This window comes from Bacteroides gallinaceum, assembly GCF_030373775.1.
In the GTDB taxonomy this organism is placed as follows: domain Bacteria; phylum Bacteroidota; class Bacteroidia; order Bacteroidales; family Bacteroidaceae; genus Phocaeicola; species Phocaeicola excrementipullorum.
This window is the reverse complement of record NZ_JAUDEN010000002.1, coordinates 230,685-275,528: the sequence shown is the minus strand read 5'-3', so window position 1 is coordinate 275,528 and position 44,844 is coordinate 230,685. Positions and strand designations below refer to the sequence as shown.

At 47.5% G+C, this 44,844-nt stretch carries 35 protein-coding genes and 1 tRNA gene (1 of these 36 cut by a window edge); 24 read left to right on the top strand and 12 right to left on the bottom strand.

All coding sequences use genetic code 11. The features are described 5' to 3' along the window. Positions 1-13 precede the first annotated feature (13 nt). Positions 14-430 carry a hypothetical protein gene (locus tag QUW60_RS02425; RefSeq protein WP_289558309.1) on the top strand — a complete coding sequence of 139 codons (417 nt, stop codon included), beginning with the start codon at positions 14-16 and terminating at the stop codon, positions 428-430. A gap of 60 nt (positions 431-490) precedes the next feature. Here the strand turns inward: QUW60_RS02425 and QUW60_RS02420 are convergent, their stop codons facing one another. Next, the gene (locus QUW60_RS02420) at positions 491-694 is read right to left on the bottom strand and encodes a hypothetical protein (RefSeq protein WP_289558308.1); all 204 of its coding nucleotides are present in this window, start codon (positions 692-694) and stop codon (positions 491-493) included. A gap of 180 nt (positions 695-874) precedes the next feature. After that, positions 875-3,079, bottom strand: coding sequence for a sodium-translocating pyrophosphatase (locus QUW60_RS02415; RefSeq protein ID WP_258338446.1), 2,205 nt, complete (start codon positions 3,077-3,079; stop codon positions 875-877). A 264-nt stretch (positions 3,080-3,343) separates the two neighbouring features. Here QUW60_RS02415 and QUW60_RS02410 point away from each other — a divergent pair, with 264 nt between their 5' ends. Both QUW60_RS02410 and QUW60_RS02405 read left to right on the top strand, forming a co-directional pair. Continuing rightward, positions 3,344-5,110 (top strand): hypothetical protein, encoded by a 1,767-nt coding sequence (locus tag QUW60_RS02410; RefSeq protein ID WP_289558307.1) that lies wholly within the window; start codon positions 3,344-3,346, stop codon positions 5,108-5,110. 15 nt (positions 5,111-5,125) lie between these two features. Continuing rightward, complete coding sequence (locus tag QUW60_RS02405; RefSeq protein WP_289558306.1) at positions 5,126-6,673, top strand: DUF5723 family protein; 1,548 nt, start codon at positions 5,126-5,128, stop codon at positions 6,671-6,673. 153 nt (positions 6,674-6,826) lie between these two features. Here QUW60_RS02405 and QUW60_RS02400 read toward each other — a convergent pair whose 3' ends face one another. Both QUW60_RS02400 and QUW60_RS02395 read right to left on the bottom strand, forming a co-directional pair. Further along, the gene (locus QUW60_RS02400; protein WP_258338449.1) at positions 6,827-7,054 is read right to left on the bottom strand and encodes a winged helix-turn-helix domain-containing protein; all 228 of its coding nucleotides are present in this window, start codon (positions 7,052-7,054) and stop codon (positions 6,827-6,829) included. 53 nt (positions 7,055-7,107) lie between these two features. Then, positions 7,108-7,181: transfer RNA gene (locus tag QUW60_RS02395), tRNA-Ala, on the bottom strand. Positions 7,182-7,287: 106 nt separating this feature from the next. On the opposite strand from QUW60_RS02395, the gene QUW60_RS02390 reads away from it, so the two are divergent. The 4 genes from QUW60_RS02390 to QUW60_RS02375 all read left to right on the top strand — a co-directional run bounded on the left by QUW60_RS02390 (position 7,288) and on the right by QUW60_RS02375 (position 11,552). After that, positions 7,288-7,779, top strand: coding sequence for a GNAT family N-acetyltransferase (locus tag QUW60_RS02390; protein WP_258338450.1), 492 nt, complete (start codon positions 7,288-7,290; stop codon positions 7,777-7,779). Between the two features lie 328 nt (positions 7,780-8,107). After that, the gene (locus QUW60_RS02385) at positions 8,108-10,570 is read left to right on the top strand and encodes an FAD-dependent oxidoreductase (protein ID WP_289558305.1); all 2,463 of its coding nucleotides are present in this window, start codon (positions 8,108-8,110) and stop codon (positions 10,568-10,570) included. Positions 10,571-10,573: 3 nt separating this feature from the next. Further along, entirely contained in the window at positions 10,574-10,963 is a 390-nt protein-coding gene (locus QUW60_RS02380) for a MarR family transcriptional regulator (protein ID WP_289558304.1), read from the top strand. 10 nt (positions 10,964-10,973) lie between these two features. Then, positions 10,974-11,552, top strand: coding sequence for an epoxyqueuosine reductase QueH (locus QUW60_RS02375; RefSeq protein ID WP_289558303.1), 579 nt, complete (start codon positions 10,974-10,976; stop codon positions 11,550-11,552). 66 nt (positions 11,553-11,618) lie between these two features. Here QUW60_RS02375 and QUW60_RS02370 read toward each other — a convergent pair whose 3' ends face one another. After that, positions 11,619-12,332: a hypothetical protein gene (locus tag QUW60_RS02370; RefSeq protein ID WP_289558315.1), complete on the bottom strand. Its 714-nt coding sequence runs from the start codon at positions 12,330-12,332 to the stop codon at positions 11,619-11,621. 310 nt (positions 12,333-12,642) lie between these two features. On the opposite strand from QUW60_RS02370, the gene QUW60_RS02365 reads away from it, so the two are divergent. From QUW60_RS02365 to QUW60_RS02355, 3 genes are read left to right on the top strand one after another with little or no spacing between them, the layout of a single operon-like run. Beyond that, complete coding sequence (locus QUW60_RS02365; RefSeq protein ID WP_258338454.1) at positions 12,643-13,194, top strand: DUF4251 domain-containing protein; 552 nt, start codon at positions 12,643-12,645, stop codon at positions 13,192-13,194. A gap of 44 nt (positions 13,195-13,238) precedes the next feature. Then, complete coding sequence (locus tag QUW60_RS02360) at positions 13,239-13,862, top strand: DUF4136 domain-containing protein (protein ID WP_289558302.1); 624 nt, start codon at positions 13,239-13,241, stop codon at positions 13,860-13,862. 19 nt (positions 13,863-13,881) lie between these two features. Continuing rightward, a complete protein-coding gene (locus QUW60_RS02355) occupies positions 13,882-14,514 on the top strand; it encodes an outer membrane beta-barrel protein (RefSeq protein ID WP_289558301.1) in 633 nt (210 codons plus the stop codon). A gap of 89 nt (positions 14,515-14,603) precedes the next feature. Here the strand turns inward: QUW60_RS02355 and QUW60_RS02350 are convergent, their stop codons facing one another. Beyond that, complete coding sequence (locus QUW60_RS02350) at positions 14,604-15,452, bottom strand: helix-turn-helix domain-containing protein (RefSeq protein WP_258338457.1); 849 nt, start codon at positions 15,450-15,452, stop codon at positions 14,604-14,606. Positions 15,453-15,993: 541 nt separating this feature from the next. Between QUW60_RS02350 and QUW60_RS02345 the strand changes: the two genes are divergently transcribed. From QUW60_RS02345 to QUW60_RS02315, 7 genes are all read left to right on the top strand, one after another. After that, on the top strand, positions 15,994-18,459 hold the full coding sequence (locus QUW60_RS02345) for a DUF4493 domain-containing protein (protein ID WP_289558300.1): 2,466 nt from the start codon (positions 15,994-15,996) through the stop codon (positions 18,457-18,459). Between the two features lie 15 nt (positions 18,460-18,474). Next, on the top strand, positions 18,475-19,701 hold the full coding sequence (locus QUW60_RS02340) for a DUF4493 domain-containing protein (protein WP_289558299.1): 1,227 nt from the start codon (positions 18,475-18,477) through the stop codon (positions 19,699-19,701). A gap of 14 nt (positions 19,702-19,715) precedes the next feature. Then, on the top strand, positions 19,716-21,929 hold the full coding sequence (locus tag QUW60_RS02335) for a DUF4493 domain-containing protein (RefSeq protein ID WP_289558298.1): 2,214 nt from the start codon (positions 19,716-19,718) through the stop codon (positions 21,927-21,929). A 7-nt stretch (positions 21,930-21,936) separates the two neighbouring features. Then, the gene (locus QUW60_RS02330) at positions 21,937-22,662 is read left to right on the top strand and encodes a hypothetical protein (protein WP_289558297.1); all 726 of its coding nucleotides are present in this window, start codon (positions 21,937-21,939) and stop codon (positions 22,660-22,662) included. A 9-nt stretch (positions 22,663-22,671) separates the two neighbouring features. Beyond that, entirely contained in the window at positions 22,672-23,529 is an 858-nt protein-coding gene (locus QUW60_RS02325; RefSeq protein WP_289558296.1) for a hypothetical protein, read from the top strand. A gap of 8 nt (positions 23,530-23,537) precedes the next feature. Next, complete coding sequence (locus QUW60_RS02320; RefSeq protein ID WP_289558295.1) at positions 23,538-25,181, top strand: PCMD domain-containing protein; 1,644 nt, start codon at positions 23,538-23,540, stop codon at positions 25,179-25,181. Between the two features lie 231 nt (positions 25,182-25,412). Beyond that, positions 25,413-27,011 carry a PCMD domain-containing protein gene (locus QUW60_RS02315; RefSeq protein WP_289558294.1) on the top strand — a complete coding sequence of 533 codons (1,599 nt, stop codon included), beginning with the start codon at positions 25,413-25,415 and terminating at the stop codon, positions 27,009-27,011. A 548-nt stretch (positions 27,012-27,559) separates the two neighbouring features. On the opposite strand, the gene QUW60_RS02310 is transcribed toward QUW60_RS02315, so the two are convergent. The 6 genes from QUW60_RS02310 to QUW60_RS02285 all read right to left on the bottom strand — a co-directional run bounded on the left by QUW60_RS02310 (position 27,560) and on the right by QUW60_RS02285 (position 34,923). Beyond that, complete coding sequence (locus QUW60_RS02310; RefSeq protein ID WP_289558293.1) at positions 27,560-28,366, bottom strand: porin family protein; 807 nt, start codon at positions 28,364-28,366, stop codon at positions 27,560-27,562. Between the two features lie 16 nt (positions 28,367-28,382). Beyond that, complete coding sequence (locus QUW60_RS02305) at positions 28,383-29,540, bottom strand: PCMD domain-containing protein (RefSeq protein ID WP_289558292.1); 1,158 nt, start codon at positions 29,538-29,540, stop codon at positions 28,383-28,385. A 249-nt stretch (positions 29,541-29,789) separates the two neighbouring features. Beyond that, complete coding sequence (locus QUW60_RS02300) at positions 29,790-30,689, bottom strand: Rpn family recombination-promoting nuclease/putative transposase (RefSeq protein WP_289558291.1); 900 nt, start codon at positions 30,687-30,689, stop codon at positions 29,790-29,792. Between the two features lie 132 nt (positions 30,690-30,821). Further along, positions 30,822-32,156 carry an NADP-specific glutamate dehydrogenase gene (locus tag QUW60_RS02295; RefSeq protein WP_258338468.1) on the bottom strand — a complete coding sequence of 445 codons (1,335 nt, stop codon included), beginning with the start codon at positions 32,154-32,156 and terminating at the stop codon, positions 30,822-30,824. A 177-nt stretch (positions 32,157-32,333) separates the two neighbouring features. Then, the gene (locus tag QUW60_RS02290) at positions 32,334-32,513 is read right to left on the bottom strand and encodes a hypothetical protein (protein ID WP_258338469.1); all 180 of its coding nucleotides are present in this window, start codon (positions 32,511-32,513) and stop codon (positions 32,334-32,336) included. Between the two features lie 121 nt (positions 32,514-32,634). Then, positions 32,635-34,923 carry an NADP-dependent malic enzyme gene (locus QUW60_RS02285; RefSeq protein ID WP_289558290.1) on the bottom strand — a complete coding sequence of 763 codons (2,289 nt, stop codon included), beginning with the start codon at positions 34,921-34,923 and terminating at the stop codon, positions 32,635-32,637. Between the two features lie 294 nt (positions 34,924-35,217). On the opposite strand from QUW60_RS02285, the gene QUW60_RS02280 reads away from it, so the two are divergent. From QUW60_RS02280 to QUW60_RS02250, 7 genes are all read left to right on the top strand, one after another. Beyond that, the gene (locus QUW60_RS02280) at positions 35,218-36,426 is read left to right on the top strand and encodes an efflux RND transporter periplasmic adaptor subunit (RefSeq protein ID WP_375337981.1); all 1,209 of its coding nucleotides are present in this window, start codon (positions 35,218-35,220) and stop codon (positions 36,424-36,426) included. Positions 36,427-36,471: 45 nt separating this feature from the next. Beyond that, positions 36,472-39,900: an efflux RND transporter permease subunit gene (locus QUW60_RS02275; RefSeq protein ID WP_258338472.1), complete on the top strand. Its 3,429-nt coding sequence runs from the start codon at positions 36,472-36,474 to the stop codon at positions 39,898-39,900. Between the two features lie 14 nt (positions 39,901-39,914). After that, the gene (locus QUW60_RS02270) at positions 39,915-41,300 is read left to right on the top strand and encodes an efflux transporter outer membrane subunit (RefSeq protein ID WP_258338473.1); all 1,386 of its coding nucleotides are present in this window, start codon (positions 39,915-39,917) and stop codon (positions 41,298-41,300) included. A 28-nt stretch (positions 41,301-41,328) separates the two neighbouring features. Then, positions 41,329-42,096, top strand: coding sequence for an acyl-ACP--UDP-N-acetylglucosamine O-acyltransferase (gene lpxA, locus QUW60_RS02265; RefSeq protein WP_289558314.1), 768 nt, complete (start codon positions 41,329-41,331; stop codon positions 42,094-42,096). Between the two features lie 148 nt (positions 42,097-42,244). Then, positions 42,245-43,591: an SGNH/GDSL hydrolase family protein gene (locus tag QUW60_RS02260; RefSeq protein ID WP_289558289.1), complete on the top strand. Its 1,347-nt coding sequence runs from the start codon at positions 42,245-42,247 to the stop codon at positions 43,589-43,591. After that, on the top strand, positions 43,578-44,549 hold the full coding sequence (locus tag QUW60_RS02255; RefSeq protein ID WP_289558288.1) for an SGNH/GDSL hydrolase family protein: 972 nt from the start codon (positions 43,578-43,580) through the stop codon (positions 44,547-44,549). Before QUW60_RS02260 ends, QUW60_RS02255 begins: the two co-directional genes overlap by 14 nt. Next, a protein-coding gene (locus tag QUW60_RS02250; RefSeq protein WP_258338476.1) for an MBOAT family O-acyltransferase crosses the window boundary here: on the top strand, positions 44,515-44,844 show its 5' end (the start). The gene runs 1,173 nt beyond the window's last position; only the first 330 of its 1,503 coding nucleotides appear in the window; its start codon is at positions 44,515-44,517; its stop codon lies beyond the right edge, outside the window. Before QUW60_RS02255 ends, QUW60_RS02250 begins: the two co-directional genes overlap by 35 nt.

Below are 44,844 nucleotides of genomic sequence, written 5' to 3'. Positions count from 1 at the left end.
TAAATAAAAAGGTATGAAAGTTTTTGTTAAGTATTTGATAGGAGTCTTGTTGTGTGTTCCTTTTAGTTTGAAAGCGCAAGATGTGAAATTTGATATTACGCTTAAGGGAAATACGCTGAACTATACCGTTGTCAATGATACGCCGAAAAGTGTATTTTTGGTGCGGTATAATAAATTCAATGAGGAAAGCACTTCGCATTGTGTTCTTTATTATAAGGACAAGGATGGATATGTAGATGAGGTATCGTTTGCTTTAACGGACCGCATCTTCTTTTTGATCAAGCCGGGTGCTCGTTTCAGTTGTGACCTTGACATTTCAGAGATTGACAGACAGAAACTTGTGGAAATATCCGGTAGAGCAACTATAGTGGCGGAAGATGAGCAAGGTAAGTCGGGTATAAGAAATTTGGATAAAAGCATAACATTTTGATTGGTAGTAGAAAATTACTGTCGGTATTCCGTTGTGGACTGATTATTTTGCGGAGCGGCTTTATCCGTCCATCTTGCTGTCCGGCTGTTTCTGGAGAAGTATCGCCGTTTGCTGCTTTATGGCTTTGTCCTTTGGGGACTGGTTGAAAGCGTGGCGGTGGTGTTTCAGCAGACCGGTCTGCTGAGGCTGGCCTTCGCGCGTGAAGCATGCTTTGGGAGAAGCCGGCCTTTTGGCTGTCCTGTCGGTTTCGTTTTGTCTTGACAAGAAATTGTTGTATATCCACTTGTGTGTTTAGTTCTCAATTATAAGGGCATGAAGCAATGTATTGTATGATCTTCATGTCTTTAGTGACCATTCTGGCTTAAACTATAAAGGAATAGGGATACAGAGAACTCAAATAGAAATCTCCGTATCCCTGTGCCTTTGTGTTCGACAAAGGATTTCTCAGAACAGGCTCCACGAAACGGTCAGTCCTGCCATGACGATGGCAACCATGCTCATCAGCTTGACGAGGATGTTGAGGCTCGGCCCGGACGTGTCCTTGAACGGATCGCCTACCGTATCACCCACCACAGTGGCACGATGCACTTCGCTTCCCTTTCCGCCGAAGTTGCCTTCTTCAACGTATTTCTTCGCATTGTCCCATGCGCCTCCTGCATTTGCCATGAAGATGGCAAGCACGAAGCCGGACGAAAGTCCTCCGATAAGCAGTCCGATTACTCCCGGAACGCCGAATATCAGGCCGGTAGCTACAGGAGCAATGATGGCGAGCAGGGACGGGAACACCATTTCGTGCTGCGCTCCTTTGGTGGATATCTGCACGCAGCGCGCATAGTCGGGTTCGGCCTTCCCCTCCAATATGCCTTTTATTTCACGGAACTGGCGGCGTACTTCTTCTACCATGCGCGAGGCGGCGCGTCCCACCGCATTCATGGTCAGTCCGCAGAACAGGAAAGCCATCATGCTGCCGATGAACATGCCTGAAATAACCTTCGGATTCATCAGCGTTACATCGTAATACATCATGAAGTCGGTAAAGCTGGCCTCGTGGACGGCCACTTCAATGCCGTTTGGAAGCTCCAGAATGGCTGTACCGATACGGTCGAGCCCGATACGTATTTCCTCGATGTAGGAAGCCAGGAGAGAAAGTCCCGTAAGGGCTGCCGATCCGATGGCGAATCCCTTTCCAGTGGCTGCGGTGGTGTTGCCCAGCGAATCGAGTGCATCGGTGCGTTTGCGCACTTCTTCGCCCAGGCCGCTCATTTCAGCGTTTCCCCCGGCATTGTCGGCGATGGGGCCGTATGCATCCGTAGCCAGGGTGATTCCCAGTGTGGAAAGCATTCCTACGGCGGCGATGCCGATGCCGTAAAGTCCCATGCTGATGTTGGTGAAGTCAAAGCCTGCGGCAAACCAGTAGGAGAGGATAATTCCTATCACGACAGCAATGACCGGGATAGTCGTTGAAATCATGCCCAGTCCGATACCTGAGATAATGACGGTGGCCGGACCGGTCTTTCCGCTTTCCGAAAGCTTTTGTGTGGGCTTGTAAGACTGCGATGTGTAGTATTCGGTAGAACGGCCGATGATGACTCCTACCACCAGACCGATTACAACAGAGATGGACAGGTTTATCCAGTTGTCGATGCCCAGCAGCCACATGATCAGGAATGTGGCAAAAACAATCAGCACCGAACTCAGGTTTGTTCCGAACGACAGGGATTTGAGCAGGTCTTTCATGCTTGCGTCTTCCCGTGTGCGCACGGCAAATATGCCGAGTATGGAGAGCAGGATGCCCACCGCGGCAATCAGCATCGGTGCGATGACGGCCTTGAACTGCATTTCCGTATCGCCGGAAGCGATGAATGCGGCTGCTCCCAAAGCCGATGTGGCAAGAATCGAACCGCAGTAGGATTCATACAGGTCGGCTCCCATTCCGGCCACGTCGCCCACATTGTCACCCACATTGTCGGCAATCGTTGCCGGATTCCGCGGATCGTCTTCCGGAATCCCTGCCTCCACTTTTCCCACCAGGTCGGCTCCTACATCGGCTGCTTTGGTATAGATGCCTCCGCCTACACGGGCAAAGAGTGCCTGCGTGGAGGCTCCCATTCCGAAAGTAAGCATGGTGGTGGTGATGACGCAAAGTTTGGATGCCGGATTCATCACGTCTTCCGGTATGCAGTATTGCAGCAGCAGATACCAGAAAGAGATGTCGAGCAAGCCAAGTCCTACAACGACCAGCCCCATTACTGCCCCGCTCCGGAAAGCGATCCGCAAGCCTTTGTTGAGCGAGTTGCGCGCGGCGTTGGCTGTCCGCGCCGAAGCGTATGTGGCGGTCTTCATGCCGAGATAGCCCGAAAGTCCGGAAAAGAATCCGCCGGTCAGAAACGCCACCGGAACCCAGTGGTTTTGCAGGTTGAATCCGTATGCCATGATGGCAAAGAAGATGACCAGGCAGACGAAAACCATGGTCACCACTTTATATTGTTGTTTCAGATACGACATGGCACCCGTCCGCACGTGCAGGGCGATGCATTCCATTGTAGGAGTGCCTTCGCTTTCGGCTTTCATCTGCCGGTAGAAGTACCAGGCAAGCAAGAGTGCCAGCGCGGATGACACCGGCACAATCCAGAAGAGAGATGTTTCCATAAGAGCATTGATTTTAGATAATGATATCCAAAGATAGAAAAAGCAATGAGAAAATCTGTTTTCTCTGATTTAAAGAATGTTTAAGGCACTGTCCCTGCTGTAGGCTTTAGCGGTCTGTTTGTCGTTGCCGGAATTTCATGCAAAGTATTGTGTGTTTTGAATGGAGGTTGAGCGTTTAAAATAGTTTAAATAGGGCCTGCCTTTCGTTGAAAAAAATTGTATTTTTGTATCGAAGGTTGAATTTTTACAAAAACTCAAAGAATTATGTTCAGATTGAATGTAAGGCCGTTAGCGGGTGTGCTTGTGCTTTTGCTGTTGGTCGGTATCATGTCGTGTGTGGATAACAGATACGACCTCGACCGTGACATTGACATGACAATCAGTGTGGGAGGGGACTATCTGTCGATTCCCGGTGGAAGCACTGATACCACTTACTTGAGCAAGATCATCACCGAAGGAGATCTTTTGGTTACGGATGCTGCCACGCATGAATATCAGCTTGCGAGGAGGGGCCTTGTAAATGTAGAGCCTACTTCGGTGGGTACGTTTGATATCGGAGAAATCAGTTCCAGCGGCTTTCATCCTGTAGTGATCGTTGGGGGAGGTTCTGCCGTTGGCCGCGGCTCTGTTGAAAAAGAAGTAGATATGCAAGGCAGCTTTAGTCAGACGGTTTTCGGAATAGACGAGGCATTGATGGAGGTGGGCGATGTGGGAGCAGGGGTGCCTGCGAAACTTTCCATTGCTTTTGCTTTTAGCGGCAGCCTGAATTATCAAAGTGTGATAGCCCGGAACTTGCATGTGGAATTGCCTTATTTTTTTGTTGTAAGAGCATGTGATGAAACAAAGGGCGAATTGAGAGGAAATACGTTGGTGCTTGATGGGGTGGTTCTTTCGTCGGGGAACAATGATTCGTTTGCGACGGTTCTTGAAGTGGACGGATATAAATTCGGTGATGCGGCAGGAAATGGTAAAAAGGTTGATAAGGCAAATTCTTCTATAGAAATTGATGGGGAGGTCAATGTGTCAGGTTCTGTAATCACTGTATTTGATGGAAACCTGGATGCTAATACATCTTTGTCTTTTGCTCCCTCGGTTGTGCTCGATGCCATGACTGTCAATAAGGTGACGGGAATTATCCAGCCAACCATCGAAGTAGAGCCGACAAACATCGGGCTGGACGATATTCCCGACTTTCTGAAAGACGATGCGACTCGCCTGGAAGTCACCAATCCGGTCGTTGCTTTCGGTACAGAAAACAAACTTGATACGCCGGTGGAGTTTGATGTGACGCTGGTGTCGCACCGCAACGGTAAAACGGCTCCGCTGGCTACGGTTACGGTGGACGACATTGAAATTGATGCTGGATGCATCACGGCCATTATTCTCTCCCGCCTCGGAAAAAGTGGTTATGCGGATGCCGAGCACGTGAAGAATGTGAAGGTGGAGGATATCAACAACTTGTGGGAACGTATCCCCGACTACATTACGGTGGATATAAGCCCGTCGGTTACTAATCCGAACTATTATACGGTTGAGCTGGACAGGGGGTATGATATGCTGGCCGGTTATGATGTGGTGATACCGCTGAGCTTTGAAAGCGGTCTGAATATTGTTTACAACGATTCGATCTGTGACTTGAACACTGATTTCTCCGACCTTGACCAGGTGGACTTCGATCAGGTCGGCCTGCAGTTCACCGCTGTAAGTACCATTCCGCTCCAGCTCGAACTGAAACCGGAGAATGTGGTAGTCAAGGATATTTACGGGCAGCAGATAGAAGGTATCAAGGTAACTGCCGACGGCAGGAAGATAGCTGAGAGTACGGATGGGACAACGCCGGTAGAGAGTCGGTTTGCCGTAGTCTTTACTTCTGCCGAAGCCGGCGTATTGTCGCGTGTAGACCGTATCTGCTTTAAGGTGACAGCTGTTCCGGGACAGGCCTTGAACGTTCCGCTGAGGGATAACCAGTGGATCCAGATGTCAAAAATCAACTTGAATGTGCCGGGAGGTGTAAAGGTCGACTTGAATTAACGGGTAAAAAGAACCATGATGAAACAACAGATGAAAACACGTGTCGTAACAAGTATATTGTCGGCGGCTGCTGTCTGGGGACTTGCAGGGCCTGCCGCCGCACAGACTCAGAATAATCGTTCCGCCTATTTTTTGGGCGGAGCCACATTCCGTCATGAACTGAATCCTGCATTTATGGGCGAACGCGGATATGTCACTATGCCGGGGCTTGGAAATCTTGCTTTCGGTGCGCAGGGCACATCGGGTGTGGGCGACTTTCTTTTTGTGAAGCAGAACGGCGATCTCATGACTTTCATGCACGAAGATGTGGGCCGTGACGAGTTTCTGAACGGCCTGCCGCGCCGGGTCAAGTTCGGATTCAATCTTGAAGAGACAATTCTTTCTACGGGGTTCTATGCGTGGGGAGGATTCAATACGTTCGGCATCTCGGTGAAGAGCAATACCAATTTTTCGGCTCCCGACGCGCTTTTCAAGTTCATGAAAAGCGGAGTTGACCGTCCCGAAGGCACCCATTACCAGATAGATGATATCAGCGCCGTTTCTACCAACTATGCTGAAATCGCTTTGGGGCACGCCCGTGAGCTGAACGAGCAATGGACGGTGGGAGCAAAGGTGAAGTTCCTGGTGGGACTGGCTAAAGCCACGGTGAAGATTGACCGTCTGGACGTGGTGGCAACTCCCGACTATTGGCAGATAACTCCGTCGGGAGCGCAGGCATACCTTTCCGCCAAGGGACTGGTTGCTCCGACGCGCGGTGAAACGGGAAACTATGATGACAGCGATTATGCGCTGGACGATGCAGGAAACCGTACAGACCAACTGAAGCCGGGCTCTGAAAATCTTCTGTCTTACGATGACCTTGACTTTGATGACAACAATATCGGGCCTACAGGCTTCGGCATGGCGTTTGATTTCGGGGCTACTTACCGTTTGAATGATGAATGGACTTTCTCGGCCGCTGTCCTTGATCTCGGTTTTATCCGCTGGAAGAATACGGTAAAGGCCACGATGAACAATTCTTTTGAGTTTGACGGGTTTACGGAAATTCCTGTCAACTCTGATTTGGGTGATGATGATCCGAACTCGATCGACAATCAGGCAGACCGGATCGGAGATGATCTGGAAGAACTCTCCAAGTTTACAAAGGAAGGCGAGGGATTGAAGCGTACCACTGCATTGGCGGCTACGCTGAATCTTGGGGCGCAGTACACGCTTCCGGCATATGACCGTCTGAACTTCGGACTTTTGTCTTCAACCCGCTTCCAGGGACGGCACTGGTGGACCGAAGCTCGCGTTTCTGCCAATGTTTCTCCTTTGAAATGGTTTGAGGCTTCGCTCAACTATGCCATATCCAACTTCGGCTCAACGGGAGGTCTGATGCTGAACTTCCATCCGCGCGGATTCAATTTCTTCATAGCAGCCGATGCGCCGATGGGCAAGTTCTCACCCAAATATTATGCGCCTGTCAACCGCTTCGCGCTTAATGTCAACTTGGGCATCAACTTTACTTTCGGACCGGAATACAAACGGAAATACAACTGCGTGGAAGTACAGTCGTTGTAATTGTTCAATCTTCTTGATTCAGAACATTGAATTTCCTGTGGAAAAAACGCTTATGAACCTATAGGCAAGTGATGTTTAAGGTGCAATAAAAAAGCAATTCCCTTCAAATTTACAGGGGGATTGCTTTTTTATTGATGGTAAGTAATGCTTGATTTATCCGATATAGTAGTTCAACTCAATATATAATACACGCTTTTTGCCTATAGTCGTGTCATCAATGCTCAGTTTGCCTTCGCGGGCGAGCCAGCCTATAGCCGCATTGATTTGTCTGTCAGGCAGCCCTGTCGCTTTTTTGATTTCATTGTAATCCCATTTCCGGTGTTCACCTTCGAGCAGCCTCCAGATAACACCTGCACTTTCACCTATACTTTGTACATCCATAAGCTAAAATTTTAAAAGTTGAACAGTTGTGATGTGTCCCTTTATTTCGAAGGTGGAGCATACCGGACTCGAACCGGTCACCTCGACACTGCCAGTGTCGCGCTCTAGCCAGATGAGCTAATGCCCCTTTTCGTTATGCAAAGATAACATGAAGATTTTATATTTTCAATTTTTCTTTCATTAAATTGCGTCCAATTGCTACATTTGCCGGAAATTTATCTCTGTTTTATAGAATGAAATTGAAGATTCGGAAGGCGGTTCCGGGTGATTTGGACCGTTTAATGGAAATTTTTGACGCTGCCCGTGCGTTCATGGCGGCTACTGGAAACCCTAATCAGTGGGTGGGGGGATATCCGCAAAGGGAATTGATTGCAGGGGAGATTGCTGCGGGCCATTGTTATGTCTGTGCCGCTGATTCAGGGAAAGCCGTTGCTACATTCTGCTTTATTCCCGGTCCGGACCCTACTTATGCTTATATTGAGGATGGTTCCTGGCCCAATAGCCGCCCTTATTATGTGATTCATCGGTTGGCTTCCGATGGAACGTGCAGCGGTATTGCTCGTTTGTGCTTTGAGTGGTGCTTTTCAAGATGCTCCTGCTTGCGTGCAGATACGCATGCCGAAAACAAAGTGATGCAAAAGCTGTTGACTGCCAATGGCTTTGTACGCTGTGGCATTATTTATCTCAAAAACGGTTCGCCACGCATAGCTTATCAGAAAGAATAGCCGGCAGCACAGCGTTACAGATCGGACTGACTTCTTAGAAACTGTTTTGAATTTCTCCAAAAAGTTTTTCTTGGCTTGATGTGTTCGTTTTCGTGTGTGCTTTGGGCTATTTTTTGTCTTTTCCGCTTCTGTTTTTCGTCAGATAGCCGCTATCTTCCTCATCACACAAACGGAAATGCCTCAAAAACTCATCCCAGATCAGCACACGATAAATTCAAAATAGTTTCTTAATTTGGCTTAATTGTTTGAATATTTTCTTTTGGAAATTTTTTATTGTGACTATAATTGTTTTTCTTTGCATCAGTTTCCATTAGAAAATAATTGAATTATGAAGTATGTGATAGTTGGCGGTGTGGCAGGCGGCGCTACAGCAGCGGCCCGTATCCGCAGAAATACGGAAAAGGCAGATATTATTCTGTTTGAACGGGGAGATTACATTTCTTATGCCAATTGCGGTTTACCTTATTATATAGGCAATGTAATAACCGAGCGTGAACGTTTGTTTGTGCAGACCCCCGAAGCGTTCGGAAAACGTTTCCGGGTGGATGTGCGTACGCGTTCGGAAGTGACGGAAGTCAACTTGCAGAAGAAAACGGTAACGGTGCGCACATCCGACGGAGATACGTATGTGGAAGCGTATGATAAGCTGTTGCTTTCTCCGGGGGCTTCTCCTGTACGTCCTCCTTTGCCCGGCATTGAGTCCGAGGGCATCTTTACGCTTCGGAATGTGAGCGATACAGACCGTATAAAGACTTATATGCAGCAACATGCTGTGAAGCGTGCCGTGATTGTGGGCGGCGGTTTCATCGGTTTGGAAATGGCGGAGAATCTGCATCATGCAGGTGCAGAAGTGGCTGTTGTGGAGATGGCCGACCAGGTGATGGGGCCTGTTGACTATTCAATGGCGGCTTTGGTTCACGAGCATTTATTGCAGAAAGGAGTGAAGCTTTATTTAAAGCAGGCCGTTGAATCTTTTGAACCCGGAAGAAACGGCATAACGGTGCGCTTTCAGTCGGGCATTTCGCTTGATGCGGATTTGGTGCTTTTGTCAATAGGAGTACGTCCGGAAACTTCGCTCGCCCAAAAAGCGGGACTGAAGATAGGAGAGGCCCGTGGCATTTGGGTGGACGAATACTTGCAGACATCCGATGCGTCTGTCTATGCGGTGGGGGACGCGATTGAATATCCCCATCCGATAACCGGAAAGCCTTGGCTGAATTATCTTGCAGGACCCGCTAACCGTCAGGCGCGTATTGTCGCTGACAATATGGTTTTCGGCAACAAGGTGAAATACGAAGGAGCTGTAGGCACTTCAATCGCTAAAGTCTTCGATCAGACGGTCGCTTCTACAGGACTTGCTGCAAAGCGTCTGAAACAGATGAATGTTCCTTATCTTTCGGCAACGATCCATTCGGCATCACATGCAGGATATTATCCGGGTTCTTCCCAAACAGATATCAAAATCGTGTTTTCTCCGACTGACGGACGCCTTTACGGCGCACAGATTGTGGGATACGAAGGCGTTGACAAGCGGATTGATGCGTATGCGTTGGTTATAAAGCACCATGGGACGGTCTACGACTTGATGGAGGTGGAACATGCTTATGCTCCTCCTTTCTCTTCCGCTAAAGATCCTGTGGCCGTATCTGGGTATGTGGCCGGCAATATTCTTTGCGGAAAAATGACTCCTTTATATTGGCGGGAACTCCGTGACGCAGATCTGACGAAAGTCACTCTTGTCGATGTGCGGACTGCCGATGAGTATGCTTTGGGGCACATCGACGGGGCATTGAACATTCCTTTGGATGATTTGCGCGAACGGATTGGAGAGATTCCTTCCGACAGGCCTGTATATGTGTATTGCGGTGTAGGCTTGCGCGGCTATCTGGCTTCCAATATTTTAAAGGAGAACGGCTATGGAGATGTGCGGAATCTGATTGGCGGCATCAAAACTTATAAGGCTGCAACGGCAGAAGTGAAGCTTCCGGGCACGGGTGAGAGTGAGGAGGAGAAGGCGCGGTGTGCTTGCAATGCTCCGGCAACCGATGGGTCAGAGCACTCGAAAACGATATGTGTGGATGCCTGCGGCATGCAATGTCCGGGACCTGTATTGAAGTTGAAGAAAGAGATGGAAAAACTGCTCCCGGGACAGCGTCTGGAAATAACCGCGACAGATGCGGGATTTTCTCGGGATGCTGAATCATGGTGCCGTATGACAGGAAACCGGATTGTGGAAGTTTCATCCCATGCAGGCAAATACAAAGTGGTGGTCGAGAAGGCTACTTCGTGTGCGGCGGAAGCTGTTCGCCAGGAACCGGAGGGGAAAGGCAAAACTTTTATCTTGTTCAGCGATGACCTTGACAAAACTTTAGCTACTTTTGTGCTGGCAAACGGCGCGGCAGCTACGGGACAGAAAGTGACTGTCTTTTTCACATTCTGGGGTTTGAATGCCATAAAGAAAGTTGCAAAGCCTTCGGTAAAGAAAGATGCATTCGGCAAAATGTTCGGCTGGATGATGCCCTCGGACTCCAGCAAACTGGGACTTTCAAAAATGAATATGGGCGGAATCGGGGCTAAAATGATGCGTCATGTAATGAAGCGGAGAGGCGTTGACTCACTTGAATCGCTCCGCCAGCAGGCCATTGATAACGGGGTGGAATTTATTGCTTGCCAAATGTCGATGGATGTGATGGGGGTGAAGAAGGAGGAGCTTCTTGACAATGTAACTGTTGGGGGTGTGGCGACCTATATGGATCGTGCCGAAACGTCTAATCTGAATATGTTTATTTGAATAATGGAAAAGATAAAATGTATTTGTGTGATGAGAGAGCTTTTCAGGGCTCTCTCTGAACTTGAAAACAGTCTGGTGGATGTGCACGGCATTTCGCTGAACGAGGCTATGGTGCTGTGCAGTATCGGTGACGAAACGATTGCGGCCAGTGTCATCGTGAAGCGTACGGGCATGAAAGCTTCGCATACGTCGAAAGTGATCCGTCTGGTTGAAGACAAGGGATTTATCAGGCGTGAACTTGGAACGGAAGACAAGCGGCAGATGTATTTTTCGCTGACAGACAAGGCTAAAGCTTGTCTTGCCGGCATCAAGGAAAAAGGGATTGAGGTTCCCGATTTGCTTTTGCCTTTATTCGGAAGCTATGTTGTGACGGATGACTGCCAGGCTTTTTGATTCGATTGCCATGAAAAAGAAGAAAGAATGGGAAATTCCCGAAGGAGTGGACAAGGTGCTGTTGCACACCTGCTGTGCGCCTTGTTCATCGGCTATCATCGAATGGCTGGTGGCGCATGGCGTGCGCCCTACCGTCTATTATTGCAATCCGAACATTTATCCGGAAGAGGAATACCGCATCCGTAAGGATGAGTGCTCACGTTATGCGCGTTCGCTTGGACTTGACATCGTGGATGCCGACTATGACCATGAGGCATGGCGTTCATGTGTGGCTGGCCTGGAGGGGGAGCCTGAGCGGGGAGGACGCTGTTTGCAATGCTTCAAGATGCGTCTGCTGGATACGGCACGCTATGCTCACGAGCACGGTTTTCGTGTGATTACCACAACGCTTGCTTCTTCGCGTTGGAAGAGCCTTGACCAGATCAATGAAGCGGGACGTTTTGCCGTAGCCGCTTATCCTGATGTGATTTGGTGGGATCAGAATTGGCGTAAAGGCGGCTTGAACGAGCGCCGTGCGGCAATTATCAGGGAATATGGCTTTTATAACCAGCAGTATTGCGGCTGTGAATTCAGTATGCGGAAAGACTGATGCACAGTTCTGGCGTTTGGCTGTTCTTGACGCAGCCAAACCGCTTTTGTATGTCTGGGCGGTGCTCTACACAGTCACCTTGTCGTGCCGTGCCGCCGGCGAACTGAGTCCTTCTTTGTCGGGGGTAGCTTGTGCTGCTACGGTATCTGACTGCAGCGGTATGGTGTTTTCTTTGTAGGCGGCAAATCCTTTCACTTTAACCCTTTCCTTTTTTTCCTCTTCGTTGATTTCTCCGGTTCCTATCTGGTTCATGTTGTCTTTGATGAAATTGTGGATATCGAAGAAAAAGTCGAGAAGCATCTTCAGGTGTTCCTCCAGTTCGCCTTCATTCGGCGAAAAATAGGTATGGCAGTGTGAGTGCAGTCCGACGGTTTTCCCGTCTTCGTCCATCATATATACTGTCGTCACAATTGATTTCACATTGGCCAGATTGATGATTTCTTTCAGGACAGGAAATGCTTCGTTGTCGGCATTGATGCATCCCCACCACGGATTCCAGATCATAATGAAACGGTTTTCCTCTTCTGCCGCTATGTAGAAGTCTTCGCCCTGGTATTTGAAGCAGATTTGTTGTTCTTCGTTCATCTCGGGCTGGCATCCGATTTTTTTGAGCGTGCTGATTACCAGGTCGTTCGTGCTCACTTCGTCAAGTTCGTCCTTGGTCAGGCGTTCGATATGCTCCAGCCGTTTGCGGCGTATGTTCAGATAGCGTAGTGCGAAAAGTATGACCGGCCACAGCGCCAGGGCGATAACAGCTATTAACAGAGTGATTTCACTGATGTTTGTCATGGTTTTCTGATGGTTTAAAGGGTTAGACGGGAGGTTGTTTGACTGTTGTCACTTTAAAGATAAGAAAAAAAATGATAAGTCGTTCTTTCGGCGGACTCTTTTTTATTTTATTGGACATTGTGATGCGGAGCCGGCAACTTTTGAATTCTGCGGATTTGCGCATGTTTCTTGTCCGTTTTGATTCCTTTCGTTTTGACGCACGGTTTCGCGATATTATAATCTCTTAGTTTTTTTTAATCTGTTCCGGTGCAGCAAAAGAGAAAAATCTTTGTTTTACTTGTGAATAGGTAAATATAAAACAATGAAAAAGATTTTACTATTGATGTTTGTCCTGTCTGCAATGGCAGGAAACATCCAGGCTCAGGAAACAAAGGAGCCGACCAAGGAAGAAAAGAAAGCATTGCAGGAACGATTAGACAGCCTGCAGTATGAAGAGGCTCTGAAAGCAGTCAATGCGAAAGAGTTTACTTTGGAGGCCGATCAGGTGGTTTTTAAATACGGACAAACGGCTTATGTATCTTCGAATACCAACTTTGTATCCGTAATGGGTGAAGATGCGGTAGTGCAGGTGGCTTTCAATATTCCGTTTTCCGGACCTAACGGACTGGGGGGTGTGACCGTTGACGGCACCGTTTCAGGCTATGATCCGAAAGTGGACAAGAAAGGCAACCTGTCGCTCTCGATGAACGTGATGGGAGCAGGAATTTCGGCCCGTATCGACATTTATCTGCCGAAAGGATCGAACCGGGCTTCGATAACCATTTCACCGAACTTCAACTCCAACCGTTTGACGCTGAACGGAGTGATTCTTCCGGCATCGCGCAGCAACGTTTTCAAAGGGCGTTCCATTTGAATAATTTAAAACAACCGATAACAATTAAGAGGAGGAGATTCACTATGAAAAAACTGTTTTTTCTGGCATGTGCGGCATTGGTGATGTCGGCATGCGAAAAAGATCCCGATATGGGGGAAATGGATGCAAATCTGGCCGTATATACTGATTATGACAGTGATACGGATTTCAGTGCATTCAAAACCTATTTTTTGCCTGACAGCATCCTTGAACCGGGAAGCCACCATGCTTCTTATTGGAAAGACGAAAATGCACAGGCTATAATCAGCGAGGTGGAGGCACAGATGAACAGTAGGGGATATACCCGCATCACTGATCCGGAACAGAAAGATGATGCAGACGTCGGCGTGCAGTTGTCGTATATTGCGCAAACCACTCACATTGTGACCGGAGGCTATTTCGGTGGCTGGTGGGACTATGGCTTCTGGGGACCGTGGAGCGGATGGTATTATCCGTATCCTGTAACTTATTCGTATGATACGAATACATTGGTTATGGAAATGGTTGATTTGACTGCATCCGGAGAAAGCGAAAACAACAGGCTGCCGGTGGTTTGGTATGCCAATGCTTCCGGCTTTGACTTTGGCGGACGTTACAGCCTGAAACTGCTCGAAGATGCGGTTGTCCAGTCGTTCGTACAGTCACCTTATGTTCAATCTGCTAACTAATAATCGAGGAGGATGTCAAATGAAAACAATGGATAAATTGCTGAAAAAAGCGCTGTTTTTGTGTGTTGTCTTGCTGGGACTGTCTGCCCGGAGCTTTGCACAATGTGATATGTCTAAGATGAGTCTGAAGGTAGACTGGCAGATGAACGCTCCGTTGTCTACTGATTTTGCTGACAAGTTGAGCGGGTGGGGAATGAACTATGAACTGACTTACAGTTTCACGCCTCGTTGGGAAGCGGGTCTGTTTGCTTCGTTCCACACCAACCATAAGTATATCGGACGGCAGACTTTGGCCCTTTCGCCTACAGAATCTCTGACCACCGACCAGCAGCGTTCGGCTTTTCAGGTTCCTTTCGGGCTGACTGCGGCGTTCAATTTGTCTACAAACAGGTACTGCAAGCCTTATATCGGTGTGAAAGTCGGCGCGATGTTTGCGCGTAACACCACTTATTACGCTGCAACCAGGCTGTATGACGATGGATGGGGATTTTATGTATCTCCTGAAATTGGCTTGAAGATTTATCCGACCGGAAAGCACTGGGGATTTCATATTGCCGGATACTACAGCTATGCAACCAATCAGACGCAAACGCTGACTGTTCCTATAGACGGACAGAGTAACGTCGGTTTTCGTCTGGGTGTGATATTTTAACTCTATCCCTTTCCGCACCTCCCCTTGACGGGGAGGTTTTTTTATCTTTATCGTATTATAGGTCCCTCTTTCTGGAGGGTGTGAAAGGCTTATCCGTTGTTTCTGTATTCCAGCGGACTCATTCCCACATAGCGTTTGAAATATTTTCCGAAGAACGACATGTTGGCAAAGTTCAGCGAGTCGGATATGTCCTGGATGGACAAGTTGGTTGATTTGAGCTGCGACTTTGCGTCCATAATCACGATGGACGAGATGATGTCGACGCAGGTTTTTCCCGACACTTGCTTTACCGTGGTGCACAGATGCGCATGTGTAATGCCAAGCTGTTCGGCATACCATGCAACATTCCGGTTGTGCGTATAATGCTGCATGACCAGTTGCGTAAAGCTTCTGAATATCTGTTCGCTTTTTGATATGGGCACGGTTTCTTCCGTTGAGTTGCTTTTGTAGATTATGGAAATTCCCTTGTGCACGTCTGCGTAGAGGTTAGGCGTGATTTCATGCTTGATTTTGTCAGGGAACCGTTCGTAGATGTTTATGAGGAATTGCAGGTATTGTTCCATTAGCAGCACGCCCTCCTTTCGCAATTGGAATGTCGGTCTTCCTAGGGTGAAGTAGATTGCATCGAGCATGGAGCGCGACTGGTTGGTCTGTTCGACAAATTTGGACGAGAATCCGAGGAAGTAGATGTTCAGGTTTCCTTCGATGCTGTTGATTTGGAAAATGCTTCCCGGCATGAGTGTGACGAAATCGTTTGCCTTGACGGTAATATGGTTCAGGTTTACCGAGGCTTCCACAGTGCCTTCCACGCAAAGCACGAACATCTCACATTTCAGTCTTACAGGATAATTCGTGTACAGTCCCAGCAAATCTTTGTTGATGTCTGTGCCGACAACCCAGTCCTCAGGCAAGTCTATTTTTGGCAGTTCTTTTTCCATTGTGTCTTCTTCTTCGTTCGTTCATGCAAATATACAAGTTTTTGCGTTATAAAATCACATTTATTTCTGTAAGTAACAGAACATAATCGGGTAAATATTGGTTAAGAACTTGGAGGAGCTCAGATGATATTGCTCTGCTTTCAGGTTTCGGCGCATCCGTTCGTTTTTCTGTTGGGAGCATTTTATCTGCATGATCCGTTCGATTCTACGTTCCAGCTTCTTGGAGCGTAATCTTTGCCGTTTTGTTTGAGAAAAGATTCCGCAGTGAAAAAACGAACAGATACAGCAGTGTAGGAAAGTGTTTCGCATACATGGATTTTCTTATGCTGTGTAATATGAAATTTTAAATTTAGACTATAAACGTTTTGAATTTCCTTGCGTAAAATCTGTAAAACGACATTTTTTAATGATGAAATGTCTTTGTGATGAAAAATAGAGCAGAAATAAAAAGAATTGACCTTGTAGGGTTTTGGCAAGAGTTGTTATTTTGCACCCTCCAAATAACGTTGTATAACAGATTTAAACCGTATTTTATTTAAGAATGAGGACAAGTGGTGATTTTTTCATTTTGTTTGGACTTTTGCTTGCCGGTTTGTCTTCCTGTTCGCAGGAGGATTACTCAAGTTTGGGTGAAACCGGGTCTTTCAGCATGAATGTTCAGGCAAGCAATGAAGTGATTGTAGGGGTTGATGCCAGCCGTGCTGAAGCAGGCGGGAAATCAGGTGAGGGAGCTGCGGCCGAATCGTTGCCCGATGTAAATGACTTTTCCGTATCTGTATCCAGTCACGGCGAGAAGGTGCTTTCGTGGGATACTTATCGTACGATGAGCGAAGAGGAGAATTTTGAATTGCGTCCGGGTGCCTATGTAGCGAAGGCATGGTACGGTGATTTGTCTGATGAAGGCTTTGACAAGCCTTATTTCGAGGGTTCGCAGGATTTTACGGTGAAGCGGGGCGAAACGACTCCGGTCAATGTTTCCTGCTATCTGGCCAATGCCAGGCTGGCCGTCGTGTATACGGATGATTTCAAGTCGTATTTTTCTGCGGCCTATTCCGCAGAAGTGACCGGTGCGTCGGGGAATAAAGTCGCTTATGTTCAGGACGAGCAGCGTTCTGCCTATTTTGTTCCGGGAACGGTTTCCGTGCGTGTGAAGGTCCGGAAGGCCGGCCAGGCGCAAGAAGCTGAATACGAAGTGAAGTCGTTTCAGGCTGAGGCCCGTCATGCTTATACGTTGACGCTGGATGTAGATGTTTCGTCGGCTACCATGACTGTGGAATTTTCAGAAGAGGTTTCTGACGAAAATGTTTCATTTGATGTGTCAAACGAGGCGTTGAATGCTCCGGCTCCTTATCTGAAAGCTTCAGGGTTTGTTCCGGAGAACATTCTGGAGCCGGTTGAAGGAGCAAATGCGAAAGAGCAGTTGTCGGTGTATGTGAATGCGGCAGCGGGGCTGGCTTCCTGCAAGATGACGGTCGCCTCGTCTTATCTGGAAGAGAAAGGAGTGTCCGGCGAGATTGATCTGACGGCTGCTGATGCCAAACTCGAAACGCTGAAAGGACTGGGTTTCCAGACAAAAGGGCTTTCGGGCAATGTTTCCCAAATGGCTTTGGTTGACTATACCGGTCTGGTAGGCAATCTCCCGGCAGGAAGAGGAGAAAGTGCTTTTGAATTGCGTGCGATAGACAAATATGGAAAGGTTTCCGATCCTTTGACGCTGAGAGTCGCTCCTCAGCTTTGCAATTTCGCTGTTTCGCCGACCGACGTTGAGGTTCCTTTCTTAGGAAACACCTGCCAGGTTTCCATTTCTTTTGTGGACGGTGATCCGTCAAAGGCTTCCTTTGTTTTGGCGGACGGAAGCCAGCCTCTGACCGTTACAGGGATTAGCGAAGGCATGGCTACGGAAAACGGCAGGCAGTATATTGTCAGCCTGCAGGCCCCCGACGGTGTGCAGTTCAAGGACCCGTTCAAGGTTTCGGCCTCTTACCTGGCATATAGTCTGGAGTCTGCCGAATTGCCTGTAAGTTATGGAATATTGGTTGACAGTGAGGCGGATGTTTGGGCTAAAAGGGCTGTGGTTCATGTTTATAATGAAGAAAATCTGTCCGCACTCCAGTTCCAGCAATATAAGGCGGGCAAATGGGAGAATGTATCGGTTAAGGAGATTGATGGCAATTATGTTACGGTGAATGGATTGTCTTCCAATTCGGCATTGAAACTGCGTGCCCGGAAGACGGATGCAGAGCCGACCAATGAAGTGGAAATTCAGACAGAAGAAGAATTGCAGGTTCCAAATGCAGGTATGGAATCGTGGAGTTATGAACGTGGCGGTGACTATTGGGGAATCTGGTATCCCTGGAATGAGCCGGAAACAGATGGATGGAATACGCTGAATTTAAAAACCACTTCTGACGGCAGTGACAATTTTCCTTATGATTATGCGTATGTCGCTAATTCCGGAACAAAAGAAACGGCAGACTGCCATAAGGGAGAAAAGGCTGCCCTGATTCGTACGGTAGGCTGGGGAGCAGGAACGACGGCTCCAGGACCTTTCTGGGATGGTTCTATGACACATACAGATCCGGGATATTTGTATTTGGGAAAAAATTCGGAATCTCCCGAAACGGATTATTCCCCTTATCTGTTTGCATCTCGTCCTGATGCGTTGTCTTTTTATTACAAGTATACGCCTTCAAGCGGACGATCTGCGAGCAATGATAATTTTGAAGTCTGGGTGAAAGTGGAGAACAGAGATGGAAGTCCGACTGTTTTAGGGCAGGGTTATCTGAAAAGTGGAGGAAAGGTAACGAACTATACGCAGGGAAGCATATCGATAAAATACACTGCTGATTATCGGGACCGTAAAGCGACTCATATTTATATTATTTTTAAGTCGGGTACGGAAACGCGTTATAACTATATGAGTGTTCCTCCAAGACTGAATCTGAGTGATGGCGAATACATAGGCAGCCAACTTTATATCGACGATGTATCATTAATTTACGAATAAAAATAAAGCAATAAAATGAAACGAAACTTGATATTTGCATTCGTTTTGTTGGCAAGTCTGATGTTTGCAGCATGCCACAGTGAGAAGATGGATTTCGACTTGAGTCAGACCGGACAGGTCAATCTGGCTCCCTTGAAAGACAGCGAGCGTCCGAAGCTTACTTTCAATACGGAACCGCTGGTCAGCATATCGCGTGCCGCTTCGGATTTGGAAGATTACGTGATTGGCATTTATACGGCAGACGATGCGCTGGTTCAGGAATGGACCTACAGCGAAATGCCGGAAGTATATACATTGAATGTGGGCACATATAAGATAAAGGCGCACAGCCCGGCAACGGAAGGCGCGGCTTTTGATACTCCGTACTGTGAAGGCGAGTCCGGGACATTTGCAATCACGAAAGATAATATCGTGGATGCCGGCCAGGTGAACTGTACGTTGAAGAATGTCAAGGTGACAATCAAGTATGATGAGAAGCTTGCCGCTTTGTTGGGCGATGATGTCAAGGTGAGTGTCAAGGTGGGAAGTGAATCGCTGGAATTTGCCAAAGATGAAACCCGTTCGGGATTTTTTCATGGTCAGGCAACAAACAATGCGGTGGATGTGGTGCTGACAGGCGAAGTGGAAGGAGAAAATGTTTCGATTACCCGTTCGTATCCCGATATTGTCATTGGTACGGAACTGATTGTCACTTATACGTTGGTGGAGGCTTCTACATCGGTCGACCCCGGAACGGGTGGAATTGTGTCTGTCGGCAGATTGGCTTTGAATGCAGCGTGTGAGAAGGTTTCCATCGGAGGAATGATTGTTCCTGACGAGGATGAAATCTTGGACTTCGGGAATCCGTCAGTTGTTGGACAAGGATTCAATATCGATGAAACGGTTACGGATTTGACCCAGCCGGTTGTGGTTTTGCTGAATGCTCCCGACGGACTGGCTCATGTTTATGTGCAGATTGAAACGACAAGCGGAAGCTTTGCTGCGGCTGTAGAAGAAATCTTAAGCCTTTCTTTTGATTTGGCTTATCCGGGGGATTTGGCTAAAAACCTTGAAGGTTTGGGATTGCCTGTTGGAGAAGCAGTAATCGGCCAGCAGCAAGTGGTGTTCGATGTGACTCAGTTTGTAGGTTTGCTGGCTAATGAAGCTTTTGCCGGAGTACATACATTTAATATCAGTGTGGTCGATGTCAATGATGTTGAAGCGAAAGCCGCTTTGACTATCGACAGCCGTAATGCCGAATGAAAAGAAGCAGGTGTATGAAGAGGATTTTGTTTATACTTTGTTCGCTTGTCTTGTTGGGTGCGTGCCGCCAGGAAGACCGATGGTCGGACGCAGGTGAGGGTACGCTGCTGCTCGACATGAGGCAGGGTGAGGAAGTGAAGGTTGTGTCGCGTGCGGAAGGAGATGAAACGGAGGATGGTGTTTCTGATCCGGCTGAGGCATTGAAGGAAACGGCCCGCGTGCGTGTGTTTCAGGGAAACAAATTGGTGCGCAAGTATAAAGGATGGGGCGGTGAAGTGGAGAGCGGAATCACGTTGGCTTCGGGTGACGATTACAAGGTGCGTGTTACTGCCGGAGATTCTGTAGCCGCCTCGTTTGATAGCAAGTTTTATGCGGGTGAGGAACCGTTTGTAATTGCCAAAGGGCAACAGACCACGGTGAATGTCACATGCAATATCGCGAACGCCCTGGTGAAAGTGAACTTCGACAAGGAATTTGACACTTATCTGAAAAGTGCGGAAGTGAATGTCGCCGTAGATGCGGAAAATGGAGGCTTGAATTATCAATGGGCAAGCAGTGAGGAAGCGGCGGAATCTCCGGTCGGTTATTACACGTTCCCGCAGGGAAAGAAATACTTTATCTGTACACTGACCGGTGTAACCAAGTCGGGCGAGAAGTTTACGCAGACGGACCGTATAGAAAATGCGGAGGAAGCTACCTTATACACGCTTACTTATAATTATGGACAAGGAGGCGAAGAGCCGGAAATTCCGGAGCAGGGCGGAAGTTTCTTTGAACTGCAGGTGGATGAAACGCCTCTGACTAAAAGGGAAGAGTCTGTCGGGATTTATCAGCGGCCTGTCATCCGGTGGACAAATGACAATGTGGTTCTTCCGGACGGTGCGGACTGGACGTTGGAGCCGGGGACGGAAGTAAGTCCGGTAACGGTGGTTTCTGCTTCTTCTGTTCTATCTCAGGTTACAGTGGAAGGTTCGCTGCTTGCTGCTTTGGATATTGCATCGGGTGATTTGCTGGATGAGGCTTTTCGCTTGGAATTGCAGAATAAGGGCATCGATGTGGCGCTTGATTCGGAATCACGTCTGACTGTTAACTGGAATGCTGCCTTGAATGCGCTTTTTGAGAATGAGGGCGTTTATGAACTGACGGTTGCTGCGGCAGACGCGAACAATAAATCCAGAACGGAGGCTTTAAGCATTGTGGTGTCTGATTCGAATGTCCGTGCCATAGCTATACCTTATATATATGAAATCTGGGCAGACAGAGCAACCTTGTATGCGGAAGTGATTGAAGGTAAGAACCCGACCGGCACGTTGACTTTCCGCTATCGTCAGAAAGGAACAGGTTCCTGGACAGAAGGCATTGCGGCCAGCCGTGAGGGAAATCAGATCAAGTCTGTGCTGTTGACCGGACTTGTTCCCGGGACAACTTATGAGTATCAGGTGCTGGAAGATACGAAAGTTTCAAATGTGATTCAGGAATTCACAACGGAAACAGCCGTTCAGTTGCCGAATGCCGGATTTGAAAAATGGTCGGGAAGCACGCCCATGCTGATTTATGGAAGCGGCGAAGAAATGTTCTGGGATTCCGGAAATCACGGATCAGCCACGTTGAATATAGATGTGACAACATCAGACTCTTCCATAAAGCATGGCGGTTCCTATTCTGCCAAACTGAAATCTGCTTATCCAAGTCTTTTGGGTATTGGAAAGTTTGCGGCAGGCAATCTTTTTATCGGCAAGTATCTTGCAACATCCGGGACGAACGGCGTGCTTGGCTGGGGTCGTCTGTTTACTGCTCGTCCTTTGGCTTTGCGCGGACATATCCGTTACGTAAGCGGAACGGTGGATAGAGGTGGAAACCATATAGCCAATGACCAGCCTGACCAAGGCATCGTTTATATAGCCTTGACAGACGGAGAGCCGGAAACATACGACGACGGTTCCCAGTGGGCCTTTATCGTAAAGACGGCAGATCCGAAACTGTTTGATCCGAATGCGGAAAATGTGCTTGCTTACGGTGAGCAGGTCTGGACTTCAAGTACGGACGGCAGCGGTATGGTAGAATTTACCATTCCACTGGATTACCGTGCGACAGACCGTATTCCTGCCCGTATTATACTGGTTGCATCCGCAAGCCGGTACGGTGACTACTTTGAAGGTTCTACGGGCAGCACCATGTGGCTGGACGATCTGGAGTTAATTTATGAAGAAAGCGAACTCGAAAAATGAACGTTTTGTGAAGAAGATTTTATACCTTTTCGCTTTGCTGTGTCTGGCTGTGACTGGCCGGGCACAGGAAGGCAAGATCAAGATTCCCGACAATGTATTTGTTCCTAAGGGACAGTGGGTGGTTGGAAGTTCCGTTTCCTATTCAGAGCATACGGAAGAGAATTATCAGTTTCTGATTATAGACAAATTTAATTCCGACGGCTATACATTTAATGTCAGTCCGTTGGTTACCTACGCGGTGAAAGACAATCTGACAATGGGAGGACGCTTCTCTTACGGAAGAACGCTGACCAAATTCAACGGCCTGTCTGTTGATCTGGGAGAAGACCTGAACTTTGATTTGAACGACACGTACCAGTTGAAGCATTCGTACTCGGTGATGGCGGTGATGCGCAACTATATCAATCTGGGTACGAGCAAGCGGTTTGCCCTGTATGCCGAAACGCAGTTGCAGTTCGGCGGTTCGCAGGCGAAGCTTGTGACAAAAGAAGGCAATGAACTGACCGGAACCTATACGACATCAACGGATGTGGGTGTCGGTGTGTGTCCCGGCATTGTGGCGTTTGTAAACAATTATACTGCTGTTGAGGTGAGTGTCGGAGTGCTTGGCGTCAATTTCAGCAAAGTGAAACAGAAGACAGACCAGATCTATACGGGCGACCAGTCGTCGAGTTCTGCCAATTTTAGAATCAATTTGTTTTCAATCGGCTTGGGTATAGCCTTTTATCTGTAGGAGAGTTGTATGAAATATATTATACTGTTTGTTGTGCTGTTTCTGGGCTTTGGCGCGTTTGATGTGTCGGCCCAGCATCGTGATACGATTGTAATTCATGATACGGTGTATGTGGAGCGGACTAAGGAACCGATGCAGCCGAAGAAGAATGTGATTGTCGAGTCAAACAGCCTGATACGCATCAAGCCTATCGGACGCTATGACCGTGGAATCCGTAACTACCGTTTTGTTGAAAAGGGGAAGTGGCTGGGAGGCCTGACTTTTTCGTTTGTAAACTATGACAGTGACGAAAGCACCATGCTTTATTCCATAGTCGGCGATTTGAACGCCAATTTCTCCGTAAAGTCTGTGAATCCGTTCGTGGGATATGCATTGAAAGACAACCTGGTGCTGGGGATGAAGCTGGGCTATCATCACCTTGACGCAGGGCTTGGCAACGTAGAACTGAATCTTGGTACGGACTACCACTTTTCGTTCGGAAACCTGAAATACAGTGAAGACTTGTATTCGGCAGGCGCATTCATGCGTTCTTATATAGGTCTTGACGAAAACGGAATATTCGGACTGTTTAACGAAACGGAGCTTACTTACAGGCACGGGACATCTGTCTATTCGGATGGGGCTGATGCTGATATGAAACGCACCGAAACTACTATCAATGAAATCCGCCTGGGCATTAATCCGGGTGTGGCTGTGTTCATTACCAAGAACCTGTGCGCTGAGATGTCTTTCGGTGTGGCTGGATTGAAATTCCGTTCTGAAAAGCAGCGTGATCAGGCTGGAGTGGAAGGGAAGCGTCATACCAGCGGCGCTGATTTTAAAATTAATATCCTTAATATCAATATTGGCTTGACTTTATGTTTGTAATCGGATATATGAAGAAACGGTCTTTAGTGAAATGTGTCTGCGGACTGGCGGCTGCCGTCTTGTTTTCCGGATGCATAAAGAATGATATACCCTATGCCAAAGTTCCGCTTTCAATCGTGTCTATGCAGGTTGAGGGACAGATCGGGAACGCTGTCATTTCTGAGGATGACAGGACGGTGACGCTGACTTTGGGCGAAACGGTGAATCCTTCCAGTCTGAAGGTGACCGAATTCACCTGTACGGATAAAGCTTCTTCCACGTTGTCTGTGGGGCAGGAAATCAATCTGTCTTCTCCTTACAAAGTGACGTTGTCTTTGTATCAGGATTATGAGTGGACTGTTGTCCGCAGCCAGCCGGTTGAGCGGACTTTTCAGGTGGAGAATCAGGTCGGAAACGCTACTTTTGATGAAGTGAACCTGGTGGCAAGGGCATTGATAAGGAAAGACGCTGACCTTTCTGAATTCAGCTTGTTTGCGTTGAAGCTTGGGCCGGAAGGTTCGGCTATGAACGGTGAAGTGACTTCGGTCCCGACATTGAAGTGGACGCTGTATACGAACTATGCGGAAGCATCGGTCCGGGTGACTTACGGAGGGTTTGTGGACCAGATCTGGAGGGTCAGGGTGTATAACAGTTCCACAAACGTGATAACTGAATCGGCTGACGGATGGGTGAATGTGGGCTGGATGTACGGAACGGGAGTTGCCGGTGCCGACTGCGGTTTTGAATACCGGGAAGTGGGTGCAGCGGAATGGATCCGTGTGCCGCAGGAGTATCTGACAGTCGATGGCGGCGAGTTCCGTGCCCGTGTTCCTCATCTGGATGCGAATGCCACCTATGAGTGCAGGGCCTATTCCGGTGAAGAGTATGCCGATGCGGTTGAGTTCTCTACCGTTGACGTTGAAACAGTTCCTAACATGGACTTTGAGGATTGGGTCTATAATGCCGGACGTAACGGCAAGTCGATTTGTCCGTGGGCAGAGGGCGGATCTCCTTTCTGGGATACGGGCAACCATGGAAGCACTACGCTGAGCGACAAGGATAATGTAACCACTCCCGTAAGCGATCCGCGTCCGGGAAGCCGGGGGACGACTGCCGCCCAACTGAAGTCGGCAACTGTAGTCGGTGTGCTTGCTGCCGGAAACTTGTTTATCGGCGAGTATAAAGAAACGGTGGGCATGAACGGCCGTTTGGGATTCGGACGTGGCTTTACTTCCTATCCGACGCGGCTCAAAGGATATTTCAAGTATCAGACTGCACCGATAACCAAAATCAATGCCGGATTTGAGTATCTTGAGTCAAGGCCCGACAGCTGTATCGTATGGGTGGCTTTAGGCGACTGGGAGCTTTCGTCAGCCAATTCAGAAACGGGACAGTTTACGGCAGTTGAGATTCTGACGGACAACGCTAACAATAACGGCACATATTTCGACAAGAATGATTCGCATATCATCGCTTACGGTGAGATGGTGTGCGGTGAGAATGTTTCGGATTACAGAGAATTCAGTGTGGAGCTTGACTACCGTGCTACCAACCGCCGTCCGACTGCTTTGCTTATTGTCTGCTCGGCAAGCAAGTATGGTGACTATTTCACCGGAGGTCCGGGAGCGACGTTGTGGCTGGATGATTTCAGTCTGGAGTATGATTATGATTAAATAAAGTATTCCCGCCATGGCCGAGCGGTTATGGCGGGGATATTTGTCGCTCATGGAATTGCAGATGAAAAACAGAACGTATTTCTTAAAGATTGAACATCGTTTCATTTGATTACTAGCATGCTTTTTAGCAAAAAATGAAAAACAGACAAATAATAAAAGAAATAGACCTTGTGTTATTTGTTTCTTTGTCCTTATTTTGCAGCCGATTAATCAATTAATAAAGAACAGATGAAAAAGAATGTATTTTATTATTTTTTTGCGGCTCTGTTTGCCGTAACGATGTTTGCTTCTTGCAGCGACGATGATGGCTTGAATGAAGACCCAAATCCGGGGGGAGGTACAGGAACAGGGGAAGATTCTGTATCTGTAGCTGATAATTTTGTTGGGGAATATAAAGGAACTTTGGATGTAAGTGTTGGAGGGGCTTCTACTCCGCTTATGTATCAGAATATTACAATTTCGAAGGCCGGAAATGATTCTATAGATTTGGTTATAAGTAATTTTACTTTTGCTGGGGCTATTGAATTAGGTGACGTGACATTGGCTGATTGCCAGTTGTCGTCTGAAGATAATACGACCTATACTTTCCATCGTGAAGAGGAAATGACATTTTCTAATCCGTTGGTAGGGACTTGCCCTGTTACTTCTGATGTTACCCTTTTCGGAGACAGTGTGGTTGTAGAATTGGCTATTGTATGGAACGGTGGCATTGATGTAAATGTTGTTTATAAAGGTGTTAAGCTGAAAGGAACAGAAAAAACAGAAGCCCAGATAACTTCTTTTACATTTGACAGTTCCGTAGATGCTAATTCTGTCGTAATTTCTCAGCCTGTTATCAATGAGGATAATACTATTACTTTCGGGGTTTCTGAAGATGCTGATGTGACTGCGCTTGTTCCGACTATAACAGTTTCAGACGGTGCTACTCTTTCTCCTGCAGGTGGTGTGGCTACTGACTTTTCTGATGACATAACTTACACCGTTGTTTCTGAGGATGGAAAAACAGTTGCTGAGTATACAGTAAATGTTCCTTCTAAACTTTCTTCTTGGAAATATTCGTTTGATGAATGGGGCACGAAGAACGGAACTTCTACGGGACTTGTTGATACCCAAAGTGCTTCTTGGGATTCTCCATTGCCCTTGGACGAACTGGCAAGTGCAAATGAAGGTGTTGCAGCTTTGAAGACTCCTTTTGGAGGAAAATATGAAGGCGATTATGCTATGACAAAGGAAGAGAACGGTTATAGTGGAAGTGCTGTAAAACTTCAGACGTTGTATACGAATGATCTGTTAGAGTTCATTCCCGGTAGTATTCCTGCTATAACTCCTGCTTCTTTATATACAGGTACTTTTGAGTTTTCTATGCAAACAGAGGCTGCTAAACAGTTGACGATGACAAAGTTTGGAATCTCTTATGATAAGAAACCTTTGACCTTTAAAGGTGTTTATAAGTATGCTAAGGGCGATAATTATATTGACGGATCTCAGGAGCCTGCGCTTGAAAACCAGGAAGGAGAAGATAGAGGTCTGATATTAGCTGTATTATACGAAGCTTCTGCTGATGAAACGCTTGATGGTACTAACTTGAAAACAGCTTCAAATCGTGTGTTGTTGGCTCAAGTTGGGGGTGACGCAGGTGTTGCTGATACCAATGGTGAGTGGGTTAATTTTGAAATTTCTTTTGAACCAGTAGGTGATGCTGAATATTCCTCAGATAAGCAATATAAGTTGGCAATTGTTTGTCAGTCAAGTGTAAATGGTAGTGAATTCAAGGGTGCAGCAAACAGTACTCTTTGGGTAGACGAACTCGAAGTAATTGGTGAATAATAATAAAACCAATCATTCTATATTATAATTGAAAAGCTGTTTCTGACATATAATCAGGAGCAGCTTTTTATTTTCCCAGTTCGAATTATCCGGCAAATCTATGCGAAAGAATAATGCCGGAGATTGCGTATAAAAGTTTGTCTTCAGTTTGGAGATACATATCTTCAAGCTGGAGATATATGTCTTTAGACTGGAGATGTGTATCTCTAGCCTAGAGATGTAGTTCTTTCTGCGAGTGGAAAGAAAAGGCTGAGTCCTTCTTTTGGGGCGAAAGAGTCCGCAAGGCAAGGCTGTTGCAGCATCCACTCAGAAGCAGCCAAGGATTGGTGTGCAGCCCGCGCAGATTTCTCTTCTGGGAAACGAGAGGGCTTTAGCTATATCACGGCGCTGAGCCGTGTGCTCACGGCCTTGGGCATAACTTCCGCCACGCTTGACCGGAGCAAATTCGGGAAAATTGTGACATGGTAACTGCGTATCAGATAAAATGCGGAGCCGCAGAAAATTGATGTCATTCTGCGGCTCCGCACTTTTCTGTAGTCAGCTCTTGTTTAAAATTCGTATCCGAAGCCGAAATTCAGATAAATGGGATACATGGCAAACGAGATGGTCTTGAAATCTTTTTGGAAGATGTCGTTCAGTCCCCATGTCAGGTCTGCATGGACATTCAGATGCTTGTAGGCCTTCCATGTTCCCCCCGCCTGAAGTCCCCATTGGAATCGGCGGAGCTCGTTTGAGAAGTCGTAGGTGGCGATGCTCTCTCCGGAGAAGTTGACACGGCTTCCCGTTGCGTCCGGTGTGCGCAGATGTCCTTCGTATACGTTTCCTGAGAAATCCCCCTCCATCATGTAAGAGAGATAAGGTCCGGCAGAAACTTTCCATCTGTTTCCGATTTTGAGATTTGCCAGAATCGGAACCGTAAGATAGGAAGTTCTGACTTTGGTGCGTACCTCTCCGGTCCATATTCCCTGTATTTTTCCTCCTACTTCATTAAAGATTTCCATTCCGTAGTTTTTTACAGAAGCTTCGGTTGTCATTGTTTTTCCTTCGAGCCGGAGGCCTACGCTGACTCCCCATTTCTGTTCTTTGCCCAGCCATTTGGTGGCGTTTCCTTCGAGAGCGATACCCAGTCCGGGTTTGTAGCTTTCGATGCTTCTGATTTCTTGGGGCAGAGGAAGCGGCGAAGTTCCTCCGATGTTGACCCCTGCCTTGAATTCGTAGTCCAATCCGTGGAGTGCAGACCAGATCAATCCTTTGTGTTCTCTGTTGGCTTTATAGTCTGATGATTGTGCGTACAAGCTTTCTGCATTCAGGACGAAAGCAGCTATAAGGGCAATCAGTATGTTTCTGCTATTCATGTTTTTCTGTTTTTAATTATTCGCATACAATTTCTACTTCGTCAACGTACAGTTCGCTTCCTACGGCTCCGCGGAAATAAGCTCCTTCGATGCTTGAAGTGAATACGATGGCCAGCTTGTATTCCCCGTTTCTCAGTCTTTCCTCATCAATAGTCTTGCCATTCTGCGGCTCGAAACTGAGTTCGAAGCGTGTCCATTGGTCTGTTTCGGCCATCGTCGGGTTTCCGTCTTGTCCGATTCTGGCCAGTGATACGATGTGTCCGTCTATAGGTCCGTCCTGAGGGAACAGGTCGCCGTTCAAGGAGTAGTCGCCTGTAAAGGATTCATATAATGCTGCATAGATGTCGCCCATATCAGAGATTCCCGGCACTTCTTCTTTGTTTTCATTCATGAATGTTTCTCCGGCTTTATACTTGTAGTATCCTGTCATCCGGACCGGTTTTTTTGTGAATGGGAAGCCGAAGAGAGTGGCTTGCAGCGGATGCTGTATAGCGTTTTGCACATCGAAAGATCCAATGAACAGATTTCCTGCCGCGATAGGCATTCCAATGGGCTTCCCGAAGTTTCCTGTATCTCTTGTGGTCAGTTTTACACATTTGCCGCTATATCCGTCCGAACTCTGTGCCGTAGGATAATCTTCTGCATCTTGAGCCATTCCGCTTATTTCAAATCCGGGATTTCCGCTGGCCCATTGCATGATTCCCGATTCGGTAGTCAGGTACAGAACGTGGTAGGGTGTCGTTTCTTTCAGTTCCTCGAATGAGTATTTTGTATAGTTCGACAATTCGATTGTGTTGATGCTCAGCGTATAAGTTGCCTGGTTGCTTCCACTTTCCGACTTTACCGTGAAGTGTCGCTGTTTATTTTGCGAGAAGTCGCATTGGCAGGTCCATGTGGTGTCTTTCTGAAGCGCAGGCTGTGTATCGTTCGTTTCCGGATCGTCCAACTGTATGGTAGCCTTGTCTGCCAGCGTAAAGACCAGCGTTTGCTTTGACATGTCCATATCTGCCATATAGACTTCGATTTCTTTTGTGTTGTGCGAAATGTTGGTCAGCAGGATGTTTTCACCTTCACATCCGTCGATGGCCGCTTCCACATTAGGTGCTTCGTCCTGTATGCAGGAAGTAATGGCACAGCTTGCAAACAGCCCTAATAATAGATTTTTTACTTTCATGTTTATTATCGCTTGGTAATTAATAAATTAGTAGGGCAAAATTACGGAAAATATTTGTAAATGGGAGCTTTTGGCCTGATATTTTTGTTTTTTGCTGTTGCTGAAATACGGTGCTGTTACTGAAAGTTTTGTATGGAAGGCTGGCCGTGTGTTCACTGGAGATATCGCGCTTGCCTGTAGAGGTGTCAGAGCTGATAATGGCCGGTGCCCTGCATCGGCTGTGTCAGCCAGATGTAGGGCATTTCTGTTTCATAGCGCAGCTATTTCATCGGCTGTAAGTCCTGTAGCCTGTATGATGAGTGTTGTTTCCATGCCCATCGCCTTGAGTTTTTTCGCTATTTGTACTTCTTTATTTCGTTCTCCTTGTTTCATACCTTCCTGTATGCCTTGTTTCATGCCTTGTTTCATGCCTTCCTGTATACCCTCTTGCTTTCCTTTTTGCAAGGCATCACTGACCAGCGTTTGTTCTACGCGTACCGCATCCCAAAAATCATCGTATCCGAGTAGTTGGGCATCGCTGAAGGCCGATTCTTCAAGGAGAGTCACAGCTTTCTTGATTTCCGGATTGTCCAGTAATTCTTGCGGTATTTCTCGTGTTTTTCCGTTGATCTCTGTTAGATAGCGCAGCCACAAGACATACATTTTCTTTTCACTGTATGTATGGGGAGTGAATTTGGGCAGTTCGACGAATATAAAGCGCAGGCCTTCGATGATTCTGTCCGTATGCTGTATTTGTACGATGCGATAATCGTGGTAGAAATCTTCTATGTCGGGAGCAAATACCTCGTTTACCAGGCTGAGCGAATATACCGGTTGGAGGAGTTCGTATTTTTCTTTGCCGTCAAGCTGCCGTACATAAGCCTTGGATGCGTTGAACAGTACCCTTTGCATGAAAGCTGACGACCATAACATCTGCATTTCAACGATAAACTGGCGTCCGCGTTTGTCCCGGCATCTCACATCGACAATGCTGTTTTTCTTTAAAGGCGTTTCTGGAGCCAGCTCTGGTGTAAGATATTCTATCTCGTTGATTTCTTCTTCAGGAGTTTCAAAGGGAAGAAGGGCATTCAACAAGCTTTTGATAAGGTCGGGGTGTTCGCCGAACACTTTTTTGAAGGTCAGGTCTGCTTTGGGGTCAAGGTATCTCATGATTATTTCATATTAAGGTTTGTGCAAAAATAGTGTAAATGGATGAGATATGGAAATGTATATACAAAAAATCCCGGTTCTGCCTGCAAACAGAACCGGGAGTGATTTAGATTACGGAACAATAATCTGGGCTTATACGATACCTTGAGCCATCATTGCGTTGGCAACTTTCATAAAGCCGGCAACGTTGGCGCCCTTCACGTAGTTGATGTATCCGTCGGGTTCGGTTCCGTACTTCACGCAGGCTTCGTGGATATTCTTCATGATGCTTTTCAGTTTTTCATCCACTTCTTCCTGGCTCCAGCTCAGTTTGATTGAGTTCTGAGTCATTTCCAGACCTGATACTGACACGCCGCCGGCATTTGCCGCTTTTCCCGGAGCATAAAGAATCTTTGCATCCTGGAATACACGGATGGCTTCCGGAGTAGAAGGCATGTTGGCTCCTTCTGAAACGGCGAAGACACCGTTGGCTACCAGTGCTTTTGCATCATCTCCGTTTATTTCGTTCTGAGTTGCAGACGGAAGCGCGATGTCAGCTTTTTCATTCCAGGGGCGTGCGCCCGGTACATACTTGCAGCCGTATTTTTCTGCATATTCACGGATGCGTCCGCGATACAGGTTCTTCAGTTCCATGATGTAGTCCAGCTTTTCGCGGTCGATGCCGTCCGGATCATAGATATAACCGTCGGAATCAGACATGGTAACAACTTTTGCTCCCAGTTCGATCAGCTTTTCAGCAGTGTACTGAGCCACATTGCCCGAGCCGGATACCAGGCAGGTTTTGCCTTTGATGTCTATATTGCGCGTTTTCAGCATTTCAAGCAGGAAGTAGATGTTTCCGTATCCGGTTGCTTCCGGGCGTATCAGAGAGCCTCCGAATTCGCGTCCTTTTCCAGTCAGTACACCGCTGAATTCGCGGGTCAGTTTCTTGTACATGCCAAACATATAGCCGACTTCACGTCCGCCTACGCCTATATCACCGGCGGGTACATCAGTTTCGGGACCGATATGACGCCACAATTCCAGCATGAAAGCCTGGCAGAAACGCATTACTTCTGCATTTGATTTGCCTCTCGGAGAGAAGTCGGAACCGCCTTTTCCTCCTCCCATCGGAAGGGTGGTCAGCGAGTTCTTGAAAGTCTGTTCGAAAGCAAGGAATTTCAGAATACCCAGATTTACAGAGCTGTGGAAACGGATACCGCCTTTGTACGGGCCGATTGCGTTGTTATGCTGTACACGGTAACCCATGTTGGTCTGAATATTGCCTTTGTCATCCATCCATGTTACACGGAACTGGTATACACGGTCGGGAATGCACAGACGCTCGATAAGGTTTACTTTGTCGAATTCAGGGTGCTTGTTGTATTCTTCTTCTATTGTTCCCAACACTTCTTCTACCGCCTGATGGTATTCAGGTTCGTTCGGAAATCTTCTTTTCAGATCTTCCAATACTTTAGCTGCATTCATAAGTCAAAAAGATTATCGTTATTTATTATTGGTTAGTTTTCTTTTCTAATCAGTCGCTGTTTGTTATTTGATGTGCCAAAAGTATATCTTTTTTTTGATTTATGCAACAATTGATAAATAAAAATGATGGAAAAATATCAATTTAACTTGTTTGCTGTGTTTATTGTGCCTAAGTGATTATTTGTTCCTGCTTTTTATGGACTTTATGATAGGGATAAACACAAGTGCCCCGGATATGATGAGCATAAGTGTCAGCGGTCCGTCAATTTTCGGTGCAGAGGTGAGTACGATGAAGCAGAGGGCTGCCCAAAGGAGGGTCAGCGTGATGCATTGTGCATTGTTGAGAGGTTTTCGCATAGTTTTTAAAAGGTGAAGTGTAATAAAAAACGAACACAGAGGCGCATTGTCACAGATGTTTGCGGTCAAGATTCTGTGGCTCTGCGGCTCTGTGTCCTGATTCAATCAGCCTGATTGGCGTTTATTCGTTTTCTTTCAGTTTTTTTGCTACGATGGCATCAATACATGCAATGGCTGTGATGTTGACGATATCGCGCACAGAACTTTCGATGTCGGTGAAGTGGATCGGTTTGTTCAGTCCCATCTGGATCGGTCCGATTACTTCTGTTTCGCTCATTCCCTGAATCAGCTGGTAAGTTGCGTTTGCTGAGGTCAGGTTCGGGAATACCAGCGTATTGGCATCTTTCCCTTTCAGACGTGTGAACGGATATTTTTCGTCACGCAGCGCATTGTTAAGGGCGAATTTCACTTGCATTTCGCCATCAATTGCCAATTCCGGATATTCTTTCTGCATGTAGGCAACGGCTTCGTGTACTTTAGCGGGGCTTCCTTCCTGATCAGAACCGAAGTTGGAGTATGACAGCATGGCCATAATCGGCTCCTGGTTGAAGAAGCGTACGGCCTTGGCCGACAGTTTTGCAATGTCGATCAGCGCATCAGTATCCGGATGGCGGTTGATCAAGGTATCAGCGATGAAGTAAGTGCCTTGTTTGGAATTGAGGATATGCATGGTTCCGAAGTGCTTGTAGCCCGGCTGAATGCCAATCACTTCTTTGGCCACCTTGATTGTATTGGTATATTTGGTATACAGTCCGGTTACGAAGGCGTCAGCTTCGCCTGTTTCTACCATCATCATGCCGAAATAGTTGCGCTCGAACATCTTGTCGTTGGCTTCCTGGTAGTTTGCTCCTTCACGGGCGCGTTTTTCGCTGAGGATGCGTGCATATCGTTCGCGGCGTTCTGCCTCGCGGTCATGGCGGAGATTGACGATTTCGATTCCTTCCAGACTCAGCTCTAGTTCTTTAGCGAGCTTTTCGATACGTTCTTCATTTCCTAGAAGAATCGGATGGCAGAGTCCTTCTGATTTGGCTAATACGGCGGCTCTCAGCATATTCGGGTGAATGCCTTCGGCAAATACCACACGTTGCGGGTCGCGCCGTGCCGTTTCATATAACTGGCGGGTCAGTTTGTTTTCTTGTCCCATCAGTTCCTTCAAGTGGTTTCTGTATTCATCCCAGTCGGTGATTTGCTTGCGGGCCACTCCAGATTCCATTGCAGCTCTGGCTACAGCCATGGACACTTCTGTAATCAGGCGCGGGTCGACCGGTTTCGGTATGAAATAGTCGCGTCCGAAAGTCAGGTTGTTTACATGGTAGGCCGCATTGACTACGTCAGGAACTGGTTGCTTGGCAAGTCCTGCGATAGCACGTACAGCAGCCAGTTTCATCGCTTCATTGATGGCGGTTGCACGGGTGTCCAGTGCGCCCCTGAAGATGTATGGGAATCCGATCACGTTGTTGATCTGGTTGGGATAATCCGAACGTCCGGTAGCCATCAGTACATCCGGACGGGAAGCCATGGCATCTTCATAGGAGATTTCCGGTGTCGGGTTTGCCAGGGCAAATACGATCGGATTTTCGGCCATGCTGCGCACCATATCCTGTGACAGTACGTTTCCTTTTGAAAGGCCGAGGAATACGTCTGCACCCTTGATAGCTTCGGCTAATGTATGGATGTCTGTACGGTCGGTTGCGAAGTATTTCTTTTGTTCGTTCAGGTCGGTGCGCTGTTTTGAAATGACTCCTTTGCTGTCGAGCATTACGATGTTTTCCAGGCGGGCACCAAGTGAAATGTAAAGTTTCGTGCAGGAAACAGCCGAGGCTCCTGCGCCGTTTACGACAATCTTCACATCTTCAATCTTTTTCCCTGCCACTTCGAGCGCATTCAGAAGACCTGCGCTTGAAATGATTGCGGTTCCGTGCTGGTCATCGTGCATTACCGGGATGTCCAGTTCTTCTTTCAAACGTTCTTCGATCTTGAAGCATTCGGGGGCCTTGATATCTTCGAGGTTGATTCCGCCGAAGGTTGGAGCGATGGCTTTGACCGCCTCAATGAATTTGTCCGGGTCTTTTTCGTTTACTTCAATGTCGAACACGTCAATGCCGGCATATATTTTGAAAAGCAGCCCTTTACCTTCCATTACCGGCTTGCCGCTCAGTGCGCCGATATCGCCCAGTCCAAGCACGGCTGTACCGTTTGAAATTACGGCAACCAGATTCCCTTTGTCTGTATAGTCGTATGCAGTTTCTTGATTTTTCTGGATCTCCAGGCAAGGTTCAGCTACTCCGGGGGAGTAGGCCAATGATAAATCGGTTTGTGTTCGGTAAGGCTTGGTCGGGACGACTTCGATCTTTCCCGGTTTGCCCTGCGAGTGATAGAGCAGGGCGGCTTCTCTAGTAATTTTTGTCATACTTATAATGAATTTGGTAAGTTTCAAAAATGAAATGCACGCAAATGTAGAAATAAAATGACAAATAGAAGATTTTTTATATTTAATTTCTGCAAATTGATTGTGTTTGTTAATTTGTTGGTCGGTTAAATTTGCCAGTTGGTCAGATAAAATCGCACAAACTTCGTTTTATGGTTATTCTTAGTTAATTAAGATTTCCCCACACCGATTTTTTCCTATATTTGCAGACTGAAAAAGATGTGTATATATGAAAAACTTCTAATTTATTTAAGGTAAAACATTAATTTTTATAAGATGGATAATATGGAAATGAAAAGAAACAAGAGTTTTTCTTTTAGCCGGATAGCCCTGTTCGCAGTGGGGATATCAATGTTAACCGCTTGCGGAAGTCAAGGCGGAACGATGGGTGACGACCAGTTTGCAGTGCAGGAAGTACAGTCTACTTCCAGTGAGCAGGCCAAACGGTACCCGGCTACTATCAGAGGTTTACAGGACATTGAGATCCGTCCTCAGGTGAGTGGCTTTATTGTGAAGTTGTGTGTTGACGAAGGTGCGACTGTACATAAGGGACAGGCTTTGTTCCAGATTGATCCGACTCAATACAAGGCAGCTTTCGATCAGGCTGCGGCTGGAGTTGAATCTGCCAAAGCTAATTTGAAAACTTTAACAGAAACAGAAGCTAATAAGCGGATGCTTCACGAGCAGAAAATCATCAGTGATTTTGAGTATCAGACTGCTGTCAATAATTTGCTGACAGCTAAGGCCAGCCTTGCACAGGCTGAAGCCTCTTATACGGCTGCCAAGCAGAATCTGGGCTTCTGTACAGTGACGAGTCCTTCAGACGGTGTAATCGGTACTTTCCCTTATCGTATCGGAGCTTTGGTCAGCCCCTCTGTTGCGGAGCCGTTGACTACGGTTTCTCAGATCGGTGATATGTATGTTTATTTTTCGCTGACAGAGAAAGAACTTCTGGCACTGACGAAAGCCGGCGGTACACTGAAAGAGCAGTTGGAAAAAATGCCGGCGGTGCAGTTGGAACTGGCGGACGGAAGCATGTATAGTGAAAAAGGAAAAGTTGATGCTGTGAGCGGTGTCATTGATCAGACTACTGGTTCTGTGAGCATGCGCGCTATCTTCCCCAACAAGAGCAATGTGCTCCGAAGCGGCGGTATGGCGAATGTTGTGTTCCCTTACACAATGGAAAATGTGCTTTTGGTTCCTCAGTCGGCAACGGTTGAAATCCAAGACAAGAAGTTCGTTTATGTTCTTCAGCCGGACAGTACGGTCAAGTATACCGAAATTCAGATTTCTAATTTGAATGACGGCAAAAGCTATATCGTTCTTGGCGGTCTGAAGTCGGGCGACAAGATTGCCGTGGAAGGTGTAACTCGTCTGAACGACGGCATGAAGATTACTCCGATTACTCCCGCTCAGAAGGAAGCCAAATACCGTCAGGCTTTGAAGGACCAGAAGGAAGGCAATCTGGCTACGGCGTTTAATTGATCAGATATGAAATATCTTTATATAATATAATAGGTATAGAACAGAATGAAACTAGATAGATTTATTAACCGTCCGGTATTATCAACCGTTATTTCAATCTTGTTGGTAATCTTGGGCTTTATCGGTCTGGCAACGCTGCCGATTACCCAGTATCCGGACATTGCGCCGCCTACCGTTTCGGTAAGTGCGACTTATACAGGTGCCAATGCGCAGGCTGTGCTGAATTCAGTTATCTCTCCGCTGGAAGACCAGATTAACGGTGTGGAAAACATGATGTATATGCAGTCTACGGCAACAAACAACGGTTCGGCACGTATCACTGTATATTTTAATCAGGGAACTGACCCGGATATGGCACAGGTCAACGTACAGAACCGTGTAACCCAGGCGCAGGGTTTGCTGCCTGCCGAAGTTACTCAGGTCGGGGTGACAACCCAGAAGCGTCAGACTTCGATGCTGATGGTGTTCTCGGTGTATGACAAGGAAGACAAATACAATATCGAGTTCCTCGAAAACTACGCAAGTATCAACCTGATTCCGGAAATCAAGCGTGTAAGCGGTGTAGGTGATGCCAATGTGATGGGTACTGACTACTCTATGCGTATTTGGTTGAAGCCGGATGTGATGGCGCAATACAAGTTGGTGCCAAGCGATATCACAGGTGTTTTGGCAGAGCAGAACGTTGAAGCTGCACCGGGACAGTTCGGTGAACGCGGCAATCAGTCTTTCCAATACACAATCCGTTATAAGGGACGTTTGTCGAGCACAACAGAATTTGGTGATATTGTCATCAAGTCGCTTTCTAATGGTGAAGTGTTGCGTTTGAAGGACGTGGCTGAAATGGAGCTGGGACGTCTGACCTACAACTTCAACAATACGGTTAACGGTCATAAAGCTGTGTCTTGTATCGTTTACCAGATGGCGGGAACCAATGCTACCGAAACCATTCAGAATCTGGAGAAGGTGCTTGCTGAATACGAGAAGAATCTGCCGGAAGGTTTGGGTATCAATATTGCGCAGAGTGCCAATGACTTCTTGTTCGCTTCTATCCACGAAGTGGTAAAAACGCTGATCGAGGCGTTTATCCTTGTGTTTATCGTGGTATATATCTTCTTGCAGGATATGCGGTCTACGCTGATTCCGGCGATTGCTATTCCGGTTGCATTGATCGCAACTTTCTTTGCCTTGACACTTATCGGATTTAGTATCAACTTGCTGACTCTGTCAGCGATGGTGCTTGCCATTGCCATAGTCGTCGATGATGCCATAGTCGTCGTCGAGGGGGTTCATGCCAAGTTGGACCAAGGTTACAAGTCGGCTCGTGAAGCTTCTATTGACGCTATGAGTGAATTGGGCAGTGCCATTGTCTCCATTACGCTGGTGATGATGTCCGTATTCATTCCGGTAAGTTTCATGAGTGGTACGGCGGGTACTTTCTATCGCCAGTTCGGTTTGACTATGGCGATTGCCATCGGTTTCTCGGCATTGAACGCTTTGACACTTTCTCCGGCTTTGTGTGCTTTGTTCTTGAAACCGCATAACTCCGAAGCTACGTTGAAGGAACGTATGGGTACGGCTTACAAGGAATCGCGTAAGATACTTGTAGCCCGATATGCAGATGCTCTTGGCCGGTGGATGAATCCGAAGATTGTCATCCTCTTTACGATTATTGCTATTTTGGGTATGATTTTCGGGCTCTTCAGCTTTAGCGAACATCCGGTACTCTGCATTGTGATGATTGTAATCAGTGTTCTGGCTTTTGCGGGAATGACTACTGACAAGTTCAAGGATTCGTTCAACAAGTCGTATAACTCGTTGCTGGCAAAATACAAGAAACGTGTCGTTGCATTTATCCATAAGCGTTGGCTGTCAATGGGTCTGGTTGCCGGGGCGATTGCGCTTTTGGTTGTATTCATGAGCATTACGCCTACCGGTATGGTTCCGAATGAAGATACGGGTACGATTATGGGTTCTGTGACTTTGCCCCCGGGCACTTCGCAGGAACGTGCTCAGGAAGTGCTGACTAAAGTTGACAGCTTGATCGCAGCGGACCCGGCTGTTCAGTCGCGCACGGTGATTTCCGGATTCAGTTTCATCGGTAGCGGACAAGGTCCTTCTTACGGATCTATCATTATCAAGTTGAAAGACTGGGAAGAGCGTACAACACAGCAAAGTTCTGACATCGTGGTTGCATCATTGTTTATGCGTTCGCAGAAGTTGTTCAAGGATGCACAGGTATTGTTCTTTGCGCCTCCTATGATTCCGGGTTACTCTATTTCGACCGATATCGAGTTGAATATGCAGGACAAGACCGGAGGTAGCCTGGATCATTTCTTCCAGGTTGTAAACGACTACATTGCCGCATTGCAGAAGCGTCCGGAAATCAATTCTGCATCAACGAACTTCAACCCGAGTTTCCCGCAGTATCAGATGGATATCGACGCTGCCGCTTGTAAAAAAGCAGGTATCAGTCCGAGCGACATTTTGACGACGATGCAGGGCTACTTCGGAGGTATCTACGCTTCCAACTTCAACAGCTTCGGTAAGATGTACCGTGTTATGATTCAGGCAGAACCGGACGCAACGAAGAATCTTGAGTCGTTGAACAGCATTAAGGTGCGCGGAAGTGACGGTGAGATGGCTCCAATTTCACAGTTCGTTTCGATGAAGAAAATCTACGGTCCGGATGTGATCAGCCGTTTCAACCTGTATACTTCTATTCAGGTGATGGTATCTCCGGCAGCCGGATATTCTTCAGGACAGGCTCTTCAGGCTATAGCTGAGGTTGCAGATCAGGATTTGCCTGCCGGCTTCGGTTACGAATTGGGAGGTATGGCGCGTGAGGAAGCGCAGACAACAAATACAACGGGAATTATCTTTGTATTGTGTCTTGTGTTCGTTTACTTGCTGTTGAGTGCTCAGTACGAAAGCTACCTGCTGCCGTTGGCCGTATTGCTTTCAATACCTTGCGGTCTGTTGGGAAGCTTCCTGTTTGTGAACGGCTTCTCTGCTTTGGGAAGCATTCCGGCATTGAAGATGATATTGGGAACCATGTCGAACGATATTTATATGCAGATTGCATTGATCATGTTGATGGGTCTGTTGGCTAAGAATGCGATTTTGATCGTAGAGTTTGCCCTTGACCGCCGCAAGCAAGGCATGAGCATTTCGTGGGCCGCCGTCCTCGGAGCTTCAGCCCGTTTGCGTCCGATTCTGATGACATCATTGGCGATGATTATCGGTTTGCTTCCGTTGATGTTTGCCTTTGGCGTAGGTGCTCATGGTAACCGTACGCTGGGTGCATCCGCTATCGGTGGTATGTTGATCGGTATGATATTCCAGATTTTCATTGTGCCTGTGCTGTTCGTGATATTCCAGTGGCTGCAGGAAAAGGTTAAACCGATGGAATGGGATAGCTTGGACGAAAGTGAAGTGGAAGCAGAAATAGAACAGTATACTCCTAATAAACGCTAAATGACAAGACAATAATGAAGAAACAGATAATAGGAATGATGTGTGTAGCTGCTATGATGAGCAGCTGCCACATCTACAGAGCTTATGATCGTCCGGAAACGATAGATGCTTCAGGCATCTATCGTGACCCGGTATCAGAAACGGACACGCTGGCTGTTACCGATACGGCGAATATGGGTAATCTTCCGTGGAAGGAAGTGTTCCGTGATCCGAAACTGCAGGCTTTGATAGAGGAAGGACTTGCCAGCAATGTGGATTTGCAGGCCGCCATTCTCCGTGTGGAAGAGGCGAAAGCGATGCTTACCGCAGCCAAACTGTCTTATTTGCCTTCCATAAACTTTGCTCCGCAGGGAACGTTGAGCAGTTTTGACAAGATGAAGCCAAGCCAGACGTATCAGATTCCGGTTGCCGCAAGCTGGGAAATCGATCTGTTCGGAAAGTTGCTGAATGCGAAACGCGGACAGCGTGCGGCTTATTTGCAGAGCCAGTATACTCAGCAGTCTGTCCGTTCGCAGATTATTTGCGGCATTGCCAATACATACTACTCGCTGCTGATGCTTGACCGTCAAGTGCAGATCACTTCTGAAACGGTAGCTATATACAAGGAGAATGTACGTACGATGGAAGCGATGAAGATTGCCGGCATGACTACCGAAGCAGGAGTAGCACAGATTCGCGCTGCTTATCATCAGGTGCAGGCTTCTTTGCTGGACTTGCAGCGTCAGGTGCGCGAAACTGAAAATTCGCTTTGTATCTTGCTGGCAAAGACTCCCCAGCAGATTGACCGAAGCACACTGGAGGAACAGGTAATGCCGGATGAACTCATGGTAGGAGTTCCCTTGCAGTTGCTGGAAAACCGTCCGGATGTGAAAGTTGCCGAAATGACTCTGGCAAGCGCTTATTATACTACAAATCAGGCACGTTCTGCTTTTTATCCGAGCATTACAATCAGCGGTACGGCCGGATGGACCAACAGTGCCGGAAGTTCGATTGTCAATCCCGGAAAGGCTATATTAAGTGCTGTGGCTTCGCTGGCGCAGCCTATCTTCAATCGCGGACAGCTTATTGCTAATTTGAAGGTGTCGAAGGCTGAAGAGAAGATTGCGCAGATGAACTACCAGCAGACAATTCTGGAAGCTGGACAGGAAGTGAGCAACGCTTTGCGTCTGTATGATACGCAAGACAAGAAGCTGGAGCAGGATCGCCAGCAGGTAGATCAGCTGGATAAGGCAGTGACTTATACGAAGGCTTTGTTCCAGAGCGGTGATGCTACTTACCTGGAGATTCTGACAGCACAGCAAAGTCTGCTGAGTGCCCAGTTGACTGAAGTTTCAGACAATATGCAGCGTATACAGGCCGTGGTTTCCTTGTACAGTGCATTGGGCGGCGGTAGAAATTAATTTAACCTTAAAATAATTGTGTATGACTATGATTAGCCCTTTAGCTTATGTTGATCCGTCTGCAAAGATCGGAAAAAACGTCACCGTTCATCCGTTTGCCTATATCGACAAGAATGTTGAGATAGGCGACGACAATGTGATCATGCCTTATGCCAGCCTGATGAGCGGAGCGCGTATGGGAAACGGAAATACCGTTTATCAGGGTGCGGTGGTAGCTGCCGTTCCGCAAGATTTCACTTATACGGGTGAGGACACTTGCGCGTATGTAGGAAACAACAATGTGATTCGAGAGAACGCAGTGATAATCCGTGGTACGCATAAAGGGCATGATACGGTGGTCGGTAACGGAAACTTTATCATGACCGGAGCGCGCTTGTCGCATGACGTGCAAGTAGGTAATAGCTGCATCATCGGAAACGGATCGCAAGTTTCCGGCAATTGCATCATTGAAGACTATTCGATTCTTACGTCGAATGTGCTGATGCAGGGAAACACCCGCCTGGGCACTTATTCAGTGGTTCAGGGCGGCTGCCGTTTCGTGAGGGATATTCCTCCTTACATTGTAGCTGCGCACGAGCCGATTGAATTTTACAGCATCAATACGATTGTGCTGGAGCGTGCCGGTTTCTCGGAAACTTTGATCAAGCATATCGCGCAGGCTTACCGCATTCTTTACAAGGCGAATACGTCGCAGCACGATGCGCTGATCCGTATCCGTGAGCAAGTGCCCAACAGCAAGGAAATCAACCATATCATTGAATTTGTAGAAAGTTCGAAATTAGGGATTATCCGTTGACAGGTTGTCGGCACTGAATTGATATTGAAGGTTGCTTTCGGAGAGCTTTTCCGGAAGCAACCTTTCTTTTTGCGAAAAAACGGTTTGCTTCATGCTTTCTTTCCAAATTTACTCTATCTTTGCAGCGCTTTTATAGAATGGATTTGTCATGAAAAATAAGTTGCTTGCCACATTTTTGCTGGCATTGCTGGTTGTGTCGGGATTGTTTGTCCTTCATTTTCTTCCTCCCATGTCGGTGGGAGGGAAGCCTTTGCGTAAGGTAGACTTGCTTTCTGACATTCGCGTCGACAAGGTATTGCCCGCTGATTCGGATACCTTGCCGCTTCCTCCTCCGGTCAAGCCGGCTTTTGTGGATACCTGCAAGGATGGCATGGTGTGCATAGAAGACTATGCAGACTCAACGGGGCATGGTATGGCTCATTTTTATGAAGCGCTTGCCGGCAGGCAGACTTTGGGCAGGCCTGTCCGTATTGCTTATTTCGGCGATTCTTTTATCGAAGCGGATATTCTGACCGGTGACCTGAGGAAAATGCTTCAAAAACGTTTCGGAGGAAGCGGAGTTGGCTATGTCCCTGTAACAACCCGAATTGCCGGGTTCCGCCGAAGCGTCCGCCAGTCTTTTGGCGGTTGGGGCAGCCATTCGATCACAGATTCTGTCCGGTTCGACCGTTCGTTGCAGGATCTGTCAAACCATTATTTTATACCTTCTCCCGGAGCTTTTGTTGAATTGAAAGGAGATACTTCATCCGTTTCGTCCTGCTATTTTGTCGCTTCCGATTCCATTTGCATTGCCGTCTCGGTAAACGGGGCGGAACCCCAGCGTTTCCGTGTCGCTGGCCAAGAAGGATTGCGTAAGCTGTCGGTAAACGGGCGCATCGGTACTGTGCGCTGGACAGTGGAGCGTTTTGATTCGATACCTGTTTTCTATGCGGTTACGATGGATCCTTCAGAAGGCATCATTCTCGATAACTTCAGCACGCGGGGAAGCAGCGGCCAGCAGTTGGGAGGCATTCCTGCTCCGTTGTTGAGGCAATATGCCTCCTTGAGGACATACGACCTGATCGTTCTCCAATACGGTTTGAACGTGGCTTCCGGAGGACTGACGAATTATGCTTATTATAAGGATGCCATGACACGGGTGGTCAACTACCTGAAGCAGGCGTTTCCACAAGCTTCTGTTTTGATTGTGGGAGTAGGAGATCGGGAATCGAAGGATGAAAACGGCAATTTGCGTACAATGCCTGAGGTGAAAAGCCTTATCCGCTACCAGCAATTACTGGCGGCAGAAACCAAAGTGGCGTTCTGGAATATGTATGATGCGATGGGGGGCGAAGGAAGCATGGTCAGAATGGTTGAAAGCAAGCCCGCAATGGCGAATTATGATTATACCCACATCAATTTCCATGGAGGCAAACACCTGGCAGGCATCTTGTTCGAAACGTTGATGTATGGAATGGAGCAATATGAAAAGCGTAAGGCCTATGAAGCGGAATAGGAGGATATGCATTGCTTGTCTGCTGGCGTGCCTGATGTGCGTATGCCCTTCGTTGCAGGCGCAAGACTCGTTGCCTCAGCTTCCTCCGCGTGACCGCAATTCGGGTCCGGTATACGGAAGTTTTGCGATGCAGCGGCTGATGAAATATATTCCGGTTGCCGGCTCGATGCCTTCAGCATTCAGGGAAACGCTTGAAAACCGGATTTCTGATCCGAAGAAAGAACTGTTTCCGTTGTGGAAGAAGATTTCGCAAATGAATGCCCCGGTACGCATTGTGCATATCGGCGATTCCCATGTGCGCGGTCACATTTATCCCTATGTCGTACGCAAGCTTCTGGAGGAAGATTTCGGAGGAGATGCTGTGCTTGACATGAAAGTGACTTACGGTACTTCGGGTCTGGCGCATGAAACCGGGGCTCCCGGCATTGTCTATCATATCCTGGGAGTGAACGGCAGCACCTGTTCTACCTTCTCCACTCCCGGAAACATCCGTGAGGTTGCAGGCCTTCATCCGGATCTGGTCATCCTCTCTTTCGGAACGAACGAAGCTCATGGGCGGCGTTATTCTCCGTCTGAGCACCGGGCAAGCATGGATTCATTGCTGTCGCAGATTCGTCGGGAATGTCCGGATGCGGCGTTTTTGCTTACCACTCCTCCGGGAGCTTATGTCAGGAACGGTCGCCGCGGGCCGCGGATGGTCAATCCCCGCACTTCTCTGGTTGTGCAGACGCAGAAGGAGTACGCTGCTTCTCACGGACTTGCCATCTGGGACCTTTATGACATTGTTGGCGGAAAAAGCTTCGCCTGCCGGAATTGGAATGCCGGCCATTATTACCAGCGGGATAAAATTCATTTTACGGCCGACGGCTATAGGCTGCAGGGATTATTATTACATGAAGCAATTATAAAAGCGTATAACGATTATGTGGAAACTCAATTGGGAGGAGATGGGCATTGACTGGAGCAAGGTGGCCGGCGTGCTTACGTATGATCCGCACCAGCCGATGATATTTAACAGCGGACTTTTCCTTTTCCTTTTTTTAGGATTCAGCCTGGTTTATGTGCTGTTGCGTCATAAAACGACGGCACGCCTGCTGTTTGTGACGTTGTTTTCTTATTATTTCTATTATAAGAGCAGCGGAGTTTATTTTTATCTGCTGGGCATCGTTACGGTGTCTGACTTTCTGCTTGCGCACCGTATGGAGCGTACGGAAACTCCCTGGAAGCGCAAGCTGCTTGTCGTCACCAGCCTG

What these genes read in the sequence shown, in the direction of transcription:
- QUW60_RS02335 (WP_289558298.1), top strand. Translation starts at nt 19,716, where the DNA reads ATGAAGAGGATTTTGTTTATACTTTGTTCGCTTGTCTTGTTGGGTGCG.
- QUW60_RS02270 (WP_258338473.1), top strand. Translation starts at nt 39,915, where the DNA reads ATGAAGAAACAGATAATAGGAATGATGTGTGTAGCTGCTATGATGAGC.
- QUW60_RS02355 (WP_289558301.1), top strand. Translation starts at nt 13,882, where the DNA reads ATGAAAACAATGGATAAATTGCTGAAAAAAGCGCTGTTTTTGTGTGTT.
- QUW60_RS02385 (WP_289558305.1), top strand. Translation starts at nt 8,108, where the DNA reads ATGAAGTATGTGATAGTTGGCGGTGTGGCAGGCGGCGCTACAGCAGCG.
- QUW60_RS02300 (WP_289558291.1), bottom strand. Translation starts at nt 30,689, where the DNA reads ATGAGATACCTTGACCCCAAAGCAGACCTGACCTTCAAAAAAGTGTTC.
- QUW60_RS02415 (WP_258338446.1), bottom strand. Translation starts at nt 3,079, where the DNA reads ATGGAAACATCTCTCTTCTGGATTGTGCCGGTGTCATCCGCGCTGGCA.
- QUW60_RS02425 (WP_289558309.1), top strand. Translation starts at nt 14, where the DNA reads ATGAAAGTTTTTGTTAAGTATTTGATAGGAGTCTTGTTGTGTGTTCCT.
- QUW60_RS02280 (WP_375337981.1), top strand. Translation starts at nt 35,218, where the DNA reads ATGGATAATATGGAAATGAAAAGAAACAAGAGTTTTTCTTTTAGCCGG.
- QUW60_RS02340 (WP_289558299.1), top strand. Translation starts at nt 18,475, where the DNA reads ATGAAACGAAACTTGATATTTGCATTCGTTTTGTTGGCAAGTCTGATG.
- QUW60_RS02260 (WP_289558289.1), top strand. Translation starts at nt 42,245, where the DNA reads ATGAAAAATAAGTTGCTTGCCACATTTTTGCTGGCATTGCTGGTTGTG.
- QUW60_RS02410 (WP_289558307.1), top strand. Translation starts at nt 3,344, where the DNA reads ATGTTCAGATTGAATGTAAGGCCGTTAGCGGGTGTGCTTGTGCTTTTG.
- lpxA (WP_289558314.1), top strand. Translation starts at nt 41,329, where the DNA reads ATGATTAGCCCTTTAGCTTATGTTGATCCGTCTGCAAAGATCGGAAAA.
- QUW60_RS02400 (WP_258338449.1), bottom strand. Translation starts at nt 7,054, where the DNA reads ATGGATGTACAAAGTATAGGTGAAAGTGCAGGTGTTATCTGGAGGCTG.
- QUW60_RS02305 (WP_289558292.1), bottom strand. Translation starts at nt 29,540, where the DNA reads ATGAAAGTAAAAAATCTATTATTAGGGCTGTTTGCAAGCTGTGCCATT.
- QUW60_RS02390 (WP_258338450.1), top strand. Translation starts at nt 7,288, where the DNA reads ATGAAATTGAAGATTCGGAAGGCGGTTCCGGGTGATTTGGACCGTTTA.
- QUW60_RS02315 (WP_289558294.1), top strand. Translation starts at nt 25,413, where the DNA reads ATGAAAAAGAATGTATTTTATTATTTTTTTGCGGCTCTGTTTGCCGTA.
- QUW60_RS02365 (WP_258338454.1), top strand. Translation starts at nt 12,643, where the DNA reads ATGAAAAAGATTTTACTATTGATGTTTGTCCTGTCTGCAATGGCAGGA.
- QUW60_RS02345 (WP_289558300.1), top strand. Translation starts at nt 15,994, where the DNA reads ATGAGGACAAGTGGTGATTTTTTCATTTTGTTTGGACTTTTGCTTGCC.
- QUW60_RS02255 (WP_289558288.1), top strand. Translation starts at nt 43,578, where the DNA reads ATGAAGCGGAATAGGAGGATATGCATTGCTTGTCTGCTGGCGTGCCTG.
- QUW60_RS02285 (WP_289558290.1), bottom strand. Translation starts at nt 34,923, where the DNA reads ATGACAAAAATTACTAGAGAAGCCGCCCTGCTCTATCACTCGCAGGGC.
- QUW60_RS02275 (WP_258338472.1), top strand. Translation starts at nt 36,472, where the DNA reads ATGAAACTAGATAGATTTATTAACCGTCCGGTATTATCAACCGTTATT.
- QUW60_RS02380 (WP_289558304.1), top strand. Translation starts at nt 10,574, where the DNA reads ATGGAAAAGATAAAATGTATTTGTGTGATGAGAGAGCTTTTCAGGGCT.
- QUW60_RS02375 (WP_289558303.1), top strand. Translation starts at nt 10,974, where the DNA reads ATGAAAAAGAAGAAAGAATGGGAAATTCCCGAAGGAGTGGACAAGGTG.
- QUW60_RS02295 (WP_258338468.1), bottom strand. Translation starts at nt 32,156, where the DNA reads ATGAATGCAGCTAAAGTATTGGAAGATCTGAAAAGAAGATTTCCGAAC.
- QUW60_RS02310 (WP_289558293.1), bottom strand. Translation starts at nt 28,366, where the DNA reads ATGAATAGCAGAAACATACTGATTGCCCTTATAGCTGCTTTCGTCCTG.
- QUW60_RS02405 (WP_289558306.1), top strand. Translation starts at nt 5,126, where the DNA reads ATGATGAAACAACAGATGAAAACACGTGTCGTAACAAGTATATTGTCG.
- QUW60_RS02320 (WP_289558295.1), top strand. Translation starts at nt 23,538, where the DNA reads ATGAAGAAACGGTCTTTAGTGAAATGTGTCTGCGGACTGGCGGCTGCC.
- QUW60_RS02350 (WP_258338457.1), bottom strand. Translation starts at nt 15,452, where the DNA reads ATGGAAAAAGAACTGCCAAAAATAGACTTGCCTGAGGACTGGGTTGTC.
- QUW60_RS02325 (WP_289558296.1), top strand. Translation starts at nt 22,672, where the DNA reads ATGAAATATATTATACTGTTTGTTGTGCTGTTTCTGGGCTTTGGCGCG.
- QUW60_RS02290 (WP_258338469.1), bottom strand. Translation starts at nt 32,513, where the DNA reads ATGCGAAAACCTCTCAACAATGCACAATGCATCACGCTGACCCTCCTT.
- QUW60_RS02360 (WP_289558302.1), top strand. Translation starts at nt 13,239, where the DNA reads ATGAAAAAACTGTTTTTTCTGGCATGTGCGGCATTGGTGATGTCGGCA.